The organism is Pantoea sp. UBA7232 (assembly GCF_002473195.1).
GTDB lineage: Bacteria > Pseudomonadota > Gammaproteobacteria > Enterobacterales > Enterobacteriaceae > Pantoea > Pantoea eucrina.
This window is the reverse complement of sequence record NZ_DKTK01000006.1, coordinates 1-56,204: the sequence shown is the minus strand read 5'-3', so window position 1 is coordinate 56,204 and position 56,204 is coordinate 1. Positions and strand designations below refer to the sequence as shown.

The following is a 56,204-nucleotide window of genomic DNA, read 5'->3' as shown; positions in this document are numbered from 1 at the left end:
TGCCATCATGGGTGGCGCCGGCAGCGGCGTAAATGAGTTTGTGATGGCGAAACGCCTGGCCGTGCCGGTGCTCAACCTTGGCCTGCCAGATGAGTTTATTCCACAGGGTACTCAGGAAGAGGTGCGTCACGACTATCAACTGGATGCCGCCGGCATTCAGCAGCAGATCGCTGCCTGGCTCGCGCAATAACTCCCCTCTTCGCTCCTGCTGCTATGCTTACGGAATCCTTTTCCCACGCATAAGAGCAGGAGCTCTCAATGAAAACCGTTCGTTTAGGCCAGACCGATCTCCAGGTATCCCGACTCTGCTTAGGCTGCATGACTTATGGCGATCCGATGCGCGGCAACCACGCCTGGACGCTGCCGGAAGAGAGCAGCCGGCCGCTGATCAAACAGGCGCTGGACGCGGGGATCAACTTTTTTGATACCGCCAACAGCTATTCTGACGGCAGCAGCGAAGAGATCCTCGGACGCGCGCTGAAAGATTTCGCGCGGCGCGATGACGTGGTGGTCGCGACCAAAGTTTACTTCCCGCTCAGCAACCTGTCGCAGGGCCTGTCGCGGCAGAATATTCTGCAGTCGATCGATGACAGCCTGATGCGACTCGGCATGGATCATGTGGATCTGCTGCAGATCCACCGCTGGGACTATGCAACGCCCGTTGAAGAGACGCTGCAGGCGCTGGATGAGGTCGTGAAAGCGGGTAAGGCGCGTTATATCGGCGCCTCTTCCATGCACGCCTCTCAGTTTGCTCAGGCACTGCAGCTGCAGCAAGATCATGGCTGGGCGCGCTTTGTCAGCATGCAGGATCAATACAATCTGATCCAGCGCGAAGAGGAAAAGGAGATGCACCCGCTCTGTCAGCGTGAGGGCATCGCCGTGCTGCCGTGGAGCCCGCTGGCGCGCGGCAAACTGACGCGCCCCTGGGGGGAAACTACCGCACGCTCGGTCTCTGATAATGTGATGGAGAAGTTGTATACCGGTACAGAAGAGAACGACGCCGCGATTGCGGAGCGACTGGCCACCATTGCCGCGGAGAAAAAGGTGACGCGCGCGCAGGTCGCACTGGCATGGCTGCTGCATAAACCCGCCGTGACCGCCCCTATTATCGGCGCGTCACGTGAGCAGCAGTTTGTCGAATTGGTTAAAGCAGTTGACGTTGAATTGAGTGCGGAAGATATCGCCGAGCTGGAGATGGTCTATCAGCCGCATCCGGCTGTAGGGTATGAGTAAGCAATTGATATCCGCATAAACCAGGGCGGCATAAATGCCGCCCCTACGGTAATTCCGGCGTAGGGGGCGCATTTATGCGCCCCTGGCCGAATCATGCACCACGGTTATACGCATTCATGCGCCCCTGGCCGAATCATATACCTGAAACCAGGGCGGCATAAATGCCGCCCCTACGGTAATAATTACGCGGCGGGACACCGCGCGTAGGGGGCGCATTAATGCGCCCCTGGCCGCCCTTACAGCAGCAGGCCGGCGCCGTATAATACGGCTGCGGAGACTACGCCGGCGATGATATCGTCGACCATAATGCCCATTCCGCCATGAACGTTCTTATCGAACCAGCGAATAGGCCACGGTTTCCAGATATCAAAAATCCGGAAGATGACAAAACCAGCCAGTACCCACCAGCCGTTAAGCACCGGGATCGCCATTAGCGTGATCCACATGCCGACAAACTCATCCCAGACGATGCTGCCGTGATCGTGTACGCCCATGTCACGCGCGGTGCGATGACAGAGATAGACGCCCACGCTGATACCCACCAGCACCACCAGCGAATAGAGCTGCAGCGGCAGAAACGTCATCAGCCACCAGAACGGGATCGCGGCCACCGAGCCTACGGTACCCGGCATAAAAGGGCTTAATCCGCTGCCAAAACCGGTTGCCAGCAGATGCCAGGGATTGCGCATCCGCAGGCGACTTTTCGCTACATCTTTATCGCGCGTCAAAATGGTCAAATCCTTTATGGTTAAAGCGGCGCGGCTTACCGTGCTCCAGCAGCGTCAGCCCTTCCACTTCCGGGGCGATCTGTCCGATACAGGTATAAGGTGCGCCAAGCCGGCCCAGCGCCACATCCAGCGCGCCGCGGTTAACTTCAGGCACCGTGAAGCAGAGTTCATAATCTTCACCGCCGCTCAGCGCCCAGCGCAGCACCTGCTCCGGCGCAAAATGATCGCGCAGCGTAGCGGAGAGCGGCAGCGCGTCGAGATTCAGGCGTGCGCCAACCCGGCTGGCCGTCAGAATATGGCCAAGATCGGAAATCAGGCCATCAGAGATATCGATCGCCGAGGTAGCAAGGCTGCGCAGCGCCTGGCCCTGCAGCACGCGCGGCATCGGACGCAGATGACGCTTGATCAGCACCTCGTGCACCGCCGGATCGTCAAGACGATGATGATGCTGCAGCAGCGACAGTCCCGCCGCGCTGTCACCCAGCGTGCCGGTAACGTAGATCCAGTCACCCGGCTTTGCACCGGAGCGCTTCAGCGCGCGCCCGACAGGCACCAGCCCATGAATACCCAGCGTCAGGCTGAGCGGACCGCGCGTGGTGTCGCCGCCAATCAGCTGCATATCGTAGTAGTCGAGCAGCTCAAACAGGCTGTCGCTGAAGCCCGCCAGCCAGGTCTCATCGACCTCAGGCAGCGTCAGTGCCAGCGTCAGCCATGCCGGATCGGCGCCCATCGCAGCTAAATCGCTGAGGTTTACCGCCAGCGCTTTGTAGCCGAGATCGGCCGGATGGATATCGCGTAAGAAATGGACGCCTGCTACCAGCGTATCGGTGCTGATAGCGAGGGTCTGTTTGTCAGGAACGTTCAGTAACGCACAGTCATCACCAATGCCCTTCTCCACGTCGCGACGGGAGCTGGTTACACGGTTGAAATAGCGTGCGATCAGTTCAAATTCACCACAGGACATAAATCAGGTCTCAATGAAAAAAGGCCGGTCACCCGGCCTTCTGCACTACTTTCTGTTTGGTCGTATTTGCGGAGCGGCTTTATCCAGCACGCCGTTGACAAACTTATGGCTGTCTTCAGCGCCAAACACTTTTGCCAGCTCAATACCTTCGTTGATGGCGACTTTATAAGGCACATCCGCACGCTTGCTCAGCTCATAGAGCGAGAGGCGCAGGATCGCTTTTTCTACCTGACCCAGCTCTTCAAGCTGGCGTGACAGCCAGGGTTTCATCAGGCCATCCAGGTACGCGCTGTTGGTCGCCACACCGGCCAGCAATTCGCGGAAATAGCTAATATCGACGTCTTTGACGTCTTGTTCCGCCAGAAACTGGTATTCCACATCGGCAATGTCGTTGTTGGACAACTGCCAGGAGTAGAGCGCCTGGACAGCGCACTCACGGGCGCGACGACGAGCAGCAGGTTTCACAAAATTCCCCTTACAAAAATCAGGCTTTAATGGCTTTCAATACGTTGATCATTTCAAGTGCGGTCAGCGCGGCTTCTGCGCCTTTGTTACCCGCTTTCGTGCCGGCGCGTTCAATCGCCTGCTCGATATTTTCGGTGGTCAGAACGCCGAAGGTGACCGGGATTTCGCAGCTCATTGCCACGTTAGCGATACCGGAGCTCGCTTCACCTGCCACATATTCGAAATGGGCAGTGCCGCCACGGATCACCGTGCCCAGCGCAACAATCGCGTCGTGCTTACCGGTATTCGCCAGCGCGCGCGCGGCCAGCGGCAGCTCATAGGCGCCCGGCACCCAGACCACGGTGATGTTTTCAGCTTTAACCTGACCGATACGCTTCAGCGCATCGACCGCGCCATCCAGCAGACTGTCATTGATAAAGTTGTTAAAACGCGCAATCACGATGGCAATTTTAGCATCAGGCGTGGCAACAGCAGCTTCGATAACGTTCATACATATCCTTTGGGTGTGTGTTTTATAGCCCCCGCAGAAGGGGGCGGATTCTATCATACTCTTTAGCCCGGCGCTCAGGCTTTTCCGTGCATGCTTAACGCAGGGTCAGGGTAAGACGCAGATCGTCACCCACTTTGCGCACATCACGAAAATCGAGGCGCGGCGCGGCGCTCAACGCCTCCAGCCCGGGGAGCGTACAGAGCCCGCGTCCGGCGTCGCCAAGCAGCACCGGTGCGATATAAACAATCAGCTCATCCACCAGTCCGGCCTGAATCAGCGCGCCCGCCAGGCCCGCTCCCGCCTCGACCCAGACGCTGTTAATCTGACGCTGACCGAGCAGCATCATCATCGCGACCAGATCAAGCTGTTCGCCGCGCGGCGGCACCGCAATCTGCGTTACGCTCTCCGGCCACGCGGCGTCATCGGGAGCGGTACGCATCAGCCAGCTCTCACCCGGCTGATGAATCAGCCGGTGCTGCGGCGTCACGCGCTGCTGGCTGTCAACCACCACCCGCACCGGCTGCCGCAGAGTCTGCGTATCCAGCTGCTGGAGAACGCTGTCGCTGAGTTCATCTGCGCGTACCGTGAGTGACGGATCGTCGGCCAGCACGGTGGCACTGCTGGTAAGAATGGCGGAACTCTGCGCGCGGAACTGCTGCACATCCCGGCGGGCGGCCGCCGAGGTGATCCACTTGCTCTCACCGCTCGCCATCGCTGTGCGGCCATCCAGTGAAGCGCCAAGCTTGAGCTGTATCCAGGGAAACCCGGTGCGCATACGCTTGAGAAACCCGCGATTGAGCGCTTCCGCTTCCGCCATCATCAGCCCGTGACTGACTTCAATTCCCGCCTGCTGCAGGCGCCAGAGACCGCGCCCTGCGACCTGCGGGTTAGGATCCTGCATGGCGACCACCACGCGGCTGACGCCAGCAGCAATCAGCGCATCGCAGCAGGGTGGCGTCCGGCCATGATGGCTGCACGGCTCCAGCGTAACGTAGGCGGTTGCACCGCGCGCCTGCTCTCCGGCCATGCGCAGCGCATGCACTTCAGCATGCGGTTCACCCGCGCGCTGATGCCAGCCTTCGCCGACAATTGTGCCGTCACGCACGATCACGCAGCCGACGTTGGGGTTTGGCGTGGTGGTGAAACGACCGCGTCGCGCCAGTTCCAGCGCGCGCGCCATATAGCGAGCATCGGTCATGATTCAGTCCTGTAAGCGGGCGATCTCTTCGCCAAAGTCGCGGATATCTTCAAAGCTGCGGTAGACCGAGGCGAAGCGGATATAGGCGACCTTATCCAGTTTTTTTAGCTCTTCCATCACCAGATTGCCAATCAGCTTGCTGGCAATCTCACGTTCGCCGGTCGCACGCAGCTGGGTTTTAATGTGATTGACTGCGCTATCGACCGCATCAGCACTGACGGGACGCTTCTCCAGCGCCTTCATCATGCCGCTGGTCAGCTTATCTTCGTTAAAAGGCTCACGCACGTCGTTGCTTTTTACCACGCGCGGCATCACCAGCTCCGCCATCTCAAACGTGGTAAAGCGCTCATGGCAGACCAGACACTGACGGCGGCGGCGCACCGAGGAACCTTCACTGACCAGGCGTGAGTCGATCACTTTGGTATCCACAGCGGAACAGAATGGGCAATGCATGACGTTTCCTGTCGCGACATTTTGGGCCACACAGTGTAACGCGAACTCACATTTAACAAAACAGAGGCCGCCTGCCTGGCGGTTTTTTCAGCGCTCATAACCGCTTCTGCCAGCAAATGTCAAAAACGCACTACGCTTAAAGAGCCAATCCGGCACAATCACAGGAGGAACTATGGGTCTGTTTAACTTCGTCAAAGAAGCAGGAGAGAAACTGTGGGACAGCGTGACAGGCGGTGATGACTCCAGCAAAAAGCTGCAGGATCACATCAACAAGCTCGGCCTGCCAGACAGCGATAAAGTCAACGTCAATGTGCAGGGTGATACCGTAACCGTCAGCGGCGACGGCATCTCACAGGAGCTCAAAGAGAAGATTCTGGTGGCAGCCGGTAACGTTGCCGGCATCACTAAAGTGGATGATAAAGTCACCGTCAGCGACACCGCACGCGAAGCCAACCTCTACACAGTGAAAAAAGGCGACACCCTGAGCGCTATTTCCAAACAGGTCTACGGCGATCCGAATCAGTACAACAAAATCTTCGAAGCTAATAAGCCGATGCTGAGCCATCCGGACAAAATCTATCCGGGCCAGGTACTGCGTATTCCGGAATAAGGTGCGGGAGAGAGCATGAGACTCAGGAGCTTACCGGTTCCGGCGGTGCTGTCGCTGCTGCTGCTGAGCAGCTGCAGCACTCCGCCTCCTGCCCCGCAGGTCAGAGAGCTGCATCAGGAGGTGAGCCAGCTCAATCAGCAGATGCGTCATCTCACCCGCCGCGCCGGCGCGCTGGAGCAGCAGGGCCAGCTTAACAGCCGCTCCACTCAGGGCGCATGGCTGGTACCTGGTTCCGCGACGCCGGTTGATCTGGAGACGCAGCTGGGTACGCTGCGTCTCGCACTGCTGAACGTGAGTGCAGAAGCAAACGGCAGCCAGGCCAGCCTGGTTATCCGCTCTGCTGATGACAAGCCGGTACCCGCGCTGAGCGCGACCGTGGTGTGGGGTGAAAGCGATCCCGCCAGTGGTCAGCCGCTGGCCGCCGACAGCCTGAGTCAGCGCATCAGCGTGCCCGCCAGCCTGATGCCGCGCAGCACGGTAACAGTGCCGCTGCACCTGAGTGGCCTGACACCGGATCGGCTCGGCTATGTGCGCGTACATGAGGTAACGGCAGACGCCGCGCCATAAAAAAAGGCCCTTCCGGAGAAGGGCCTTTTTGCATCGGTCAGCGCCGGGCTTACGGCAGAATAGAAGGCTGATCGGCGCCCTCTTTTTCCACTTTCTGCACCAGCATATGCTCACGCTTCATCCCCAGCTTCAGCGCCAGCGCTGAAGAGACGTAGATGGATGAGATCGTACCGATCGTCACACCAATCAGCATCGTGAGCGAGAAGCCTTTCAGCAGCGCGCCGCCAAAGATGAACAGGATCAGGATCATCGCCAGCGTGGTGATAGAAGTGATCAGGGTACGGCTCAGCGTCTGGGTCAGCGACACGTTGGTGATATCGTAAGAAGAACCGCGACGGATCTTACGGAAGTTCTCACGAATACGGTCAGAAACCACAATCTTATCGTTAAGCGAGTAACCAATCACCGACATCAGCGAGGCAACGATGGTCAGATCGATTTCAATGCTGAATAGCGCCAGCAGGCCGCAGGTGATGATAACGTCATGCGCCAGCGCCAGCACGGTGCCCAGCGCCAGACGCCATTCAAAGCGAAACCCGATGTAGATAAGAATAGCGATCAGCGCAGAGAGCAGCGCCATCGCCCCCGCCTGCGCCAGGTCGCTACCTACGCTTGGTCCGACAAACTCAATGCGTTTTACCGTCGCGTTCTGCTGCGTGGTCTGGTTGATAGAGGACAACACCTTGTTGCCCAGCTCCTGACCCGCATTGCCGGTCGCAGGTGGCATCCGCACCATCACGTCGCGGCTGCTGCCGAAGTTCTGCACCAGCGGCTCGTCAAAGCCCGCTTTTACCAGACCTTCGCGCAGCGCATCGAGATCTGCAGGTTTCTCCAGGTTAATCTCAATCACCGTACCGCCGGTGAAATCGAGTCCCCAGTTAAACCCGCGCACGCCGATAATGGCGATTGACGCCACGATCAGCAGACCCGAGATGATAAACGCCAGCGTATCCCAGCGCATAAAGTCTACGACCTTACGCCCGTGGTTCAGCTGTTCAATACTATATTCCTGTGCCACAACGCACTCCTCAGATAGACAGCTTGTTGATGCGTTTGCCGCCGTACACCAGGTTAACGATGGCACGGGTGCCGACGATAGCGGTAAACATCGAGGTTGCAATACCGATAGCGGTGGTGATTGCAAAGCCTTTGATGGAGCCGGTACCCACCGCATAAAGAATGATGACTTTAATCAGCGTGGTGACGTTGGCGTCGACGATACTGGAGAAGGCGCCTTTGTAGCCCTCATGAATCGCCTGCTGTACCGAGCGTCCGTTACGCAGCTCTTCTTTAATACGTTCGTTAATCAACACGTTGGCATCTACGGCAACCGCCAGCGTCAGCACGATACCGGCAATGCCCGGCATGGTGAGCGTGGCGCCTGGCAGCAGCGACATGATGCCGACAATCAGCACCAGGTTACACAGCAGCGCGCTGGTCGCAATCAGACCAAACTTTTTGTAGAACACCACCATAAAGATGATCGAAGCGATCAGACCCCACAGGCAGGCTTCCAGACCCTGGGTGATGTTCTGCTGACCCATAGTCGGGCCAATGGTACGCTCTTCGACAATCTGAATCGGCGCAATCAGCGCACCGGCACGCAGCAGCAGCGACAGCTGACGCGCTTCGTTCGGGTTGCTGATACCGGTGATGCGGAAGCTATTACCCAGCCGTGACTGAATGTTCGCCACGTTGATCACTTCTTCCTGCTTCGCCAGAATCGCTCTGCCGTTGGCATCTTTCTTGCCGCTGTCCTTGTACTCCACAAACAGGGTCGCCATCGGCTTGCCGATGTTGTCCTTGGTGAAGTTCGACATGATGTTACCGCCCGCGCCATCCAGTGAAATATTCACCTGCGGCTGGTTGTACTCATCCATGCTGGACGTGGAATCGGTGATGTGATCGCCGGTAAGAATGACACGCTTATAGAGCACAACCGGCTGCCCTTCCCGCGTTTTCTTCACTTCTGAGTCACCCGGCACGCGTCCATTTGCCGCAGCACCCGGATCTACGCTGGTATTAACCAGACGGAACTCCAGCGTCGCGGTGGCACCAAGGATCTCTTTTGCCCGCGCGGTATCCTGGATACCCGGCAGCTCAACCACGATGCGGTCGGCACCCTGACGCTGCACCAGCGGCTCAGCAACGCCCAGCTGGTTAACACGGTTGCGCAGGATATTAATATTCTGCTGTACCGCATATTCCCGCGCTTCACTCAGGCGCGCATCGGTCATCACCGCGCGCATTGCATCGCTGCCCGCACTGGTGAATACCATATCGCGGTGGCGTGGCGTCAGGTAGCCGATCGCGTCATCGCGGCTTTTGGCGTCGCGGAAACGCACTTCCACACCGTAGTTAGCGAGTTTGCTGACGTTGGTATAAGGAATATTCTTTTCACGCAGATCGCTGCGCAGGCCGTCTGCATTCTGCTCCTGCAGCTTGCCCAGCGCGGTATCCATATCCACTTCCATCAGGAAGTGCACCCCGCCCCGCAGGTCCAGACCGAGTTTCATCGGTTCCGCTGCCAGCAGAGTGAGCCAGCGCGGCGTGGCCGGTGCGAGATTGAGGGCTACCACGAAATCGTCACCCAGCGCAGTTGTAAGCGCTTCGCGCGCGCGCAGCTGCACATCGGTGTTAGCGAAACGCGCCAGAATAGCGCCATTTTCCAGTGCGAGGGATTTGCTCTGAATGTTGTCTTGTTTGAGTACGTTCTGGATCTGATCCAACGTCTGCTCACTGGCGGCGCTTCCGCGCGCACCAGTGATCTGAACGGCCGGATCCTCACCATAAAGGTTAGGAAGCGCATACAGCAGGCCGATAAGAATAACGGCGACCAGCATGATGTACTTCCACAAAGGATAACGGTTTAACACGGCAGTTCCCTTCGGGAAGATAAAATTACAGCGCCTTCATCGACCCTTTCGGCAGGACGGCGGCCACGAAATCACGTTTAATCACTACTTCAGTGGTGTCGTTCAGGGCGATAGCGATATAACCGGTATCAGCAACTTTAGTGACACGACCCACCAGGCCGCCGTTGGTCAGCACTTCATCCCCTTTCGAGATGGAGTCCATCAGCTTTTTATGATCTTTGGCGCGCTTCTGCTGCGGACGCAGGATCATGAAGTAGAAAATCAGACCAAAAACCACCAGCATGATCACCAGAGAATACGGACTTCCCTGTGACGGAGCGCCCGCTGCTGCGACGGCGTCAGAAATGAAAAAGCTCATTTAATTTCCCTCATTGATAGAATAATCAGACGTTTAACGGTGGAACCGCTTTGCCCGTCCGTAGGTAGAACTCGCTAACAAAGTGCTCTAATTTACCCTCTTCGATAGCCTGGCGTAAACCCGCCATCAGACGCTGGTAATAGCGCAGATTGTGAATCGTATTCAGGCGTGCGCCCAGTATTTCGTTACAGCGATCAAGATGGTGCAAGTAGGCGCGACTGTAATTGCGACAGGTGTAACAATCACACTCCGCATCCAGCGGCGCGGTGTCATCTTTATACTTCGCGTTGCGGATTTTCACCACGCCGTCGGTAACAAACAGATGACCGTTGCGCGCGTTGCGGGTAGGCATGACGCAGTCAAACATATCGATACCGCGGCGTACGCCTTCCACCAGATCTTCTGGCTTTCCGACGCCCATCAGATAGCGCGGTTTATCCTGCGGAATTTGCGGACAGACATGTTCCAGAATACGGTGCATATCCTCTTTCGGCTCACCCACCGCGAGGCCGCCCACAGCGTACCCATCAAAGCCAATCTCTACCAGACCTTTGACGGAGACATCTCGTAAATCTTCGTAAACACCACCCTGGATAATCCCGAACAGCGCATTTTTATTACCGAGCGAATCGAAGCGATCGCGGCTGCGTTGTGCCCAGCGCAGCGACATCTCCATCGAACGTTTTGCATAATCCCAGTCAGCCGGATATGGCGTGCACTCATCGAAAATCATCACGATATCGGAGCCGAGATCGTACTGGATCTCCATCGATTTTTCCGGATCGAGGAAGATCGGATCGCCGTTGATGGGGTTGCGGAAATGCACGCCCGCTTCGGTGATCTTACGGATATCACCCAGGCTGAATACCTGGAAGCCGCCCGAATCGGTCAGAATCGGTCCCTGCCAGTTCATAAAGTCATGCAGATCGCCGTGCAGCTTCATGATCTCCTGCCCCGGACGCAGCCAGAGGTGGAAGGTATTGCCCAGCAGGATCTGCGCACCGGTCTCTTTCACTTCTTCCGGCGTCATGCCTTTAACGGTGCCATACGTGCCCACCGGCATAAATGCCGGGGTTTCAACCACGCCGCGATCGAAAACCAGACGTCCGCGACGCGCGCGTCCGTCTGTTGTATCTAATTCAAATTTCACATTAACCTCATCAGAGAAACAGTCTGATTTACCCGACTGTAGCCGTGCCACCCGCAGGCGGCACCGGAACATTAAGGGTGTGTGCTTCCGACAGGTTCGTCAGGAGCGTGCGGATTACGGGTGATGTACATCGCATCCCCGTAGCTAAAGAAACGGTACTGTTCGGCCACCGCGCTCTGGTACGCCGCCATGGTGTTTTTATAGCCGGCAAACGCAGAAACCAGCATAATCAGCGTCGATTCCGGCAGATGGAAGTTGGTAATGAGCGCATCGATAATCTGGTAGCGATAGCCAGGATAGATAAAGATCTGCGTGTCATCAAAGAAAGGCGCCAGCGGCGCATCCTGACTCGCCTGAGCGGCGCTCTCCAGCGAGCGCACCGACGTGGTCCCTACCGCGACAACTTTATTGCCGCGTGCTTTACAGGCCAGCACCGCGTCAACCACATCCTGCGGCACCTCTGCATATTCCGAGTGCATGATATGGTCATTGATATTTTCAACGCGCACCGGCTGGAAGGTACCGGCCCCGACGTGCAGCGTCACAAACGCCATCTCCACCCCTTTGGCTTTCAGCGCCTCCAGCAGCGGTTCATCAAAGTGCAGCCCGGCGGTTGGTGCTGCCACCGCGCCAGGACGGGCGCTGTATACCGTCTGGTAAAGCTCGCGATCGGCCTCTTCATCCGGGCGATCGATATAGGGCGGCAGCGGCATATGGCCTACGCTATTGAGAATATCGAGCACCGCGCGTTCATCGGTAAAGGCGATCTCAAACAGCGCATCGTGCCGCGCCACCATGGTCGCTTTTACGCTCTCATCGTCGCCCAGCAGCAGCTCAGTGCCCGGCTTTGGCGCCTTTGAGGCACGCACGTGCGCCAGCACCCGCTTATCATCCAGCATACGCTCTACCAGCATTTCAATCCGGCCGCCGCTGGCTTTACGTCCATAGACGCGCGCCGGGATCACCCGCGTATTATTGAACACCAGCAGATCGCCGGGATTAAGCTTCTCCAGCACATCGGTAAAGACACCGTGCGTCAGGGCGCCGCTCGGGCCATCAAGGGACAGCAGACGGCATCCGCTGCGCTGCGCCTGGGGATAGTGGGCAATCAGGGATTCGGGCAACTCAAAGCTAAAATCGGCGACACGCATGTATAACTTTTCCGGACTCAAAAACAGGCGGCATAGTTTAGCGGAAAAGTGGGAAATTCTGAACAACTGGCTGCAGAGACGCGATTCTGCCTATAATAGCGCATGAATTTTCTTGCTCACCTTCATCTTGCCACGCTGGCAGAAAGCTCGCTGCTGGGCAACCTGCTGGCCGACTTTGTGCGCGGCAACGTTCAGGCGCAGTGGCCGGCACCGGTTGCAGCGGGGATCGCCCTGCACCGCCGTATCGATGTGCTGACGGACAACCTGCCTGAAGTGCGTACCGCCCGGCAGTGGTTTCGTCCGGAAACGCGGCGCGTAGCCCCGATTACGCTTGATGTGATCTGGGATCATTTTCTTGCGCGCCACTGGCAGCAGTTCCAGCCCGATATCTCACTCGCCGCCTTTAGTGAGGCTGCGCAGCAGCATATTGTGCCGCAGCTGGCGGGAACGCCAGAAAGCTTTATTGAGCTCAACGCGGTGATGTGGCGCGAACGCTGGTTTGAACACTACGCCGAACCGGCGCGGCTGGAGCGGGTGCTGCGCGGCATGGCGTATCGCCGTCCCCGTCTTGCGGCGCTGCGCGACTCCTATCAGGATTTTGTTGATCACTATGACGCGCTGGAAGCGCTGTTTTTTGCTTTCTATCCGCGCCTGATGGCAGACGCTCGCGCGCAGCGCCTCTGAATCCGTAATCCGCGCCAATACCTCTTCTCCCCTCTTGCCAGCCGCATATATCTGCGGCTTAATGAAGCCTTTCTTAACTTTACCAGACCCGGCCACACCACCATTCCGCCTGTTCAGGCACGTCTGGTTACTACACCAGCCAGAAAATGATAAGAGGGAAACATGTCATCAGCTACGTTAACTGAATTAGAGGCGCGCTATCAGTTTGCCTGCGAGGTCGCCAGAGCCGCTGGCAGTCGCGCCATGTCGTGGTATCAGCAGCGTAACCAGCTGGTTGCAGAATATAAGAAGGATTTACAGGATCTGGTCAGTGAGGCTGACCGCAACGTTGAGGAGTTAATCCGGCACCTTATCCTGGAACGCTTTCCTGAAGACGCAGTTATCGGTGAGGAGAGCGGCGGAGACGCCGGACAGGCACGCTTTATCTGGGTAGTTGATCCGATTGATGGCACCAGCAACTTTCTCAGCGGGCTGCACAACTGGTGCGTGGCGCTGGCGATTGTGTGTGAAGGCGAACCGGTTATTGGCGTGGTATGCGATCCCAATCATCATGAGATCTTTCACGCCTGCCGGGGCAAAGGCGCATGGATGAACGAGCAGCGTATCCGGGCACACAGCGCCGGCCAGCTGAGCCAGGGGCTGTTTGGTCTGGGCTGCTCCACCAGTCAGCCTGCGGCTCCACTGCTCGACTTTATCAGCGCGCTGCTGCTGCAGGGCGGCATGTTTATCCGCAACGGTTCCGGGGCGCTGATGAGCGCGTGGGCGGCGGCCGGGCGGCTGACCGGCTATTACGAAGCGCGCATGCAGCCGTGGGACGGCCTGCCAGGCATCGTACTGATGCGGGAAGCGGGTGGAGAGACCAACCGTTATGAGCAGAATAATGGCCTGACGCAGGGCAATCCGGTGCTGCTGGCTAACGCCACGCTCTGGCCGCAGATCAATGCGCTGCTGGCGGAGCCGCTGACGTGAAATCGCTGCTGATATTGCTGCTGCTGCCGCTGCTCGCCACCGCAGCCGATCGCTGGCAGCTGGAAAAGGTGGTAGAGATCGGCCGGCACGGCGTACGTCCTCCGACGGCGGCTAACCGGGCAGAGATTGAAGCGGCCACGCAGCACCCCTGGCCGCGCTGGAGCACGGCGGATGGCGAGCTTACCGGTCACGGCTACAGCGCGGTGGTCAATAAAGGACGCTGGCAGGGTAACTACTACCGTCAGGCGGGCCTGCTCCACGCGGGCTGCCCTGACAGCCGGCAAATTTATGTGCGCGCCAGCCCGCTGCAGCGCACGCGGGCCACGGCACAGGCGCTGACTGACGGCGCGTTTCCCGGCTGCGGTGTGCCGGTGCACGTTGTTGCCGATGGGGCGGATCCCCTGTTTCAGAGCGATAAATTTCCATTTGCCCGGACCGATCCTGCCCGCGAGCAGGCAGCGATTGCCGCACGGGCTGGCGACCTTGCTGCGCTGCAGCAGCGGCTGCAGCCGGCGATCCGGCAGCTAAATGCGGCGGTCTGTGACGGCGATTGCCGCTTTTTTTCGCGCCCGTGGCAGCTGAAGCAGACCCGGAGCGGCCACAGCTATATCCAGGGATTAAGCGTCATGGCGAGCATGGTGGAAACGCTGCGTCTCGGCTGGAGTGAAAATCTGCCACCAGAGGCGCTGGCGCAGGGGCGCCTGAACAGCGCGCAGCAGATTACGGCGCTGCTGCCACTGCTCACCGCAAATTACGATCTGAGTAACGATGTCCCTTATCTGGCACAAAAGCGCGGCTCAATATTGCTCAATACGGCGATCGCGGCGCTCGAAGATCGTCCCGGCTCGCCCGATACCCGCTGGCTGCTGCTGGTAGCCCACGATACCAATATCGCAATGGTGCGCACCCTGATGAATTTCAGCTGGCAGCTGCCGGGCTACGCGCGCGGTAATATCCCGCCGGGCAGCAGCCTGGTGTTTGAGCGCTGGCGCGATACGCGTGACAACAGCCGCCGGCTGCGCATTTACTTTCAGGCGCAGAGTCTGGATGCGCTGCGCCAGCTCGCGCCGGTGGATCGGCAGCACCCTTTACTGCAGGCAGAGTGGCATCAGCCAGACTGTCACGACAGCGCCATCGGCACGCTCTGTCCTTATCAATCGACGCTGGCTCAGCTCAGGCAGGGAGTCGACAGCAGCGCCCTCGCCCCCGTCACATGGGCTCCCTGAGTCAGTTGCACCTTTGTTCAGCCCGCCATGCGGGCTTATCAGTTTCCCGGCCGCCTCTTCGTTCTGCTGAAGCGTTTTTATGGCTGAATTGCGATAATTCTATATTTGTCCGCTGTGACATAACGCTATGAAATTTAGCGTATTCTGAGTGCGTCAATCATCCCTTAGTTTTGACCTATTTTTCCGTTTTGGTTCTATTTTTCGGCGACAGGATGCGCCGAATACTTTTTTTCCCATAAAAAAAGTCGCCACACAGGGCGACTCTTTTCTTTTTAGCCTGACGCTCAGCGTTTCTGCTTTTTCACCAGCGGCCACGCCAGCAGCAGCAGCACAATCCAGGCAAAGCCCACGTAGAGTGAAATTCGCGTATCAGGGAAATAGCCAATCAGCGCAATGATAAAGGCGAGAAACAGCACGCCTGCCCAGGTGGTGGCACTGCCGCCCGGTACGGCAAACTGCAGCTGCGCCGCCTGCGCCTTGCCAATTTTGCGCCGGAATGCGATCTGCGACAGCAGGATCATGATCCATACCCAGACCGTGGCAAAGGTCGCCAGCGAGGCGATCACCAGGAAGACTTTTTCCGGCATCAGGTAGTTCAGATAAACGGCGATAAGCATCGCAAACATCATCACCACCACCGTCACCCACGGGATGCCGCGCGAAGAGACTTTCTGGAACACTTTAGGCGCATGGCCCTGCTGCGCCATACCGTGCAGCATACGCCCCACGCCAAACACATCGCTGTTGATGGCAGATAGCGAAGCGGTCAGCACCACAAAGTTAAGAATTGACGCCGCCGCAGCGATACCCAGATGCTGGAACGTCAGCACAAAGGGGCTGCCCTCGGTACCGACCTGATTCCACGGGTAGATCGACATGATGACAAAAAGCGTACCCACATAAAACACCAGGATACGCAGCGGCACCGAATTGATCGCGCGCGGAATCGATTTGGCGGGCTCATCCGCTTCACCGGCGGTAATACCGATGATTTCGATCCCGCCATAGGCAAACATCACCATCTGCAGCGAGAGCAGCATACCCACAATACCGTGGGCGAAGAAGCCGCCGTTGCTCCAGAGATTATGGATCCCGGTCGGCGTTCCGCCGTTGCCGATGCCCCAGAAAATCATGCCAAAGCCCGCCACAATCATGATGATAATGGTGGCGACCTTAAAGAAAGAGAACCAGAACTCTACTTCGCCAAACACCTTCACGCTCATCAGGTTGATGGCGCCGATAATCAGCACTACTGACAGCACCCAGATCCAGTGCGGTACATCCGGAAACCAGACGCCCATATAGATGCCAAATGCGGTGACATCCGCGATCGCCACAATCAGGATCTCAAAGCAGTAGGTCCAGCCGGTGATATAGCCCGCCAGCGGACCGAGATAATCCTGCGCATAGCGCGAAAAGGAGCTTGATTGCGGATTGTTAACCGACATCTCCCCCAGCGCACGCATGATGATATAGGCCACCGCGCCACCAATAATATAGGCCAGTAAAACGCTGGGCCCCGCCATCCTGATAGCATCCGCCGAGCCGTAAAACAGCCCGGTACCGATTGCCGATCCCAGCGCCATAAAGCGAATATGGCGCGTGCTCAGTCCGCGTTTGAGCGTGTTGGTTTCTTGCATAACAAACAGGTCCTGTGAAAATGAAAAAACCACGGGCAAGCCCGTGGTCGGAATGAACAGCCGTGTCGTTTACTGCCGGACGACTACCTGCTGTGGTCCTTTAACGCGATCCACGACGGCAGCAATCACCATCATTGCCAGCGAAGGCGGCAGCCAGGCGAGTCCCTGATCGGCCAGCGGCAGATGCTGGCTGAACAGCGGCAGTATCTCTTTAAAGCTGGTGGTTTTGATTGCATCCACAATGCCAAACAGCAGGCTGACCAGCATGGTTGGCGCAATAATACGCGCGCTGCGGTTCCACCAGTTGAGGGTGAAGCTTAGCACTATCAGCACGATACAGGGCGGATAAATTGCTGTCAGCACCGGGATGGAGATCTGAATCAGATGGCTCAGCCCCAGATTTGACACCACCATCGAGAACAGGCCCAGAATAAACACCAGCGCTTTGTACGAGAGCGGCAGATACTGTGCAAAGAACTCAGCGCAGGCGCAGGTCAGGCCAACGGCCGTTACCATGCAGGCGATAAAGATCAGCGCCGCGAGGAAGAAGCTGCCCATGCTGCCAAACGTCTGCTGTACATAAGCGTGCAGAATAGCGGCGCCGTTTGCATTCTGGTCAACCAGACCGGCGCTGCCGGAGCCAAGCTTGAACAGGCTCAGGTAGACCAGCGTCAGTCCGACACCGGCGATCAGGCCAGCCAGCATGGTGTAGCGCGTCAGCAGTTTCGCATCTTCAACGCCGCGCGAACGCGCCGCATTCACAATCACGATACCAAACACCAGGGCGCCCAGCGTATCCATGGTGAGATAGCCATTTACAAAACCGGTAGAGAACGCCGCGCGCTGATAGTCTGCCGTCGCAGGCGCAATACCGCCCGCCGGCCAGACCAGCGCGGCAACGCCGAGTATGGTCAGCGCGACAATTTTCAGCGGCGCCAGCACGTGCCCGACGGTATCCAGCAGCTTGCCCGGATAGAGGGAGATCCCGATAACCAGCGCAAAGTAAATAAGGCTATAGATAAACAGCGGCAGCGGGCCGTCACCGGTCAGCGGAGCGATACCGACTTCAAACGAAACGGTCGCGGTACGCGGCGTCGCAAACAGCGGTCCCACGGCCAGATAGCAGACCGTCGCCAGCAGCAGACCCGCTGCTTTACCGATTGGCGAACTGAGCGCATCGATGCCACCGCCAACGCGCGCCAGCGCGATCACGGTCATGACCGGCAGGCCGACCGCGGTCGCGAGGAAGCCGAGTGCGGCGACCCAGACGTGTTCACCAGACTGAATTCCCACCATCGGTGGAAAGATAATGTTGCCTGCGCCAACGAACAGGGCAAAGGTCATAAAGCCCAGCGCAAGGATGTCCCTCGAGGTTAAACGGTATGTCATAACTTCTGTCGTGCCTGTAGCTGATGTTGCGGTGGAAGTTGAGTTTGTGTTGTCCCCTGATTGCGCGATAACAATGGCTTAGCTGGATTACCCAGTGCGAAATGTGGGCCGAATCGAGACAGCGCAGGTGATTTAATCTGCTTTTCTTCTGTTCACAGAGGGATGAATCGACAACGGCGCAAATTAAAACGTTTATAGCGGAGAAAGACAATACAGGATCGGAAAACCAGAAGGATATCGCGCATAAGCGTATGCAGGCAGTGAATATGGGCGAAATAGCCGCTAAACACCCCAGATGATTTGTTTAAAATTCAGACAAAGCGAAAGTTGTTCTTGCATAAGTGCGGTTCAGGATGCACAAAAGGCGCGATTTACGCGCCTGTCTGCACAACTTTACACTCTCACCACACCTGTTTAGCGATATCCACCACCAGACGGATCTTCTGCCACTGCTCCGCTTCGCTCAGGCTATTACCCTCTTCGGTGGAAGCAAAGCCGCACTGCGGGCTGAGGCAGATCTGATCGAGGCTGACGTACTGCGCCGCTTCCTGCAGCCGCGCTTTAACCTGTTCAGGATCTTCCAGCGCGCCGGTTTTGGTCGTGATAAGGCCGAGTACCGCTTTCTGATGACCTGGCTTAATAAAGCGCAGCGGCTCAAATCCGCCGGAGCGTTCGTTGTCATACTCCAGGAAAAAGGCGTCGATATTCACGCCGCCAAACAGGATCTCCGCTACCGGCTCATAGCCGCCTTCTGATATCCAGGTCGAGCGAAAGTTACCGCGGCACACGTGCAGCCCGACGGTGAGATCGGCCGGTTTATCTGCCAGCGCCGCGTTCAGCACCTGGGCATAAGTGCGGGCCAGCGCCTGCGGATCGTCGCCGCGTGCGCGGATCTGCTCCTGCTGCTCCCCGGAGCAGAGATAGGCCCAGACGGTATCGTCCAGCTGCAGATAGCGGCAGCCGGCAGCATAAAACGCGGCAATGGCGTCTTTATAGGTCTGCGCCAGATCGGCAAAGTAGGCATCCAGATCGGGGTAAACCGTGGCGTCGATAACCTTGCGGCCGCCGCGGAAATGCAGCACGCTCGGGCTGGGAATCGTCATTTTAGCGACCGCGTCGCCGGCGATACTCTGCAGAAAGCGGAAGTGTTCCAGCATCGGATGCGCCGGATTAAACGAGACTTTACCGGTGACTTTTACACCGTGCGCTTTGGTCTGTACGCCGTTGAACTGGATCCCCTGCTCCGCTTCGAACAGCTCTACGCCATTCAGATCGCCAAAGAAATCGAAGTGCCACCACGCGCGACGGAACTCGCCGTCAGTGACAACCTGCAGGCCATTGGCACGCTGCTGCGCGACAACCTCGCGAATAGCCTGGTCTTCCACTTCGCGCAGCTGCTCAGCGCTAATCTCACCACGGGCATGCTGTTCGCGCGCCTGTTTGATCGCAGCGGGACGCAGAAAACTGCCGACGGTATCGGCGCGGAACGGGGCGTGCTGAGCGGGCATAGATTCTCCTTGCAGACCGGTAGTTGCGGTCAGGTATAATTTCTTCTGGTTATTTTAGCCATCTGGATGGCTATATGTCCAAAGAGTGCCACGCTTCAGCGCGCGGGGCAACGGAAGAATTTTCAGCAGACATGAAGAAAATTCATTTTCCTGAGCACGCGCTTGCTGCTTATTCAATGGCCGCCCGCGCAGCGGAGATTTGCGCATCGGAGAGAGGTAAATAGCCCGCTTCCGCCACCCGCCGCTGTCCCTGCGACGACAGTACCTGATGCAGAAATGCCGCCACCAGCGGCGGCAGCGGCTTGCCCGGTGGTTTGTTCACGTAAATATAGAGCGGCCGGGACCAGGGATAGCGGCCGCTGCGGATGGTATCGGCATCGGGCATGATGCTTTCGCCGGTCCGGGTGACAATCGGCACGATCTTCACACCGCTGAGATGAAAGCCAAAGCTGGCGTAGCCGATACTCTCTGGCGTGGTCGCAACCGCCTGCACCACGGCAGCCGAACCGGGAAACTCCGCCACGTCAGCGCGAAAATCGCCGCGGCAAAGCGCCTGCTGCTTGAAGAACCCCCAGGTGCCGGAGGCAGAGTTGCGGCCAAAGCGCTGGATGCGCCGCTGCGCCCACTTATCATCTGTCACGCCCGTATCGCCCCAGCGCTGCGGAACCTGCGTGCCGCCGCACAGCCGGGTAACAGAATAGAGCGCATCAAGCTGCGGCTGGCTGATACGCTGCAGCGGATTAGCCTGGTTCACCACCACGACCAGCGCATCCATGGCGACCGGTACGGCGAGCGGCGGATAGCCGTAGCGGGCAATAAACAGCTGTCGCTCATCGTTCTGCATCGGCCGGCTCATCGCGCCCAGCTGTGCGGCTCCTGCCGCCAGCGCCGTTGGCGCGGTCGAAGAGCCCGCCGCCTGTACCTGAACGTTGACGCCGGGCGCCTGCAGGCTGAAATCTTCCCCCCACAGCGTCATCAGATAACCCAGCGTATCTGACCCGGCGCTGCTGAGGTTGCCGGTCAGCATCGCTTTTTGCGCCTGCGCCAGCACAGAGAAGAGCAGCAGAAGTGTGAACAGCAGAGATTTCAGCATGGAGCCGCCGTCAGAGAGAAAAAGAGCGCTATTGTGGCAAGCCTGCGAAAACGGCGCAATGCAGATTACCCCGCCCGCTCCTGCGCGGCCTCTTCCACAATCAGACGCGACGGCAGCAGAAAGCGAAAGCAGGTCTCCTGATGCGGCCAGCTGCTGATCTCCAGCCGCGCACCGTGATGGCTCAGCGCATGCTTGACGATCGCCAGCCCCAGTCCGCTGCCCCCGGTGGCGCGCGACCGCGCTTTATCAACGCGGTAAAAGCGCTCCGTCAGGCGCGGCAGATGCTCTTCGCTGATGCCGGGACCGTTATCGCAGACTTTAAACTCCGCTCCCTGCCGCGTGCGCAGCCAGCTGATATGAATATGCGTGCCTTCCGGCGTGTGGTTAACCGCGTTATAGACCAGGTTCGAGATAGCGCTGCGCAGCTGCTCGTCGTTACCCAGTACGCGCAGATGAGGATCGGTATGGAAGTGAATAACATGGCGCCCCTGGCTCAGCGTTTCCGCTTCGCGCTGCAGCAGATGCAGCATGGCCGGTACATCAACCCGCTCTTTGAGATCGAGCGCCGGGGCCGCCTCGATGCGCGACAGCGTCAGCAGCTGCCTCACCAGGCTGTCCATGCGTCGGGTCTGCTCCTGCATCGTGCCCAGCGCTTTGCTGCGCGTGCGCGCATTCATCGCCTCATCGTCCATCATCTCCAGATAGCCCTGCAGCACCGTGAGCGGCGTACGCAGTTCATGACTGACGTTGGCAAAAAAGTTGCGGCGGGCGCCCTCCAGCTGATGCATCTGGGTCACATCACGCGCCACCATCAGCCACTGCCCCTCGCTGTAAGGCATCACGCGGAACTCCATGTGCCGCTGATTATTCAGCACCACCGTCAGCGGCCGGGCAAAGTCGCGCTGGCGGATATAGCGGGAGAATTCAGGATAGCGCAGCAGGTTGAGAATATTCTGGCCGTTATCCTCCGGCCAGCGCAGCCCCAGATGCTGCTGAGCGAGGCCGTTGCACCAGAAAATGGTGCCCTCTTCGGTGGTGAGCACCACGGCATCCGGCAGCGACTCCGCGCCGCTGCGAAAACGCCTGATCAGGTTTCCCAGCTCGCGGCGGCGACGGCGGTTACGCAACTGCATCTGGTAGAGGCCATAAAACAGCGGTTCCCAGCTGCCGCGCCCGGTGGGCGGCGTCATTGAGCGGTCGACCCACAGCCAGTGGGAGAGCCGCATCAGATTAGTAAAGTGCCAGGCCAGAACGCCTGAGACGGCTGCCAGCAGCCACCACGGCAGATAACCAAACAGCAGGCCGAACAGCAGCGCAGGCAGACAGGCCAGCGCCAGCTCGGTCAGTAATCGCTTCCAGGAGAGGCGTTCCAGCACGGTAGCAGGCTCCGTTTAGTAGCGGGCAGAGAAACGATACCCTGTTCCGCGTACGGTTTGCACCATACGATCGTGGCCGGAGATTTCCAGTGCTTTACGCAGGCGACGAATATGCACATCTACGGTGCGATCTTCGACATAGACGTTGGTGCCCCAGACGTGGTTCAGCAGCTGTTCGCGGCTGTAGACCCGCTCCGGATGCGTCATAAAGAAATGCAGCAGCTTATATTCGGTTGGCCCCATCTCCAGCGGCGTGGTCTCCGACATCACGCGGTGTGAGGAGGGATCGAGACTCAGCCCCTGCATCTCAATCACCTCTTCGACCGCCATCGGGGAGATGCGCCGCATGACGGCTTTGATACGCGCCATCAGCTCTTTCGGTGAGAACGGCTTGGTGATGTAATCATCTGCGCCCACTTCCAGTCCGCGCACGCGATCCTCTTCCTCACCGCGCGCGGTCAGCATCATGACCGGGATATCGCGCGTCATGGCTTCGCGCTTCAGATGCTTAATAAACTGGATGCCGCTGCCGCCGGGCAACATCCAGTCCAGCAGGATCAGATCGGGCCAGGGTTCAATCAGCCGGCTAATCGCGCTGTCATAATCTTCCGCTTCAATAGGCTGATAGTCGTTCTGTTCCAGCACAAAACATAACATTTCCCGGATGGGCGCTTCATCTTCCACAACCAAAATGCGCTTGGCCATTATTGCTCCTGCGAGTGTGACGGGATGTCACTAGGATATGCGGCGTCATTATGCGTCAGTTTTATGACACTTTTATGAAAAACCCGGCCGGTAAGCAAGAGATAAAAACCACCCTCGCACCGGCAAAAACGTCTTTTTTCCTTTGTGTCCGAAGCCGTTATACTGGCCGCCAGCTTTCAGGCAGGACACCCCATGCGCATTATTCATACCGCAGACTGGCACCTCGGTCAGTTTTTTTACAGCAAGAGTCGCGCCGCCGAACACCAGGCTTTTCTTGACTGGCTGCTCCGGCAAATTGCTGAGCATCAGGTTGATGCACTGATCGTGGCAGGCGATCTGTTTGATACCGGTTCGCCCCCCAGTTACGCCCGTGAAATGTTTAACCGGTTTGTGGTCGCGCTGCAGCCCAGCGGCTGTCAGCTGGTTGTGCTGGCGGGCAATCACGATTCAGTCGCCACGCTGAATGAGTCGCGCGAACTGCTGGCCTGCCTTAACACCCGGGTGATCACCAGCGCTACCCCCGGCGGTGAACAGCAGGTGCTGACGCTGACGCAGCGCGACGGATCGCCGGGCGCGCTGCTGTGCGCCATCCCCTATCTGCGCCCGCGCGATATTCTGCGCAGTCGGGCCGGTCAGTCCGGTCGCGACAAGCAGTTATCGCTGCTGCAGGCGATCGAGCAGCATTACCAGCACTGCTATAGCGCCGCCGTGGCAGAAAGAGAACGGCTGGATGAGCCGCTGCCAATCGTCGCCACCGGCCACCTCACTACCGTGGGCGTGACCAAAAGCGACGCGGTACGCGATATCTATATCGGCACGCTGGATGCGTTTCCGGCGCAGGCGTTTCCGCCCGCAGACTACATTGCACTCGGCCATATTCACCGCGCGCAGCGGATTGCCGGCACGGAACATATTCGCTACAGCGGCTCACCGATCCCGCTCAGTTTTGATGAGAGCGGACGTGATAAAAGCGTCTGGCTACTCGATTTTGGCCGCACGCTGGAGAGCGTAACCGCGCTGACCATACCCGCCTTTCAACCGATGCAGATGCTAAAAGGTTCGATGGCAGAGATTGAGGCGCAGCTGGCACAGTTTGCCCGCTATGAGGGATCGCTGCCGGTATGGCTGGATATCGAGATCACCACGCAGGAGTACCTCACCGATCTGCAGCGGCGTATTGAACAGCTCACGGCCACGCTGCCGGTAGAGGTGCTGCTGGTGCGCCGCAGCCGCGCGCTGCGTCAGCGCAGTCTGGAACGGCTGACAAATGAGACGCTGAGCGAACTGAAAGTCGAAGAGGTTTTTGCCCGTCGCCTGGCACAGGAGTCAGAGCTGGACGCGCAGCAGAGTGACGGACTGACCCGCCTGTTTCGCAGCGCGCTGGCCGCCCTGGAGGATCCGCACGCATGAAAATTCTGACGCTACGTTTTAAAAATCTCAACGCGCTGCGCGGTGAATGGCTGATCGACTTCCGCCAGGAGCCGTTCGCCAGCAACGGTCTGTTTGCCATCACGGGCGCTACCGGCGCCGGCAAAACCACGCTGCTGGATGCGATCTGCCTGGCGCTCTATCACCAGACGCCGCGCCTTGGCGGGCTGTCGCAGAGTGAGAATCAGCTGATGACGCGCGACACCGCCGAGTGTCTGGCTGAAGTCGAGTTTGAAATCAAAGGTGAAGCCTGGCGCGCCTTCTGGAGCCAGAACCGGGCGCGCGGTCAGGCTGACGGCAAGCTGCAGGCGCCGCGCGTGGAGCTGGCGCGGGTCGCTGATAATCAGATCGTGGCGGATAAAGTCGGCGATAAGCTGAAAGCCATAGAGTCGCTCTCCGGGCTCGATTTTGCCCGCTTCACCCGCTCAATGATGCTGTCACAGGGTCAGTTTGCCGCGTTTCTCAACGCCCGGCCCGGCGAGCGTGCCGAACTGCTGGAGGAGCTGACCGGTACCGAAATTTATGGCGATATCTCCATCCATATCTTTGAACGCTGGCGCGCGGCGCGCGGCGCGCTTGAGACGCTGCGCGCCCGTGCCGGCGGCATCGCGCTGCTGGATGAGGCGCAGCGGGCGTCGCTCACACAGCAGCTGGAGACCTTAAGCGCGGAGGAGCGCGCGCTGAATGCACAGCTTACGCAGGTGCAGACGCAGCAGCAGTGGCTGGCGCAGGCACAGCAGCTGACGCAGGAGCAGCAGGACGCTGACGCAGCGCGCCAGGCAGCGGAGCAGGCGTGGCAGCAGGCGTCCGCAGAGCGCCAGCAGCTGGCGCGCGCCGAGCCGGCAGAGAAGCTGCGCGCCGGACTGCAGCTGCGTGAACAGCTGCAGCAGGACAGTGATGCACAGCAGCAGCTGGTCCGGCAGCTACAGGCGCAGCAGCAGCAGGCTGAAACCACGCTGCAGCAGGCGGAACGCGATTATCAGCAGGCGCTGCAGAAGCGCGATGAGGCGGTGGAAGCCGGACAGCAGCTCGAAACGCTGCTGACTGAGCAGGTGCTGCCGCTCGATCAGCAGATAGCGCGCACCGCGCAGCAGCTGAGTGAACAGCAGCAGCAGCTGACGCAGCAGCAGCAGGCGGTCGCCCGCAGTGAACAGGCGCTGCAGCAGCAGCAACAGGTGAGTGAACGCTTACAGCTACAGCTGGCTGAACAGCAGGCGTGGCGCACGCGCGAAGCGGCTACCGCCGGCTGGGGGCCGGAGCTGGCGCGCTGGCAGGCTGATATCGGACACCTTGAGGAGCGTGAACAGGCGGCGACGCAGCTTGCCGGACAGCAGCAGCGGCAGCAGCAGCAGCTGGCGCAGCTACAGCAGACGCTGGCAGCGCGTGAACAGGCGGCTAAGCCATTAGCGCAGGCGGAGACGGAGAGCCGCCAGCAGCGCGAACAGGCTGAGCAGGCGCTGACCTCTCTGGAAAATCAGCAGCGCAGCGCCGATCTGCGCAATGCTCTTGCGCGCTATCAGCAGCAGCGCGCCCCGCGTCAGCAGCTGACGCTGCTGGCCGCGCAGTGGCAATCGCTGCAACCGCATCGCGTACAGCGGGCTGCCCGGCTGACGCAGCTGCAGCAGAGTTACCTGCAGGGTGAAGAGACACTGCAGAAACTGCGCGACAGCTGGAAGCGCGAGCATCAGGCGCTGCTCGATCTGCGTCGCCTGTGCGAACTGGAACGGACCATTGCCCGGCTCTCTGATGAGCGCGCCAGACTACAGCCTGACGCCCCCTGCCCGCTGTGTGGTTCCTGTCAGCACCCGGCGGTAGCGGACTATCAGCAGCTCCGGCCGGATGAGAATCAGCAGCGGCTTACCGCGCTGGAGACGGCAGTGGCGCAGCTGAAAGAGGCAGGCACGGCACAGGGCGAACAGCAGAAACTCTCTCTGCAGCAGCAGCAGGCGCTGGAAGAGGAGCTGGCTGAACTGGATCGCCAGCTGGCCACCATCGATACCAGGTGGCAGGCGCTGTGCACCCCGCTGGGGCTGCACTTTACGCCGGCGCAGCATGCAGAGTTCACCGCCTGGCAGCAGCAGCTGGAGGCGCAGGAGCTGACGGAGCAACAGCAGCTGCAGGCGCGTGAAGAGGCGGCAGCAGTGCTGCAGCAGGCTAAAGATGCCCATCTGCAGCAGCAGCAGCGGTGGCAGCAGCATCTGCAGGAGCAGCAGCTTGCACAGCAGCAGCGGGAGAGCGCACAGCAGCAGCTGGCCGATCTGGAGCAGCGTTTCAGAGATGAACAGCAGGCGCTGCAGCACGCTGCGGCGCGGCTGACAGAGCAGCTCGCGGCCCATCAGCTTCGCCTGCCGGAACCCGCCGGACGCGCCAGCTGGTTCGCTGCACAGCAGCAGCGCTGGCAGCGCTGGCAAGAGAGTGAGCAGTTACTGACTTCTCTGCAGCCGCAGATTGCCAGAGCGGGGAGCGAGCAGCATAGCCTGCAGCAGACGCTGCAGCGTGAACAGCAGCAGCAGGCGAGCCTGCAGCACGCTCTGACGCTGATGCAGCAGCAGCAGCAGGATCTGCAGCAGCAGCGCAGCCAGCTGTTTGGCACGCGCAGCGTAACGGAGGCGCGCCGGCAGCAGCACACGCTACTGCAGCAGCTGGAGCAGGCGCTGGCAGGGTCGCTGCAGCAGTGGCAGCAGGCGCAAAGCGGACTGCACAGCCTGCAGGGTCAGCTGGCGCAGACGTACAGCCAGCAGGCCGCCCTGACGGAGCGTCTGCAGCAGGCGCAACAGCAGTTCAGCCAGGCGCTGCGGCAGAGCGAATTTGCTGATGAAGCAGCACTGCACGCGGCGCTGCTGCCGGAAGAGGTGCTGCTGCCGCTGCGCGCCCGTCTGCAGCAGCTGGAGCAGCAGCGTTTGCAGCAGATTGCTCTTTATGAACAGCTGGAGCAGCGGCTGGCGCAGCATCAGCAGCAGCGTCCCGCTGGCTTCAATGATGAACAGGCTGCCGATCTCAGCCAGCAGCTGGAGACATTACGCCTGGCGCTGCGTGATAACGCGCGCCAGCAGGGAGAAGCGCAGCAGCAGCTGCAGAGTGATGCACACCTGCGTCAGCAGCAGCAGGCGCTGCTGGCAGAGATCGCCGCCGATGAAGCTGAGCTGGTGCAGCTAAGCCGCCTCAACGATCTGATCGGTTCAGCCAAAGGTGACAAGTTCCGCCGGTTTGCGCAGGGGTTAACGCTGGATCATCTGGTCTGGCTGGCGAATCGTCAGCTCGATCGCCTGCATGGTCGCTATCTGCTGCAGCGACGCCTCAGCGATGAGCTGGAGCTTGAGGTGGTGGATACCTGGCAGGCGGACGCAACCCGCGATACCCGGACGCTTTCGGGCGGTGAGAGTTTTCTGGTGAGTCTGGCGCTGGCGCTGGCGCTCTCCGATCTGGTCAGCCACAAAACCCGCATCGAATCTCTGTTCCTTGATGAAGGGTTTGGCACGCTGGATGCTGAGACGCTCGATACCGCACTCGACGCGCTGGATGCGCTTAACGCCAGCGGGAAAACCATCGGCGTGATCAGCCACGTTGAGGCGATGAAAGAGCGTATCCCGGTTCAGATCCGGGTGCGGAAAATGAATGGTCTGGGATACAGCAAGCTGCAGCTGCCGGGGGAGTAACCTGCGACTGATTCTGGTTCTGCAGAGAGTCAGAGGAATGCCATAGCTTTCCGCCCGGCGCGCGGTAGACTCAGCGGCTGGCTCCCGTTTTTCAGGTTGTGTTATGAGAATAAATTTGATCGCCGCCGCAGCCGGTCTGCTGCTGGCAGCGCTGACGCTGACTGGCTGCGCCCGTCCGCCTGCCACGCCGCCAGCCGCCTTAAGCAACCTGTGCGAGCCGGATGTGGCACCGGAAAGCGCCTCCTGCCACTGGACGCGCAGCGTTCAGCATCAGCTTAACCAGCAGTTTCGCGATGCGGCGCACTACGCCGGACAACAGTGCTGGCTGCGGCTGGAGTGGCAGGCCAGCGGGCGCTTTGCCGTTACCCAGACGCAGGGAGATGAGGCGCTGTGCCTGCGCGCCTGGCAGCTGGTTGGCCAGTCCGCCGCGCTACCGCCGCCGCCCGATCGCACCCAGCCGGCGTGGTTTGGCTTTGCACCGCGTAAGTCATAACGTCGCCTGTCCCTCCAGCGGCCAGAGCCACGCTGCGCCGCGAACGCCGCTGGAATCACCGTGCAGCGCTTTACGCACCGGCGTTTCACACTCTCGGCCAAACACCCAGGGTTGCATCAGGCCGGGCAGCGTCTGGTACAGACGGTCCACATTGCTCATTCCGCCGCCCAGCACAATTACGTCGGGATCGAGCAGATTCACCACCTGCGCCAGCGCTTTCGCCAGCCGCTGTTCGTAGCGGTTCATCGCCTGCTCCGCCAGCGGATCCTGCTGCGCAATCAGCTGCATAATCTCCGCACCGCTGAGCGCCTGCCCGCTTAATCGCTGGTAATCAGTGGCAAAACCGGTTCCGGAGACAAAGGTTTCAATACATCCCCGTAAGCCGCAGTAGCACGGCACCTCCTGCTGAAAGCGCTGCTCATCGGCATCCATCCACGGCAGCGGATTGTGCCCCCACTCGCCGGCGTTGCCATTGAGCCCGATACGCGACACGCCGTTCATGGCGATCCCCGCGCCGGATCCGGTGCCGATGATCACCGCAAACACCAGCGGCTGACCGGCGCCGGCGCCGTCGGTGGCTTCAGAGACCGCCAGACAGTTTGCATCATTGGCAATACGCACCTCCCGGCTCAGCGCCTGCGCCAGATCTTTATCCAGCGGCTGTCCGTTCAGCCAGGTGGAGTTGGCATTTTTAACCCGCTGCGCATAGGGCGAAATCGAGCCGGGAATACCGACCCCGACGCTGCCCCGCTCTCCGGTCTGCGCTTCGGCCAGACGAACCAGATCCGCCATCACGCCGACCGTAGCAGCGTAGTCGTTGCGCGGGGTATTCACGCGATGACGGAACAGCTGCGTGCCGTCATCCGATAAAGCAATAACCTCTGTCTTGGTGCCGCCTAAATCGATACCGATACGCACGGGTTATTCCTCATTATTCACATGGGGTGGAGATACAGTAGAGGGGCGATTCGGGAAAGGCAATGAAACCCGGCGCAGGTTTCGCTATCATGCGCGCTCCCTGTTTGAGACTTGTGCGCCCGATCGCACCCACGGTAAGGAATCCCGATGTTGTGGTTTAAAAATATGATGGTTTATCGTCTGAATCGTGACCTTCCGCTGTCCGCAGACGATCTGGAAAAACAGCTTGATGCATTTACGTTCTCACCGTGCGGAAGTCAGGATATGGCCCAGACCGGCTGGGTATCGCCGATGGGTAACCGCGGGGAAGCGCTGGCCCACGAGGTCAACGGACAGATAGTGATCTGTGCCCGCACCGAGCAGAAAATTCTGCCTTCACCGGTCGTGAAGCAGGCGCTGGATGCCAAAATTGAGAAGCTGGAGGCGGAGCAGAGCCGTAAGCTGAAGAAAACCGAAAAAGATTCGCTGAAAGATGAAGTGCTGCACAGCCTGCTGCCACGCGCTTTCAGCCGTTTCAGCCAGACCTTTATGTGGATCGATACGGTCAATAACCTGATCGCTGTTGACTGCGCCAGCGCCAAAAAAGCGGAAGATACGCTGGCGCTGCTGCGCAAAAGTCTCGGCTCGCTGCCGGTCGTGCCGCTGACCATGGAGAAGCCGATTGAGCTGACGCTGACGGAGTGGGTGCGCGGCGGCGACCTGCCCGCAGGCTACGCCCTGATGGATGAGGCGGAGCTGAAAGCGCTGCTGGAAGATGGCGGCGTGATCCGCTGCAAGAAGCAGGATCTGATCTCCGATGAGATCGCCAACCACATTGAAGCGGGCAAAGTGGTGACCAGACTGGCGCTCGACTGGCAGGAGCGAATTCAGTTTGTGATTGCTGATGATGGTTCAGTAAAGCGCCTGAAATTCAGCGATACGCTGCGTGAACAGAATGATGATATCGATCGCGAGGATTTCGCTCTGCGCTTTGACGCTGACTTTACGCTGATGACCGGCGAACTCGCTGCGCTGATCGCCAGCCTGACCGACGCACTCGGCGGCGAAGCACCACGCTAATCAGGCATAAAAAAAGCTGCAGCCTGAAGGTTGCAGCTCTGTCTCTCTGGCGCCGTTTACAGGTAGCGGCAGAGATAGGAGGTAGGCTCAGCTACCTGCAAATGAAACTCACTGTGGCCAGGGACATTAAATGTGCTGCCCGCCTCATACCACTTCCACTCCGCCTCACCCGGCAGAAGCACTTTCAGTGCGCCGCTCACCACCGTCATCTCTTCCGGCTGGCCGGTGCCAAAGGTGTACTCGCCTTCAGCCATAACGCCTACGCTGGCGCGGCCGATGGTCACGCTGTTGAACCCGATCGATTTCACTTTTCCGTCGAAATAATCACTGACATTGAGCATGCTTTTTCCTCGCAGCACATGAAGGTTATCAGCAGATTACAAGGGAAGCCCTCAGGGTGTCACGCAAATAAATCGCTGCTGGCGCAGCGGCAGGAAAATTCAGGAGAGTGCGGAGAATTCACTGGCGTCCCTGCCAGTGCGGCTTATTCTTTTTCCACATCTTCGTAGCGATCTTTCGCGTCCTGCGCTTCCTGCTCAGATTCATGCTCGCTGATCAGGGAGTTCTCTTTAGGATGATCGGCACGCAGTTCATACCAGGTAACTTTTTTACCTTCGGGCCCTTTTTCGACGGCCACGACACGGGCTTCACGCGGATAGGGTGGTCTGGATGGCATCGTTTTCCCTCTCTTATCAGTGTTCCACACGGCAGTGGCGATCCGCTGCCTGTGACTGAGTATAGACCAGCATGCATTGATGCCAGCAAAGCGGGAGTTTTCTGATAAAAATCAGCTGGCGCGGGCCAGCGCGAGCGAACGTATTATCTGTTCTGCAACCTGCTCTGGCGGCTGCATGGCATCAACCTGATAGTGGGCCGCCTGCTGATAGAGCGGCGCGCGCAGGCGCAGGATCTCATCCATCTCCTCGGCAATTGGCTGGCCGGTAAGCGTGGGCCGCTGCGCGGTTTCAGGCTGCTGCTGCAGCCGGTTCGCCAGCGCTTCCGCCGGTGCGCTGAGCCAGATCGCATGCCCCCGCTCGCGCATAAAGCGGCGGTTCACTTCAGCCAGCACCATCCCGCCGCCGGTGGCTATCACCGCTGCTGGCGTGGTGACGGCGCGCAGCGCCTCAGTTTCGCGCGCGCGGAAGCTCTCCCAGCCTTCACTGGCAACAATTTCAGCCACGCTGCGCTGCGCGGCCTGCTGCAGGTAGTGGTCGGTATCAAAGAAGGTGTAATTCAGCATGCGCGCCAGCACCTGGCCGATAGTGGTTTTGCCGCATCCGCGTGCGCCGATAAGATAGATGGGTAATGACATCCGGGCTTATTCTCCGCCGTGCTCTGCCGCGCCGGCAGGCGATCAGGTCAATAATGCGTCGCATAATATCCGGATTTTATTTCAGCAGCCAGTTTCGAAGCACAAAATACGCGCACTCTGGCGGCTGCTATAATTAGCTCACTGAATTTACAGCGAAAAATCATGCGCATTTTGTGCATTACCCGGGCGGTGTACGCGGGCAACATTTGCTTACCACGTCAGTGATTTACTTTCGCGCCCCCTGCCCGCATATAGATAGCCTTAACGCCAACGGAGGTTCACCATGCAAAATCAGGAACAGCAACTCATTGAAAATCTCTTTAGCCGGTTAAAACAGGCCGGTGAGCAGAGTGGCCCGCGCGATGCGGGCGCGGAACAGCTTATCCGTCAGCATCTGCAGAACCAGCCCGACGCGCCCTACTACATGGCTCAGGCGATTCTGATTCAGGAAGCTGCGCTGAAAAAGCTGAATGCCCGCATCACCGAGCTGGAAAATAACCAGGCACAGCAGCAGGCTCCGCAGCAGAGCGGCGGCTTTCTTTCCGGTTTATTTGGCGGCGGTTCGCGTCAGCAGCAACCGCAGCAGCAGCCTGGCTGGAACAGCCCGCCCCCGCAGTATGCGCAGCAGCCAGCCGCACCGGCCCGCGGCACAGGCTTTCTCGGCGGCGCGCTGCAGACGGCTGTGGGCGTGGCAGGTGGCGTGGTGATGGCGGATATGCTCACCAGCCTGTTTCATCACTCGCAGCCGGAAGAGATCGTGAATATTATCAACGAACCGGCGCTGCCGCAGGTGGATGAGAACCTGGATACGTTCAACGGCAACGACAGCAGCAATGCGTTTCTCAGTGACAACAGCAGCTGGAATGACAACAGCTTTGCCGACAACAGCGATCTGAATGATTTTGACAACGGCGGCTTTGATGATGATGACAGCTTTGTCTGATCAGCGCTGACGCAGCCACTTGTCGAGTTCGTTGGCAAACAGCTGGCGGTCACGCGGGCTCAGCGCCGCCGGGCCGCCGCTCTGAATGCCGCTGGCGCGCATCGTCTCCATAAAATCGCGCATGGTCAGGCGCTGCCGGATGGTATCAGGCGAGTAACGCTCGCCGCGCGGATTCAGCGCGGCAGCCCCTTTTTCCAGCACTTCCGCCGCCAGCGGAATGTCGCCGGTGATCACCAGCTCTCCGGGCTGCACGCGCTTCACAATTTCATTGTCCGCCACGTCAAAACCGGCCGCGACCTGCAGCGTCTTCAGAAAGGGTGAAGGCGGCACGCGCAGCGGCTGGTTAGCGACAAAGGTCACCGTCACTTTTGTCCGTTCGGCAGCGCGGTAAAGTACCTCTTTAATGACCACCGGACAGGCGTCAGCATCGACCCAGATTGACATAATGGTTTCTCTGTAATGAATCACAGGCGCGATCTTGCCGCGCTGGTCAGGAAAGGCAATCGATATTTTGCCGGCACTTGTTATTCACGACCGCTGACGTAAGCTAACCCGCAGCGAAATCAATACGATTAAGGAGAGAGCGATGCTGGAGAAAAAAATCGGCTTTATCGGCTGCGGCAATATGGCCCGGGCGATTATCAGCGGCCTGGTCAACAGCGGGCTTATCGCCCCGGCCAATATTCTGGTATGGGACCGCAAAGCGGAAACTAACCAGCAGATGGCGCAGCAGTACGGGATCAGCGCGGCGGAGAGCGCAGAAGCACTGGCGCGCGAGGCGGATATCCTGTTTGGCGCGGTCAAACCTAATGTGATTCTGAAAGTGCTCAGCGATCTGGCGGGCGTGATGAAGAAGGATGCGCTGGTGGTCTCGATTGCCGCAGGCGTGACGCTGGATTCGCTGGCCGGCGTGCTGGGTCACGATCGCAAAATTGTGCGGGTGATGCCCAATACGCCAGCGCTGGTCAATGAGGGCATGACCTCGGTGACACCTAACGTGCTGGTGGAGCCGCAGGAAGTGGACGATATCGTCGCTATTTTTGAAAGTTTCGGGAAAGCCGCCGTGGTCAATGAGTATCTGATCCACGCGGTTGTGGGCGTCAGCGGCTCTGCTCCGGCATATGTATTTATGTTTATTGAAGCGATGGCCGATGCAGCCGTGCTGGGCGGCATGCCGCGCGCGCAGGCGTATGAGTTTGCCGCGCAGGCGGTGAAAGGTGCCGCGCAGATGGTCATCGAGACGGGCACACATCCTGCTGAGCTGAAAGATCAGGTCTGCTCGCCCGGCGGCACGACGATTGAGGCGGTAAAAGCGCTGGAAGAGAATGGTTTTCGCGCGGCGGTGATGAACGCCATGCAGCGCTGCATGGCGAAGTCAGAGGCGCTGAGCAAAGCGTAATCGCAGCCCTCTTCTGCCGGCGATCCGGTCCTCTTTCCTGAACTGAGGACCGGAATTAAGCCGGGCAGTTACGCGGTGTACTGCTCATACAGCGCCACGCCCTGCGCCAGCGTCAGCGGCTGCTGCATCTGTTCGATTAGCGCGGCGGTAAGCGTGTACAATCCGGCCGAGCAGACCGCTGCAATTCTCCCCTGCTGGCAGTAGAACGCAATAAACGTCTGGTCATCCAGCGATCCCAGCAGACGATATTCATCCCACTCTTCGGCATGCCCGAGATATTCGTAACGGGTGCCGTAGTGCGCCGTCCAGAAAAAAGGTACGCGGTCGTACTCAATCTGCTTATCCAGCATATTCAGCGCGGCAATGCGCCCCTGCTGGTGAGCCACGCGATAGTGCTCAATGCGCTGTTCGCCATCAGCGGTGGGATAGGTGGCGATATCGCCGGCGACCCAGACGCTATCTGTTACCCGCAGCTGACGATCGGTCAGCAGGCTGCCATCCTCCTGCAGCGTTAAGTCATGCACAAACCCGGTTGCAGGTCTGACGCCGGTGCCGAGCAGCACCCGCCGCGCGGGCAGCGTTTTGCCTCCTTTCAGGCGTACCGCAGTGACTTCACGCTCTCCCTCCAGCGCCTCCGGCTCACCCTGCTCAAAGATAATGCCGTTGCTGCGGTGCAGCGCATAAAAATGCTCCGCTATCTCTTTGCCAAACTGTTTTACAAACGGCAGACGCTGGCGGGCAACCACGGTGACCTTTACGTCACGACTGCGCAGCGCTCCGGCAACTTCCATACCGATAAAACTGTTGCCGACAATCACCAGCTCCTGCGTTTCATCGACATCTTTCAGCAGCGCCTCAGCCTGATCGCGAGAACGCAGCAGGTGAACACCGGCCAGATCCCGGCCCGGAATATCCGGCGCCTGCGGTACGCCGCCGGTAGCCACCAGCAGCCGATCAAACCTCACCTGTTCTCCGCTCTTCAGCGTTAACGTCTTTGCACGCGCCTGCAGCTGCACCACTTCGTCCTGCAGCAGTGCGACCGGCCCCAGCACATCCTGCTCCAGCAGCGCAGGGACATCCTCAATAGCCATTTTGCCCGACGGCACAAACTTGCTGAGCGCGGTACGGTCATACGGGGCCGTGGCCTCCCGCTCGATGCGAATAATCTGTCCGCTGAATCCCTCATCGCGCAGCGTCCAGATCGCCGCGGCGCCCGCCGCTCCGCTGCCGAGAATGACATAGACTGGCGCGCGCTCTGCCGCAGCGGGTGCGGATGCCTCAGAAAGCGGCTGCTCACTGACCAGCACCTTGCCCTGCTCGATCCGCACCGGATAACGCGTCAGGTTGGCCAGCGCCAGCGGTTCACACATTTTGCCATCCTGCAGCTGAAATACCGCTTTGTGCCACGGGCAGATCAGTTTGCCGTCACAGACGGCCCCTTCCGCCAGCGGCGCGCCGGCGTGCGGGCATTTGGCCTGAAACGCCTGCACCTGATCGCCATCGCGGATCAAAATAATGTCGGTCTCGCCCACGCTGAACGGCACGGGCTGCTGCTGCGCCAGCGCGTTAAGCTCTGTGATAGATTGATAGCTCACACCTTGCTCCTTTATTATTTTCGGATGCGGGATGACAACCCCCTGCAAAGAGTAAGTGTGGCAAAGCGTGGGAAACTGGCAGGAAAAATAAAGCAAGCGGCAGCTAAGTCATTAATCAGATGCCGCTTTTATCATCAGGCGCTTTTTTTCAGGCAGGTGCTCATAAAGGTTTTGCGCGCATCGCCCGAGAGATCTTTTTCCCCGGCTGCACTGTTGCAGCTTTTCATTTTCAGCTGCTGCGGCGTCATATTGCCGAGCTTGCTCTCTTTTTTCAGGCAGTCGCTCATAAACGTTTTGCGCTCATCGCCTTTCAGATTTTGCGTGGCGGCGAGCTGATTACAGCGCGCCATCTTCTCCTGCTGCGGCGTTTTTTCTGCAGCGCTGGCGCTGCCGACGGTAAACAGCAGCGCAGCGCCAGTCAGAATCAGTAACGAATTTTTCATTGCCGGGATCTCCGTGTAGGGGGGCTTTATCAGTCTGGCACGAAAATCAGTAAAACAGCGGCAAATCGCTTACGCGCGCTTACTGGCGAGGGTATTTGAGTAATTTTTCGATGTAATTTCGCAGCAGCACCGCATTAGCGCTCTCAGCAACCGGCGCGGCGGGCGGCATCGCGTTTTTAATCGCGCTGGCGATTTGATGGTGCTGTTCCGCATCCAGCTGGCGCAGCATGGCAGTCAGTACTATCTCCAGCGCCTCGATCTGTACCACCAGATCTTTGGACGCCTCTTCTTTCTCCGCCAGCCTGAGCAGGAGTTCTGCAATCAGATTTTTCATGCAATGAACTCGATAAGGAAAGGAGTGCTGACGTTAGCACTGAGCAGAAGAAAACAACAAGCGCTTTTCCTCACTTTTGTGAATAAATAAGCCTTAAAAAAGCGTAACAATTCAACATCTAATGGCGAAACGTTTTGCTGCTGCAGGCAGCCTGCTGCAGATCCTGCTTTTTTGTCACGGTTTCAGCAAAGACCGCTTTACAGCTGATGCTATTTCCATCAATGTGAGCGCATTACAATTTCAGAGATATCATCATGACTTCTGCGCTCTCCTTAGCGGCTATTCTGGCGCGTCGCGACTGGGAAAATCCGGTTATCACCAGCCTGCACCGTCTCGATACCCATCCGCCCTTTGCCAGCTGGCGCGATGAACAGGCCGCCCGCGAGGATCGCCCGTCGCCTTCCCTGCAGTCGCTGAACGGTGAGTGGCAGTTCAGCTATTTTACCCAGCCTGAAGCGGTGCCAGAGAGCTGGCTGCAGCAGGATCTGCCGGATGCTACGGCGCTTCCGGTACCGGCTAACTGGCAGCTGTACGGTTATGATGCGCCAGTTTATACCAATGTGCAGTACCCTATTCCGGTTAATCCGCCGTTTGTGCCGCAGGCCAACCCTACCGGATGCTATTCGCTCACATTTACCGTTGATGATCGGTGGCTACAGCGGGGCCAGACGCGCATTATTTTTGACGGTGTTAATTCGGCCTGCTTTGTGTGGTGTAACGGACACTGGCTTGGCTACTCTCAGGACAGCCGTTTGCCGGCGGAATTTGACCTTAGCGCCGCGCTGCAGGCAGGCGAAAATCGCCTGGCCGTGATGGTGCTGCGCTGGTGTGACGGCAGCTATCTGGAAGATCAGGATATGTGGCGCATGAGCGGCATTTTCCGCGATGTGACGCTGCTGCATAAACCGGACGTCCGCTTCGCGGATATCCAGCTTGAAACCGTGCTCAGCCCGGAGTATTCGCAGGGTGACTTGCGCGTCAGCGTCAAGCTTGATGCCAGCCAGACCGCGCTGGCAGGCTGCCGTATTCGCGTCTCTTTGTGGCTGGGCGATACCTGCATCGGCACGCAGGAGCAGGCGCCCGGCAGCGCCATTATTGATGAGCGCGGACGCTATCCGGAGCGGGCCACGCTGCGGCTGCCGGTGAGTCAGCCACGGCTCTGGAGCGCGGAGACGCCCCACCTTTACCGCGCGGTGGTCACACTGCTGGATGCGCAGCAGCAGGTACTGGAAGCGGAAGCGTATGATGTCGGGTTCCGGCGCGTCAGCATTGAGCAGGGCCAGCTCTGCCTGAATGGCCAGCCGCTGCTGATCCGCGGCGTTAACCGCCATGAACACCATCCGGAACGCGGTCAGGTAGTGGATGAGGCCAGCATGCGCCGCGATATCGTGCTGATGAAGCGGCATAACTTCAATGCGGTGCGCTGCGCCCACTATCCTAACCATCCGCTCTGGTATCGCCTGTGCGATCGCTACGGTCTCTATGTGATGGATGAGGCAAATATTGAAACGCACGGTATGCAGCCGATGAACCGGCTCTCTGACGATCCGCGCTGGTTTGCCGCCTTCAGCGAGCGGGTTACGCGTATGGTACAGCGCGACCGCAACCACGCTTGCATTATTATCTGGTCGCTGGGCAATGAATCCGGACATGGCAGCACGCATGACGCCCTCTACCGCTGGGTTAAAAGCAGCGACACAACGCGTCCGGTGCAGTATGAGGGAGGCGGCGCAGACAGCAATGCAACCGATATTATCTGCCCGATGTATGCGCGGGTCGATCAGGATCAACCCTTCCCGGCCGTGCCCAAGTGGTCGCTGAAAAAGTGGATTGGCCTGCCGGGTGAACAGCGCCCGCTGATCCTGTGTGAATATGCGCACGCAATGGGGAACAGCTTTGGCGGCTTTGCCAGATACTGGCAGGCGTTCCGTGAGTTTCCGCGTCTGCAGGGCGGCTTTGTCTGGGACTGGGCCGATCAGAGCCTGACGCGCTACGACAGCAGCGGTAATGCCTGGCAGGCGTACGGCGGCGATTTTGGCGACACCCCTAACGATCGTCAGTTCTGCATGAATGGCCTGGTCTATGCTGACCGCTCGCCGCACCCCGCCCTGTTTGAGGCGCAGCGCGCGCAGCAGTTTTTCCGCTTTGACCACGACGCCACGCAGCCGGGCCGCATCACCGTTACCAGTGAATATCTGTTCCGGCACAGCGACAACGAGCAGCTGCGCTGGTGCATTGAGCAGGACGGCGTGCCGGTCGCGACCGGCACGGTGCCGCTCGATATTGCGCCGCAGGGCAGTCAGCAGATTGAGATTGCGCTGCCGTCAGGCCTGCAGGGTGCCGCGTGGCTGAATGTTGCGGTGCATCAGCCGGACGCTACCGCCTGGTCCGACGCTGACGCCCGCGTGGCGTGGGATCAGTGGCAGCTGCCTGCCGCGCTGCCGCTGCGCCTGCCGGCGATTGGCGACAGTGCGCCGCAGCTGCTTATGCAGCCGGAGGAGATTGAAGTGGCGATCGCGCAGCAGCGCTGGCGCTTCTCGCGCCTCAGCGGTGAGCTGACCGCGTGGCTGGTGGGTGAGCAGCAGACCCTGCTGACGCCGCTGCAGCCCTGCTTTGTCCGCGCGCCGATTGACAACGATATCGGCACCAGTGAAGCAGCCAGCGTGGATCCCAACGCCTGGGTCGAACGCTGGCGGCGCGCCGGCTACGAAGAGCTTGAACCGGTGCTGCTGGCAATGCAGGCCGACAGCCTGGCGCACGGGGTACAGATTGAAAGCTGGCATCAGTGGCGCGTGCAGGAGCAGGTCTGCTTTACCACGCACCAGCGCTACTTTATCAGCGCCCGCGGTGAGGTTACGCTTTCCCTGACGGTGGAGCAGGCCGCCGGATTACCGCCGCCGGCGCGTATCGGCTGGCGCTGCCAGCTGGCGCGCTCGCCGGAGCAGGTCAGCTGGCTGGGTCTGGGTCCTCACGAAAACTATCCGGATCGCCAGCTGGCAGCGCAGTTCTCCCGCTGGCAGCTGCCGCTTGCCGATCTTACCACCGACTATGTTTTCCCCGGTGAAAACGGCTTGCGCTGCGGTACCCGGCAGCTCGACAGCGGCAGCTGGCAAATCAGCGGTGATTTCGCCTTTTCACTCAGTCGCTACAGTCTTGAGCAGCTGCGCGATACGTCACATCGTCATCTGCTGCAACCGGAAACAGGCTGCTGGCTGCATCTTGATGGTTTTCATATGGGAGTTGGCGGCGATGACTCCTGGAGCCCGAGCGTCAGCCCGGAATTCCTGCTGACGCAGCAGCGCTGGCAGATGACGCTGACGCTGCATCAGGACGATCGGCAAATGTGAAAAAATATGACGAAACGTTGCTGACAAGCTTAAGGCGCGCAACTATGTTTAAAAAATAACCAGACGCGCGGCCACGTTTGCGGGCATGCCGTTCAGGTTCTGTTGCTGCCGCCCTCTGGCGGCACGCCGTGTTGTCTCTGCGGAGGTCAGCCATGAGAACCTATCCTGACAGCGCCAGTCGGGCGATTACCGACTATTTCAACACGCCTGCCTGGCACCTGCCGCATGAGAGCGATCTGCTGGCAGCTATTATGCGGGAACTGATGGCCGAGGGGCAGCCTGCGACCAGTAAAGCGGTTGTTGCGCGGGTCATTGAGAAGCTGGAGTTTGAGGGCGATGAGCAGCGTCTGCAGAGCTACCGGACGCTGCTGGCGCAGCTACTGGGCAGCAGCGAGCCGGGTGCCTGAGGGATGATTTATTTTGCGACCCGCAGCTGATCGGCTTCGCTGACGACGGCTTTACCGCTCTGACGATGGTAGAGGCAGAGTTCACGTCCGGTGCGGTTTTTCATGTGCTTTTGCGGATAGCGTCCCTGCAGCAGCAGCGCGTCATAACCGGTGCGGTCGTCAAACTGCACCGGCTTACCCACAATTTTCGCCTGCGCCAGCGTACTGGCCAGCAGGCACGCCTGACGGCTCTGCTGCTCATTTTCCTGCCAGGCAGCTTCGCCGGATGCATGCGCCAGCGGAGCCAGCAGCGTTAACAGCAGAAAGCCTGAAAATCTTTTCATCATTACCTCTTGTTGCAGTAGCGCGTTCGCCGGTTAAAAAAATTCCCGCCGCAGCGGGAAGAAACAAGACGAACAGTGCATGTCTGAGATGACGAGGCGATCTCTGTTTGTCAGAGTATCCTCGCCGCCGGGCATGACAACCCGATGACAGTCGCGTGTCCGTCTGGTGTCAGCCGCAGTAGACGCGGGTGATATTGCCCTCTTTATCGCCCATAAAATTGAGCCGGTGCAGATTAAAGTCCATTGTGACGGCACCGTTCCAGGGGATCGCGCGTACCGGACCCGCAAATTTCTGACTGCCGATCGCTGTCAGTGGCTGGCCAATAAAGTTCTGATACTGCGATGCGCGACACTGGTCGGTTTCCGGATCCACGCTGGCCGCAGCCTGGGTACTGGTTTTGCCGGCAGACTGACAGGCGCTTAAGGCCATGGCAGCGGTTAGCAACAGGATTTTTCCACAATGCGTCACAACTCTCTCCTTCTGAACAGATAACTACGTCGCCTCTGAGAGTAGCAAAGCGCGGCGCCTAAACGAACGCTACCGGCCGAAAAAAATGCCCGTTTACACGCCGGAAACGGCTATTTTCTGCGGCCAGTTTAGGATTAATCGCACTAAATGACTCACTTTTGCCCAGAAAAAAACTATCATTTCTAAGAATCATCTGAGGAGGCTTACTATGGAACTCATGATTTTTATCGGCTGCGCTATTCTGATGACGTTCGTGGCCGTTCGCGTTCGTTAACGCGCTGGCCGGTGACCGCCAGGCACGCCCGTCGGGTATCTGCCCGCCGTGCCTGGTTTTTATTGTAAAGCTCAGGTGGTACTGAAATCTGAGATCGCGCACCTCGACAGCACTCAGCGCCATTGCTACTATGCCATTCCCCCTGCCCGCTGAGTCGCCTATGGATACTCAATCCGACAAAGTCACCTTAACCCTGTTTTATGCGGGCTGCTTTGTTGTCTATTACCTCGTAACGATGCTGATCACGCTCTTTCCCAACTATAGTGCGTTGCGGAATGATGGCCTGCTGGTGCCGGTTCTCTGCCTGTTTGAGTTCGCCGTGATCTATCCACTCTACCGCTTTTATTGTCAGCGGCGCAGCGATATTCCGCTGGGTGCCCTGCGCCCTCTGCAGACGCTGCTGTTTATTGGAGCCCTGTTTCTGCTGATGGTGGCTCAGACGCAGTTTTTACAGCCGGAGGGCTGGCTGATTGAGCAGAGCCAGCAGGGGCGCAACTCCATGCTGATTTTGCTGCTGACGGCAGTACTGCTGGCGCCGGTATTTGAAGAAGTGCTGTTTCGCGGCTTCCTGCTGCAGGCGTTTCTGATCTGGGCACCCCGCAGCCGCTTCGCCTGCATGCTGCTGACGTCGCTGCTGTTTGCGGCGCTGCACACGCAATATGTGCACTGGGAAACGCTGGTAGCGCTGACGCTCTTTTCGCTGCTGCTCTGCTATGCGCGCCTGCGCAGTAATAACCTCGCCCTGCCCATTTTCCTGCATACGCTGAATAATCTGATTGCGATCCTGCCCGCCTGGTTCTTTGCCTGATCGGCTTCACTGTTTACCTGGGCACTCCTCTGCCGCCGCGCATTTTCAGTTACTATCACGCTTACACGTGAAGGGATGATGGGACGGAAAAATGATTACAATGCTGGATGTGGCCCGGAAGGCTGGCGTCTCTAAAGCCACCGTATCGCGCGTGCTGGCGGGTACGCGCTACGTCAGTAAAGCGACGCAGCAGAAAGTGTTTCAGGCGATCGAAGAGACCGGCTATCGCCCTAACCTGCTGGCACGCAGTCTGGCAACGCAGAAGTCACAGAATATTGGTCTGATTGTCACCCACTCCCTGTTCAACGGCCCCTATTTCAGCGAGCTGCTTTATCAGACTGCCACCCTGACCAATAACTACGGGCGCCAGCTGATCCTGGCGGACGGTAAAACCAGCGCCGACGATGAACGGGCGGCAATTGAATTTCTGCTCGATCTGCGCTGTGACGCGATCATTATCTATCCGCGCTTTCTGGATACGGCCGCGCTGGAAGCGCTGATTAAGCAGCACGCCATTCCGATTATGGTGGTGAACCGGCAGCTGACACAGCATGCAGAACACTGCGTCTGGGCCACACATCAGCAGAATACCTTTGATGCCGTACGGTATCTGATCCAGCGCGGGCATCAGGATATCGCGTTTATTACTGGCCTGCCGGGCTCGCCCACCGCTGCCGCACGGCTGGCGGGCTATCAGCAGGCGCTGGCTGCTCATCAGCTGCCCTTTGAGCCTGCCCGGGTCATCCAGGGCGCATGGACCTCGCTCAGCGGTCAGCTGGCCACACAGCAGCTGCTGGCGTCGCAGATCGCGTTCAGCGCGCTGATGGCGAGTAATGACGATATGGCGATGGGCGCGGCACTGGCGCTGCACGAGGCTGGAAAACGGCTGCCGCAGGATGTCTCTCTGGTGGGTTTCGATGACATTAATATGGCCGCCTTTTTTCTGCCGCCGCTGACCACGGTACATGTGCCGGTTGCTGAAATGATCCAGCACACGCTGGCGCAGCTGGTCGCCATGCTGGAGGGCAAGCCGGTTAGCGTGTTACCGCCCTTTAGCGGGCGGCTGATTGAACGCGCGTCGGTTGCTGACGGACCCGCGCGGCGCGATCAGTAGCTGACCGCGTCGTCGAGCGTAGCGCCGTTGCTGGCAATAAGCTGCTGATACCAGAAAAAGCTCTTTTTACGATAGCGCGCCAGATCTTTCAGGTCATGTTCATCGCGGTTTACATAGATAAAGCCGTAGCGTTTACCGATCCCCTGATGGGTACTGACCAGATCGATCGCTGACCAGGGACAGTAGCCAAACAGCACCACGCCATCCGCAATCGCCAGCCGCAGCTGCCGCAGATGATCGCGCAGATAGGCGATACGATAATCGTCATGTACTTTGTTGCCCGCTTCCAGCGTATCAAAGGCGCCCAGGCCATTTTCCGTGACAATCAGCGGCAGCGCATAGCGCGCGTAGATCTCACGGGCGGTGATGCGAAAGCCGACCGGATCGATATACCAGCCAAACTGATTCTGCGACAGATGCGGATTATTGCAGCCGACATACACCGTGCTGTCGATGCCCGCCATCTGCTGATCCGCTTTCTGCTTACTGTTGAGTTCACCGCGTGCCGCATCCGGCAGGTCAGCGCTGACGGTAGCGGAGGCGTAGTAGTTAAACGCGATAAAATCGGGTTTGCCCGCTGCAATGATCGCCATATCATCCGCCGCAATCTCCGGCAGCCAGCCACGCTGCTGTAAAAAGGCCCACACCACCGCGTTGTAACGTCCGTGTACCGCAAGATCGAGATAGAGCCAGTTACGAATGGCTGAAAAATTATCGGCGGCCAGCACATCTTCCGGCCGTGAGCTGGCGGCGTAAACGCAGGAGATATTCGGTGCCGGGCCGATTTTTGCACCCGGCAGACGCTGATGACAGGCGATCATCGCCTGCGCCTGCGCCAGCATCATATGGTGATTCTGCTGATAGAGGCTGCGCTGCACATCTTCTGTGCCCTCTGCCAGCGTGCCGATGACCTCGCCCTTGAGGATCATCATGTTCTGCTCATTGATGGTCAGCCAGTATTTTACCTGCTTGCCATAGTGTTCAAAGCAGGTGACGGCAAAGCGCTCAAACGCTGCGACAGTGCGCCGGTTTGACCAGCCGCCCGCCTGCTGCAGCGCCCACGGCAGATCAAAATGGTAGAGCGTGACCAGCGGTTCAATGCCGTGCCGGCAGATTTCATCAATCAGCTGCTGGTAAAACGCCACGCCAGCCGGATTAAGCTCGCCGTCGCCGTCAGGGTAAAGACGACTCCAGGCAATCGAAAACCGGTAGGTTTTCAATCCCATTTCGGCCAGCAGCGCAATATCCTCTTTAAAGCGGTGATAGTGATCGCTGCAGACGGTAAAGTCAGTGACGTTATCGCTGAAGCGCGCGTGGTCGATGACTGACGGTCCTTTGCCATCCGTATTCCATGCGCCCTCAACCTGATACGCCGACGTTGATGCGCCCCAGAGAAATCCATCCGGAAACGCACCGGGATTATGATGCTGCATAGCTGCTCCTTACTGTTGCGCCGCCAGTTCACGACGCAGCTGAATGATCTCTTCCGCCAGTTCGCGACAGAGCATGGCGTTCATCAGATGATCCTGGGCATGTACCATAATTAAATTGACCGGAATTTTGCCGCAGCCCTCATCAGCACCAATCAGTTCGGTCTGGATACGATGCGCCGCTTTTGCCGCCTGCGTGGCGGCCGTGAGCTGTGCGTCCGCTTCACTCCACGCCTGATTACGCGCCGCACGCAGCGCCTGCATGGCGCAGGAGCGCGCCTCTCCCGCCTGAATGATCAGCTCCATTACCGTGGTTTCATCAATTTCCATCATGACTCCTTAGCCAGTTGTGCCGCTGCGGCCTGCTCCTGCTCCTGTTGCAGCAGCTGGCGCTCATACATTTTGAAAAACGGGTAGTAGATAAGCGTGGCAATCGCCACCAGCACGGCGATCAGCACGATCACGCGCCAGTCCCAGCCGGTTGACCAGGCGGCACCAATCGGAGCGGGCGTGGTCCACGGTGCCAGTGAGACAACGTGATTAATCAGGTTAGTTTTGGTGGCGGTCCAGGCGATCACGGCGTTAACCAGCGGCGCAAGCAGAAACGGAATAAACAGGATGGGATTCATCACCACCGGTGAGCCAAATATTACCGGCTCGTTGATGTTAAACATGCTGGGCACAATGCTCAGTTTGCCAATTGAGCGCAGGTGCGCTGAACGGCTGCGCAGATAAAGCAGCACCAGCCCCATAGTGGAACCCGATCCGCCTATCACAATGAAAAACTGCCAGAAAGGTTCAATAAACACGTGCATGACCGGCTCACCGGCGTTCAGCGCCTGCTGATTCAGCCCGAGATTGGTCAGCCAGAACGCCTGCAGAATGCCCCCGACGATCACCGCACCATGAATGCCGGCAAACCACAGCATATGGCACAAAAGCACCGCAATCAGTACCGCGGGCAGTGAATCAGATGCGGAGATGACCGGCGCGAAGATGGCCATAATCGCCTGTGGCAGCAGCATGCCAAACTGCGCCTGCACCCACAGGCTGAGCGGAAATAGCGTGAGAAAAATGGCGACAATCGGGATCAGCAGATCAAACGACTGGCGGATTTTTGGCGGAACCTGCTCTGGCAGCTTAAAGCCAATATGGTGTTTCTGCAGGAAATGCATCATTTCTGTGGCAAACAACGCCACCAGAATCGCCGTGAAGATCCCTTCACCACCCAGCGAGCCTACCGGCAGCATCTTATCGCTCTGGGGAGCTGCCACCACCAGAAAAGCCATCAGCGACAGGCTGGCCGCCATAAAACCGTTCATTTTGTAGCTGGTGGCAAGGTTATAGGCGATAGCGCTGGCGATGTAGAGCGCCATAATACCCATCGTCATGTTGTAGGGCATCATGATCTGCGCTTCATGCGCCTGCACCATACCCAGCCACCATTGTGCGAAGGCCCATGAACTGTCGGCAGAGAATGGCGGATGGGCAAACAGCAGCATAAACGAGCCGACAATCAGAAACGGCATAGAAGCGATGAAACCATCGCGAATTGCGATGACGTGACGCTGGCTGGAGAGGCGTCCGGCGAATGGGCTGATGCGGTTTTCAATGACGCCAAATAAAGATTCACTGATGCTGCTCATGGGCAAGCTCCTTGCAACAGGCAACAAGAGAATTAACCTGCGCAACAGTTGCGCAGGCGGAAGAATTATTTGAGTGCGGGCGTTATTTTCAGGGGTGAATCAGTTTTAATGAATCTGCTAATATTTTTTCGCCGTTCATCATGCCGTAATCCATGCTATTTATAACGGCAATAGGCTTATTAAGCTGCTGGGCTATCGGGGCGAAATCAGCCAGTTTATATTTGATTTGCGGACCAAGCAGGCAGCAATCAACGCCCTGAATTTGTTCGTTAAACTCCTCTATTCCGACCGCTTTTATCTCAACATCAACACCCTGCTCTTTTGCCGCTTTTTCCATTTTCTGTACCACCATGCTGGTGGACATTCCGGCGGCACAGCACAGTAAAATCTTTGGCATGTTCGTTTCCTTTGAATGGTGTTTAATTAACGAATACACAGCCAGAAGATTTTCTGCAACCGGTTTCAGATCTGGATACAGAAAGTGTGAGAAATATCAAAACTCAATCCGGATAAATTAACTGGCAAAGAAATAGTGCAGGATGGTGATTATATTGTGGTAGGGGCATAATCATCTGAAACCGCCGCCTGGCCGTCGCCGCAGCATCGGTTAGCTGCAGCAGAACGTGCCGGACGGCTAGCGCTGTCAGGAGATAGCAGAATCTTTATGTTTATCCGCTTCGAAGTGGCTTTTGAACTGCTCATAAATGGAGATCATATTTGACGCATCGCCATGCAGAGGGCTTAATTTTCCGGCACGGACCAGCTCGATAACCAGCTGCAGTGCAGCCTGTTTTGGACTGCTGGCAGGATGGGCAATATCAGACATGCTTTTCTCACTCGTTTAATAGGGGTCAGCTGCACAGTTTAGCCTGGATTGTGCCGGGTTTGGATGCGCAGCGCGCTGCTGGCAGACCGTTCGGATAAAAAAGCCGCTCAGGGTGTTCATTGACCTGTGAGGCAATTGTCTATACTGGATCAAAAAAGGGAACACACAGCCACACATTCCGTACCAGCGCGAAGGTGTTAAAGGAGCCCGGTTATGCTGATTGGTTTTGTTTTATTAGTGAGTGCCTGCGGGCACGATGCCTGTGACGCGTTGCCGGTATCAGAGCGTATTTATCCGACAAAAACGGCCTGTGAAACCATGGCCAATCGTATCTACAAAGTCCGTCCTAACGTGGTCTTGCTGTGCGGCGAGGTTCATCGCTGAATTGAGGCCAGGATTTACTGCTTTGCTCACATTTTAGCCAGTCGCCATTGCAAGCGCTGGCAATAAGGTTCAAAATATAAGCTGTTTTACACTATCATCGTTGTGAATCCCATGAAGAAATCGCGCCCCCGCCGTCCTGCCGGACGCTGGGTTTATTACATTTTGTATGACGGTATCCTCTGGCCCTGCCCGGTGCGCTGGGAGTGGGAAAATGGCTTCGATGGCTGGCTTCCCTTCTACTATTCACCCACGTTTGAGTTTGTGGCGGGCGATCCGCGCAAGGCGTATCGTATTGCGCGCAGCAGCCTGCGTAACGTGCGTGAAGCGCTGCATGATGCGGAGTATGCCTGAGTGCAGAAACAATGATGCGCCCGCAGGCGCATCGTTAAAACATTGACCGTTGCGCGGTGCGCAATCAGTTATTCAGCGTGTAATCCAGCGTGATTTCCGCATTCAGCAGCTGCGATACCGGGCAGCCCGCTTTCGCTTTCTGAATAATCTCGTCAAAGGCATCTTTATCCACGCCCGGCAGCGACACCGTGCTGGTCAGTGCCACTTTAGTAATGGCAAAGCCTTCGCCTTTTTTGTCCAGCGAGACATCGGCGGTGGTGTCGATGCTCTCCGGCTTATGGCCGGCATTGCCCAGCATCAGCGACAGCGCCATGGAGAAACAGGCAGCGTGTGCGGCACCAATCAGCTCTTCCGGGTTAGTCCCTTTCCCGCCTTCAAAGCGCGTATTAAAACCATACGGCTGCTGACTCAGTACGCCACTCTCTGTGCTGACGGTACCTTTACCTTTGATGTCACCTTCCCAATGGGCCGATCCTTTCTTGTGAATGGTCATGTCATTCCTCCTGTTAGTGGACAGCACTGAGTATAGACAACCCGCTCTGTTTTGCCTGGCTCAGCGCACCGCGCGCGGGCGCGCGGGCTGTAAACCCGCCTCGCTCAGCAGGGCGTTAGCCTGTACCAGCGAATCCTGTGTGATATCCGCGATCGATTTTGCGCCGGTCAGCGTCATCGCGACCCGCATCTCTTTTTCAATCAGCGTCAGCAGATTCTCTACGCCGCGCTGGCCGTGTATGGCGAGCGCATAGATAAAGGCGCGTCCCAGCAGCACGCTGTCGGCACCCAGCGCCAGCATGCGCACCACATCCAGACCGCTGCGAATGCCGCTGTCTGCCAGAATGGTGATATCGCCTTTAACCGCATCGGCGATGGCCGGCAGCGCACGCGCTGACGAGAGCACGCCATCGAGCTGACGTCCGCCGTGGTTGGAGACCACGATGCCATCAGCGCCAAAGCGCACCGCATCGCGCGCATCCTCCGCATCCAGGATGCCTTTAATCACCATCGGTCCCTCCCAGAAATCGCGGATCCACTCCAGATCCTGCCAGGAGATCGAGGGATCGAAATTGTTAGCCAGCCAGCCAATGTAATCCTCCAGGCCGGTGGGTTTGCCGAGATAAGCTGAAATGTTGCCCAGATCGTGAGGCCGGCCGTGCAGCCCGACGTCCCACGCCCACTGCGGGTGGGTGGCTGCCTGCCAGTAGCGGCGCAGCGCAGCGTGCGGCCCGCTCATGCCGGAGTGCGCATCGCGATAGCGCGCCCCCGGCGTGGGCATATCGACGGTAAACACCAGCGTGGTGCAGCCGGCTGCTTTGGCGCGCTCCAGCGCGTTACGCATAAATCCGCGATCGCGCAGCACATAGAGCTGAAACCACATCGGCCGGTTGATGGCTGGCGCCACCTCTTCGATAGGACAGAGCGAGACGGTAGAGAGCGTAAAGGGGATCCCCTTCTGTGCCGCTGCCCGCGCCGCCTGCACCTCCCCCCGGCGCGCATACATGCCGCATAACCCCACCGGCGCCAGCGCCACCGGCATCGCCAGCGTCTCATTAAACAGCCGGGTTTCCAGACTCAGCGCGGACATATTTTTCAGCACCCGCTGACGCAGCGCGACGTCTGAAAGGTCAGCCACGTTGCGCCGCAGCGTATGCTCAGCATAGGCACCGCCATCCAGATAGTGAAACAGGAACGGAGGCAAAATGCGCTGCGCTGCGGCGCGATAGTCACTGGCAGCAGAGATAATCATCAGGTGTTCTCCTTACGGGTCGCTGCCGTTTCGCCCGGCAGGCGGGTGATGCGCGCCTGACGCGCTTCATCTTCATGCAGCGTTTTCATCGTGGTATGGACAAAGCCGAGGTGATCCATCGCCGCCTGACGCGCGGCGGCGGCATCGCCTGCCATCACCGCATCAAACATTGCCTGATGCTGCTCATTAAGGCGGTTAAAAATCACCGGCTGGGTATACATGCGCTGACGGCTGTGCAGTACCGATGACTGCAGCAAATCGAAAAAGCCGCGCATGGTCTGCAGTAAGACCAGATTGTGTGAAGCCTCTGCGATGGCGAGATGAAAACGCAGATCGGCCTGCGCGGCGAGATCGGGATCGCCGCAGTCGTTCAGCCGCAGCAGCGCATCAAAGGCGTAGCGCAGTTTTTCTTTATCCGCTTCCGTTGCGCGCAGCGCGGCGTGCCAGGCGGTACTGGCCTCAATGGCGTGGCGCGCCTCCAGAATATCCCAGCGGTAATCGGGATCGGCCGCCAGCAGCTGATGCATCGGCTCGACGATACGCTGTTCTGACCAGGGCTCCGGCGGCTGGCACAGCCAGGTGCCGCCGCCGCGTTTGCTGATCAGCACGCCGCTGTTAATCAGCTGCTGAATCGCCTCGCGCAGGGAGGAGCGCGAGACGCCCAGCAGCGCCGCCAGCTGGCGTTCGCCCGGCAGCCGCATGCCGGGCGTCAGCTGCTGCGCGCCGATCCAGGCGCTGAGACGTTCGCGCAGCGGCGCGCTCACGGGATCATCCACGTCAGCACGTAGGCCTGCAGCGTGGTGATCACCCCGACCATGCAGGTAAAAATCAGGCTGTGTTTCACGGTAAAGCGGAACAGATCGGACTCTTTCCCCACCAGCCCGACCGCCGCGCAGGCGATCGCAATCGACTGCGGCGATATCATCTTACCGGTCACGCCGCCGGTGGTATTAGCGGCCACCAGCAGGATATCAGAGACGCCGATTTGCTGGGCCGTGGTCGCCTGCAGCGCGGCAAACAGCGCGTTGGAGGAGGTGTCCGATCCGGTCAGAAACACGCCCAGCCAGCCGAGAAACGGTGAGAAAAAGGTAAACGCCTGCCCGGTGTGCGCCAGCGCCAGCGCCAGCGTAGCAGAGAGCCCGGAGTAGTTAGAGATAAAGGCAAACGCCAGCACCATGCCGATAGAGTAGATCGGCAGCGCCAGCTCTTTCAGCGTCTCTGCGAACGTCTGCAGCGCCGCGCGCGGTTTCATCCGCAGCCAGAGGATCGACAGCAGTGCCGCAACCAGAATCGCCGTGCCGGTGGCTGAAACCACATCGAATTTAAACAGTGCAGCGTACGGCGTGGCCTGACTCACCACCGGCGGCATCCGCGCCACCAGCTCATGCAGCAGCGGTACCGGCACGGTAAAGACCCAGTCATAGAGTGCGCCGCCTTTGGCAAACAGCGCCTTGAACGGCGGAATACTCCACAGCGTCACCGTCGCGGTAAGGAACAGAAACGGCATCCATGCGCGCACAATCTGCGCCAGCGTATAGCGCTGCGCTCCGGGCATGGCGTCAGCTGCATCGCGCTCTTCAAAACGGAAAATGCGTACCGGCTTCCAGCGACGTAAAAACAGCGTCAGACAGATCAATGAGGCGAGCGAGGAGATAATATCGGGCAGCTCCGGCCCGAGGAAGTTGGAGCTCAGGAACTGAGCAATGGCAAACGATCCTCCCGCCACGATCACCGCCGGCCAGGTCTCTTTCACCCCGCGCCAGCCATCCATGATCGCCATAATCCAGAACAGCACAATCAGCGTCAGAAACGGCAGCTGTCGCCCGGCCATCTGGCCAATCTGAAAGCTGTCCAGCCCGGTGACCTGCCCGGCCACAATAATCGGAATCCCCATCGCGCCGAACGCTACCGGCGCCGTATTGACAATCAGACAGAGGCCCGCCGCATAGAGCGGTTTGAAGCCCAGCCCGACCAGCAGCGCAGCGGTAATGGCCACCGGCGCACCAAACCCTGCCGCCCCTTCCAGGAAGGCGCCAAAGGCAAAACCGACGATCAGCATCTGCAGGCGCTGATCCGGCGTGATCGACAGGATCGACGCGCGAATAATGTCGAACTGCCCGGTTTTAACCGAGATCTTATACACAAACACGGCGGCAATGATGATCCAGGCGATCGGCCACAGGCCATAGAAAAAACCATACACCGCCGACGCCAGCGCCTGCCCCACTGGCATGCCATACAGCAGCAGCGCCACCAGCAGCGCCAGCACAACGGTCGCCGTGCCCGCCTGGTAGCCTTTGAGCTTGAGTTTAATCAGCGCAAAAAAGAAAAAAACAATCGGTATCACTGCGACCAGGCTGGAAAGCCATAGATTATTAAGCGGATCATAATTTTGCTGCCATACCTGCATGCCATTATCTCCGGAGGAGTGAAACCGGCACGGTGCAGCAAAACATGCACCGTGCAACAGTGCCCGTGACGCGCTGAAAGTGGTCGGACCGCATTCAGGAAACCGGGCTTATGGCGTCAGATAGTTAATGCGTTGTTAACTGAAAGCAACGCATTGCGGGAGAATTTTGCAGCAGTGTGACCGGGCAAAAAGGTTTTAACGCTTTTGGTAGGACCAATCAGCGCGACACGTGAGTAAATGCGCCGGTATAGCTGTGCGGATGAAAGCGCAGGTTCAGCGCAATCAGGCCCAGCGTAATCATACCCTGCATCAGCCAGACGCTGGAGAAGCTGCCGCTGAACGCCTGCAGCTGGCCGGCGACAAACGGCATGCAGCCGGCAATGATAAACCCGGCGCCCTGCATAAATGCCACCAGGCGTGCGCCCGCCTGCGGGTGTGGCAGGTGATCAAGTGCCAGCACCATCGTCAGCGGAAACGCGGCACCCAGGCCAAACCCGGCCACTGCGGCCCAGCACCAGGGGGCGAACTGCGGCGCAACCAGCAGGCCAGCCATACCGGTCAGCTGACAGAGCAGGCTGAAAATCAGCGGCGGACGCCGGTCGGTGTGGCGGGCCAGCAGCGGCATCAGCAGCGCACCGATAACCTGACACAAAATCATTACGCCAAGCAGTGAACCGCCCGCCTGTTCACTCCAGCCGGCCTGCTGATACGCGTCCGGGAGCCACGCCACGCAGGTGGCGTAGCCGCCGTTTACCAGGCCAAAGCTCAGCGCCAGCGACCAGGCGCGCGGCGTGCGCCACAGCGGGGGCAGCGCCGGTGCCGGCTGCGTCGCCGTCGCCGGCAGCCTTATCCGCAGCCAGAGCAGCAGGGCCAGCAGCGCCGGTAAAGCCCAGCTGCTTAACGCCAGCGTCCAGCCCATTCTGGCGCTGATCCAGGGCGTCAGCGTCGCCGCCACCCCGCCGCCGCCCATCAGCGCCCCCGCCCACAGCCCGGTTACGGCAGCGCTGCGCTGTGCAAAACGCTGGCGGATCACACCCGGCATCGCCATCTGCACCACGCCAGCACCGAGGCCCGCAACCAGCGCGCTGGCGACCAGTCCGCTGCCGCTGCCGGTAGCTGCACGCGCCAGCAGCGCCAGCAGCAGCAGCAGTAATCCCGCCTGCAGCAGGCGCTGCAGCGCAATACGCTGTAAAAGCGATGCGCTCAGCAGCGCCACCGCGCCCATCATGATCATCGGCACCGCCGGCAGCAGCGACGCCGCCAGCGGTGACAGGCCGATCGCCTGGCGCAGCTGACCGAGCAGCGGGCTGACCGACGTCAGCAGCGGACGCATATTCAGTCCGGCCAGGATCAGGGCGGCCAGCGTCAGCGAATTTCTGTTCATAAACACTCTCAGTGTTAAAAGATTGCCAGCATCGCAGTAGTAGTTACTATTGGGAAATAAAATAATGCCATAGCGAACAGTGGAAAAATGAATCGTCAGCCTATGTTTACGCCTCAGCAGCTGCTGAGCTTTGTTGCCGTCTGCGAAACCGCCAGCTTTACCCGAGCCGCCGGGCGGGTTCATCTTTCTCAGTCCACCGTCAGCCAGCAGGTGCGCCGGCTGGAGGAGATGCTCGGCAAAGCGCTGCTGGTACGCACGTCACATCAGGTTACGCTGACCGAAGAGGGTGAAAAGATGCTGGCCTACGCGCGCCGCATCATTACGCTTAACGGTGAAGCGTGGGATGTCCTGGGCGATACCTGGCGAGACGGCGTTCTGCGGCTTGGCGTACCGGAAGATTTTGCAGCGCCGACCGCCGGGCTGCTGGCGGATTTCAGCCGGGCACACCCGCAGCTGCGTCTTGATGTTATGAGCGGCATGTATGTTGATCTGCACCGTGCATGGCTGCGTGAAGAGCTGGATATCATGCTCATCAAGCAGCCCGGCGGCGAGCGTCCCCTCGCCTCGCGCCCTGAGCCGCTGCTCTGGCTCGATAGCCAGGCTCATCCCTGCTTTACCCGCTCGCCGGTCCCGCTGGTGGTATTCCCGCAGCAGGGGCTCTACCGGGAGGAGATGTGCCAGGCGCTGGACCAGCTGGCGCGCAGCTGGCGCATCAGCTACAGCAGTGCCAGCCTGGCGGCGCTCGCCAGCGCCAGCGAAGCCGGACTGGGCCTGACGCTACTGCCCGCCAGCTGCCGTCTCCCCGGCCATCGCGTGCTGGACCTCGCCGAGGGTCTGCCGCCGGTCACACATTTTGAGCTGGCGCTGTTCTGCCGTCTGCCGCAGGATGCGCTGCAGCAGACGCTGGCGCAGGCGCTGGCTGAGTTCTGCCATCTGCAGTGGCAGTGATTTTTCCACTGCCGGGCAGTGGCAAATATCGCAGCGGCGGCGCGGCAGATTTGTCAGATTAGGGTTTTCCCTGCGATCCGGAGCCTTTTATGTCCGTTACCTCTGCCAGCCGTCGTTCTTTTCTCAGCCAGGGCGTTCGCCTGACCGCCGCCGGAAGCCTGCTGGCTGCCGGTATGAGTCGCGCCGCGCCGTTACCCGCTCTTCCAGCCTGTCAGACTGCGGTACCCCCGCCTGACGCTGCTTACTATCAGCTCTGCAACGTGCGTCTTGAAGAGGCGTTTGAACGCGAAGGCGGCGAGGTGATCGCCACCCGCACCGCGTGCTACAACCTCACGATTAAAGAGGGGCTGTTTGTCGCGATTGAGCCAGCCAGCACGCCACGCAACGCTGCGCTGCCGCAGTGGGATGCACAGGGCGCGCTGCTGCTGCCCCGCACCCGTGATATGCATATCCACCTTGATAAGACGTTTTACGGCGGCCCGTGGCAGGCTCCGCGCCCGCGTCAGGGCAAAACCATTATGGATATGATCGCCCGGGAAGAGGTGCTGATCCCGCAGCTGCTCCCCACTTCACAGGCGCGTGCCGAAGCGCTGATTGCCCTGCTGCAGAGTAAAGGCACCACCGAAGCGCGCAGCCACTGCAACATCGATCCGGTCAGCGGCCTGCAGAGCCTGGCGCACCTGCAGCAGGCGCTGGCACAGCATCCCGATTTCCGCTGCGGAATTGTTGCCTTTCCGCAACACGGCCTGCTGCACTCAAAGGTTGATCGGCTGATGCGCGAGGCGATGCAGCCGGGCGTCACGCATGTGGGCGGCCTCGATCCGACCAGCGTTGATGGCGCAATGGAAGCGTCGCTTGATGCGATGTTTCAGATAGCGCTCGACTATCAGCGCGGCGTGGATATCCATCTGCACGAAATCAGCGCGGCGGGCGTAGCGGCTATTCAGTACATGATTGATACCGTTGCCCGTCATCCGCAGCTTAAAGGGCGCGTAACGCTGAGCCACGGCTTTGCACTGGCCACGCTGGAAGGAGATGCGCTGGATCGGATGATTGCCGGCATGGCGGAGCAGCAGATTAGCCTGGCGTCCACCATTCCGATCGGCAGACTGACCATGCCGCTGCCGCAGCTGCAGGCGGCAGGCGTCAACGTGATGACCGGCACTGACAGCGTGATCGATCACTGGTCCCCTTTTGGCACCGGCAGCATGCTGGAAAAAGCCAATCTCTATGCTCAGCTTTACCGCGGCTCTGATGAGTATGGGCTAAGCCGCGCGCTGCATATCGCAACCGGAGGTATTCTGCCGCTCTCTAATCAGGGCGTGCGGCAGTGGCCTGCGCTGCAGGATGAAGCCAGCATGATGCTGGTGTCAGCCAGCTGCTCTGCTGAAGCCGTGGCGCGGATTGCGCCGGTGCAGGCCACTTTTCAGCGGGGTAAAGCGGTGTTTTTTGCCGGTTAAGCGCCGGTTCTGTTCGCCGTCAGCTGCGGCCGCTGCCTTTGCGGCGGCGATGCTGCCCCGGGGCCGGTTCCGTTCGCCGTCAGCTGCGGCAGCTGCCTTTGCTCCGGCACGGCGACCGGGCAGAGGACGCCTGGCCGCGCCCTCTGCACTCCCCGGCCCTGCGCCAGCCCCGCCCGCCGCTGCGCGGTTCCCTCGCTCACGCCCGCTTCCCGGGGACCGGCCGCCATTCGCTCCTGCTCACCGCGCCCTTTCGCCGACGTCCTGTCGGCTCATCCCGGAACCGTGCCCTCCCTCGGCGGACCCGGATGGCGCTTCCCGCCGCTGCTGCTTTTTTTCTCTTCAATAAGTGTCTTATGGCTGAAGGTTTTGTAGAGAAGCTTCAGCGCACACCAAACCAAATTAAAAAAAAGAAATGAAGAATTTGCAGGCGGGGAGGAGGGGCGCTATCCGCAGCGCCGGGCGCAGA

At 59.1% G+C, this 56,204-nt stretch carries 58 protein-coding genes (1 of these 58 running past the window's edge); 21 read left to right on the top strand and 37 right to left on the bottom strand.

Annotated features, from left to right (window positions below; genetic code table 11):
* Both dxs and B4056_RS03580 read left to right on the top strand, forming a co-directional pair.
* Positions 1–190: the end of a 1-deoxy-D-xylulose-5-phosphate synthase gene (dxs, locus tag B4056_RS03585; protein ID WP_113654933.1), read on the top strand. It extends 1,676 nt beyond the left edge of the window; 190 of the gene's 1,866 nt are visible here — the last part of the coding sequence; its start codon lies off the left edge, out of view; the stop codon is at positions 188–190.
* Positions 191–258: 68 nt separating this feature from the next.
* Positions 259–1,233, top strand: coding sequence for an aldo/keto reductase (locus tag B4056_RS03580; RefSeq protein ID WP_288653869.1), 975 nt, complete (start codon positions 259–261; stop codon positions 1,231–1,233).
* 236 nt (positions 1,234–1,469) lie between these two features.
* On the opposite strand, the gene pgpA is transcribed toward B4056_RS03580, so the two are convergent.
* The 6 genes from pgpA to nrdR form a co-directional block, all read right to left on the bottom strand.
* Positions 1,470–1,961, bottom strand: coding sequence for a phosphatidylglycerophosphatase A (gene pgpA, locus B4056_RS03575; protein ID WP_039382968.1), 492 nt, complete (start codon positions 1,959–1,961; stop codon positions 1,470–1,472).
* Positions 1,948–2,925 carry a thiamine-phosphate kinase gene (gene thiL, locus B4056_RS03570; RefSeq protein ID WP_288653868.1) on the bottom strand — a complete coding sequence of 326 codons (978 nt, stop codon included), beginning with the start codon at positions 2,923–2,925 and terminating at the stop codon, positions 1,948–1,950. Before thiL ends, pgpA begins: the two co-directional genes overlap by 14 nt.
* 45 nt (positions 2,926–2,970) lie before the next feature.
* Positions 2,971–3,390, bottom strand: coding sequence for a transcription antitermination factor NusB (nusB, locus tag B4056_RS03565; protein ID WP_039382966.1), 420 nt, complete (start codon positions 3,388–3,390; stop codon positions 2,971–2,973).
* Between the two features lie 19 nt (positions 3,391–3,409).
* Positions 3,410–3,880: a 6,7-dimethyl-8-ribityllumazine synthase gene (gene ribE, locus B4056_RS03560; protein WP_039382965.1), complete on the bottom strand. Its 471-nt coding sequence runs from the start codon at positions 3,878–3,880 to the stop codon at positions 3,410–3,412.
* A 94-nt stretch (positions 3,881–3,974) separates the two neighbouring features.
* The gene (ribD, locus tag B4056_RS03555) at positions 3,975–5,078 is read right to left on the bottom strand and encodes a bifunctional diaminohydroxyphosphoribosylaminopyrimidine deaminase/5-amino-6-(5-phosphoribosylamino)uracil reductase RibD (RefSeq protein WP_094111495.1); all 1,104 of its coding nucleotides are present in this window, start codon (positions 5,076–5,078) and stop codon (positions 3,975–3,977) included.
* Between the two features lie 3 nt (positions 5,079–5,081).
* Positions 5,082–5,531, bottom strand: a complete 450-nt coding sequence (gene nrdR / locus B4056_RS03550) for a transcriptional regulator NrdR (protein WP_039382963.1) — start codon at positions 5,529–5,531, stop codon at positions 5,082–5,084.
* A 172-nt stretch (positions 5,532–5,703) separates the two neighbouring features.
* Between nrdR and lysM the strand changes: the two genes are divergently transcribed.
* A complete protein-coding gene (lysM, locus tag B4056_RS03545) occupies positions 5,704–6,141 on the top strand; it encodes a peptidoglycan-binding protein LysM (RefSeq protein WP_039382962.1) in 438 nt (145 codons plus the stop codon).
* Positions 6,142–6,156: 15 nt separating this feature from the next.
* Positions 6,157–6,708: a DUF3251 domain-containing protein gene (locus B4056_RS03540; protein WP_150034488.1), complete on the top strand. Its 552-nt coding sequence runs from the start codon at positions 6,157–6,159 to the stop codon at positions 6,706–6,708.
* 49 nt (positions 6,709–6,757) lie between these two features.
* On the opposite strand, the gene secF is transcribed toward B4056_RS03540, so the two are convergent.
* The 5 genes from secF to queA all read right to left on the bottom strand — a co-directional run bounded on the left by secF (position 6,758) and on the right by queA (position 12,243).
* Entirely contained in the window at positions 6,758–7,726 is a 969-nt protein-coding gene (gene secF, locus B4056_RS03535) for a protein translocase subunit SecF (protein ID WP_065649969.1), read from the bottom strand.
* Between the two features lie 10 nt (positions 7,727–7,736).
* Positions 7,737–9,584, bottom strand: a complete 1,848-nt coding sequence (gene secD / locus B4056_RS03530) for a protein translocase subunit SecD (protein WP_071668617.1) — start codon at positions 9,582–9,584, stop codon at positions 7,737–7,739.
* Between the two features lie 25 nt (positions 9,585–9,609).
* Positions 9,610–9,942, bottom strand: a complete 333-nt coding sequence (gene yajC / locus B4056_RS03525) for a preprotein translocase subunit YajC (protein WP_039382958.1) — start codon at positions 9,940–9,942, stop codon at positions 9,610–9,612.
* A gap of 25 nt (positions 9,943–9,967) precedes the next feature.
* Positions 9,968–11,092 carry a tRNA guanosine(34) transglycosylase Tgt gene (gene tgt, locus B4056_RS03520; RefSeq protein ID WP_039385736.1) on the bottom strand — a complete coding sequence of 375 codons (1,125 nt, stop codon included), beginning with the start codon at positions 11,090–11,092 and terminating at the stop codon, positions 9,968–9,970.
* Positions 11,093–11,163: 71 nt separating this feature from the next.
* The gene (gene queA / locus B4056_RS03515) at positions 11,164–12,243 is read right to left on the bottom strand and encodes a tRNA preQ1(34) S-adenosylmethionine ribosyltransferase-isomerase QueA (RefSeq protein WP_094111493.1); all 1,080 of its coding nucleotides are present in this window, start codon (positions 12,241–12,243) and stop codon (positions 11,164–11,166) included.
* Positions 12,244–12,345: 102 nt separating this feature from the next.
* Here queA and B4056_RS03510 point away from each other — a divergent pair, with 102 nt between their 5' ends.
* From B4056_RS03510 to B4056_RS03500, 3 genes are all read left to right on the top strand, one after another.
* The gene (locus B4056_RS03510; protein ID WP_039382956.1) at positions 12,346–12,927 is read left to right on the top strand and encodes an ACP phosphodiesterase; all 582 of its coding nucleotides are present in this window, start codon (positions 12,346–12,348) and stop codon (positions 12,925–12,927) included.
* 162 nt (positions 12,928–13,089) lie between these two features.
* Positions 13,090–13,896 (top strand): inositol monophosphatase family protein, encoded by an 807-nt coding sequence (locus B4056_RS03505; protein WP_288653851.1) that lies wholly within the window; start codon positions 13,090–13,092, stop codon positions 13,894–13,896.
* The gene (locus B4056_RS03500; RefSeq protein WP_094111490.1) at positions 13,893–15,122 is read left to right on the top strand and encodes a histidine-type phosphatase; all 1,230 of its coding nucleotides are present in this window, start codon (positions 13,893–13,895) and stop codon (positions 15,120–15,122) included. Before B4056_RS03505 ends, B4056_RS03500 begins: the two co-directional genes overlap by 4 nt.
* Before the next feature lie 284 nt (positions 15,123–15,406).
* Here B4056_RS03500 and proY read toward each other — a convergent pair whose 3' ends face one another.
* From proY to phoB, 6 genes are all read right to left on the bottom strand, one after another.
* A complete protein-coding gene (gene proY, locus B4056_RS03495) occupies positions 15,407–16,762 on the bottom strand; it encodes a proline-specific permease ProY (protein ID WP_039382953.1) in 1,356 nt (451 codons plus the stop codon).
* A 69-nt stretch (positions 16,763–16,831) separates the two neighbouring features.
* Entirely contained in the window at positions 16,832–18,151 is a 1,320-nt protein-coding gene (brnQ, locus tag B4056_RS03490; RefSeq protein WP_039382952.1) for a branched-chain amino acid transport system II carrier protein, read from the bottom strand.
* 401 nt (positions 18,152–18,552) lie between these two features.
* Positions 18,553–19,659, bottom strand: a complete 1,107-nt coding sequence (locus B4056_RS03485; RefSeq protein ID WP_113654937.1) for a cobalamin-independent methionine synthase II family protein — start codon at positions 19,657–19,659, stop codon at positions 18,553–18,555.
* A gap of 169 nt (positions 19,660–19,828) precedes the next feature.
* Positions 19,829–20,749 (bottom strand): PstS family phosphate ABC transporter substrate-binding protein, encoded by a 921-nt coding sequence (locus tag B4056_RS03480; RefSeq protein ID WP_108569736.1) that lies wholly within the window; start codon positions 20,747–20,749, stop codon positions 19,829–19,831.
* A gap of 68 nt (positions 20,750–20,817) precedes the next feature.
* On the bottom strand, positions 20,818–22,128 hold the full coding sequence (phoR, locus tag B4056_RS03475) for a phosphate regulon sensor histidine kinase PhoR (RefSeq protein ID WP_071668615.1): 1,311 nt from the start codon (positions 22,126–22,128) through the stop codon (positions 20,818–20,820).
* Positions 22,129–22,143: 15 nt separating this feature from the next.
* Positions 22,144–22,833 carry a phosphate response regulator transcription factor PhoB gene (phoB, locus tag B4056_RS03470; protein WP_039382949.1) on the bottom strand — a complete coding sequence of 230 codons (690 nt, stop codon included), beginning with the start codon at positions 22,831–22,833 and terminating at the stop codon, positions 22,144–22,146.
* Positions 22,834–23,025: 192 nt separating this feature from the next.
* Here phoB and sbcD point away from each other — a divergent pair, with 192 nt between their 5' ends.
* The 3 genes from sbcD (at position 23,026) to B4056_RS03455 (ending at position 28,410) form a co-directional block, all read left to right on the top strand.
* Positions 23,026–24,243, top strand: a complete 1,218-nt coding sequence (gene sbcD / locus B4056_RS03465) for an exonuclease subunit SbcD (protein WP_113654939.1) — start codon at positions 23,026–23,028, stop codon at positions 24,241–24,243.
* A complete protein-coding gene (locus tag B4056_RS03460) occupies positions 24,240–27,917 on the top strand; it encodes an AAA family ATPase (protein ID WP_288653846.1) in 3,678 nt (1,225 codons plus the stop codon). Before sbcD ends, B4056_RS03460 begins: the two co-directional genes overlap by 4 nt.
* Before the next feature lie 103 nt (positions 27,918–28,020).
* Positions 28,021–28,410, top strand: coding sequence for a cell envelope integrity TolA C-terminal domain-containing protein (locus tag B4056_RS03455; RefSeq protein ID WP_082032647.1), 390 nt, complete (start codon positions 28,021–28,023; stop codon positions 28,408–28,410).
* Here B4056_RS03455 and mak read toward each other — a convergent pair.
* On the bottom strand, positions 28,405–29,328 hold the full coding sequence (gene mak / locus B4056_RS03450) for a fructokinase (RefSeq protein ID WP_039382946.1): 924 nt from the start codon (positions 29,326–29,328) through the stop codon (positions 28,405–28,407). The two genes, B4056_RS03455 and mak, sit on opposite strands and share 6 nt — an antisense overlap.
* A 147-nt stretch (positions 29,329–29,475) precedes the next feature.
* Here mak and rdgC point away from each other — a divergent pair, with 147 nt between their 5' ends.
* The gene (rdgC, locus tag B4056_RS03445) at positions 29,476–30,387 is read left to right on the top strand and encodes a recombination-associated protein RdgC (protein ID WP_150017707.1); all 912 of its coding nucleotides are present in this window, start codon (positions 29,476–29,478) and stop codon (positions 30,385–30,387) included.
* Positions 30,388–30,443: 56 nt separating this feature from the next.
* Here rdgC and ppnP read toward each other — a convergent pair whose 3' ends face one another.
* The 3 genes from ppnP to aroL all read right to left on the bottom strand — a co-directional run bounded on the left by ppnP (position 30,444) and on the right by aroL (position 31,699).
* Entirely contained in the window at positions 30,444–30,728 is a 285-nt protein-coding gene (gene ppnP, locus B4056_RS03440; RefSeq protein ID WP_288653845.1) for a pyrimidine/purine nucleoside phosphorylase, read from the bottom strand.
* A 143-nt stretch (positions 30,729–30,871) separates the two neighbouring features.
* Positions 30,872–31,063 carry a YaiA family protein gene (locus B4056_RS03435; RefSeq protein ID WP_039382943.1) on the bottom strand — a complete coding sequence of 64 codons (192 nt, stop codon included), beginning with the start codon at positions 31,061–31,063 and terminating at the stop codon, positions 30,872–30,874.
* Between the two features lie 111 nt (positions 31,064–31,174).
* Positions 31,175–31,699, bottom strand: coding sequence for a shikimate kinase AroL (gene aroL / locus B4056_RS03430; protein WP_094112116.1), 525 nt, complete (start codon positions 31,697–31,699; stop codon positions 31,175–31,177).
* A 283-nt stretch (positions 31,700–31,982) separates the two neighbouring features.
* Here aroL and B4056_RS03425 point away from each other — a divergent pair, with 283 nt between their 5' ends.
* Entirely contained in the window at positions 31,983–32,642 is a 660-nt protein-coding gene (locus B4056_RS03425; protein WP_094112117.1) for a DUF2076 domain-containing protein, read from the top strand.
* On the opposite strand, the gene B4056_RS03420 is transcribed toward B4056_RS03425, so the two are convergent.
* Positions 32,643–33,086: a YaiI/YqxD family protein gene (locus B4056_RS03420; RefSeq protein ID WP_039382940.1), complete on the bottom strand. Its 444-nt coding sequence runs from the start codon at positions 33,084–33,086 to the stop codon at positions 32,643–32,645.
* Positions 33,087–33,228: 142 nt separating this feature from the next.
* On the opposite strand from B4056_RS03420, the gene proC reads away from it, so the two are divergent.
* Positions 33,229–34,041, top strand: a complete 813-nt coding sequence (proC, locus tag B4056_RS03415; RefSeq protein WP_113654941.1) for a pyrroline-5-carboxylate reductase — start codon at positions 33,229–33,231, stop codon at positions 34,039–34,041.
* Positions 34,042–34,109: 68 nt separating this feature from the next.
* Here the strand turns inward: proC and B4056_RS03410 are convergent, their stop codons facing one another.
* The 3 genes from B4056_RS03410 to iraP form a co-directional block, all read right to left on the bottom strand.
* Positions 34,110–35,636 carry an FAD-dependent oxidoreductase gene (locus B4056_RS03410; RefSeq protein WP_094112118.1) on the bottom strand — a complete coding sequence of 509 codons (1,527 nt, stop codon included), beginning with the start codon at positions 35,634–35,636 and terminating at the stop codon, positions 34,110–34,112.
* A gap of 134 nt (positions 35,637–35,770) precedes the next feature.
* Positions 35,771–36,079 (bottom strand): PsiF family protein, encoded by a 309-nt coding sequence (locus tag B4056_RS03405; RefSeq protein WP_094112119.1) that lies wholly within the window; start codon positions 36,077–36,079, stop codon positions 35,771–35,773.
* Positions 36,080–36,158: 79 nt separating this feature from the next.
* On the bottom strand, positions 36,159–36,413 hold the full coding sequence (gene iraP / locus B4056_RS03400; RefSeq protein WP_288653841.1) for an anti-adapter protein IraP: 255 nt from the start codon (positions 36,411–36,413) through the stop codon (positions 36,159–36,161).
* A gap of 254 nt (positions 36,414–36,667) precedes the next feature.
* On the opposite strand from iraP, the gene B4056_RS03395 reads away from it, so the two are divergent.
* Entirely contained in the window at positions 36,668–39,760 is a 3,093-nt protein-coding gene (locus B4056_RS03395; RefSeq protein WP_288653838.1) for a beta-galactosidase, read from the top strand.
* A gap of 152 nt (positions 39,761–39,912) precedes the next feature.
* Positions 39,913–40,167 (top strand): biofilm development regulator YmgB/AriR family protein, encoded by a 255-nt coding sequence (locus B4056_RS03390; RefSeq protein WP_094112121.1) that lies wholly within the window; start codon positions 39,913–39,915, stop codon positions 40,165–40,167.
* Positions 40,168–40,175: 8 nt separating this feature from the next.
* Here B4056_RS03390 and B4056_RS03385 read toward each other — a convergent pair whose 3' ends face one another.
* Positions 40,176–40,490: a hypothetical protein gene (locus B4056_RS03385; protein ID WP_039385730.1), complete on the bottom strand. Its 315-nt coding sequence runs from the start codon at positions 40,488–40,490 to the stop codon at positions 40,176–40,178.
* Positions 40,491–40,659: 169 nt separating this feature from the next.
* Entirely contained in the window at positions 40,660–40,959 is a 300-nt protein-coding gene (locus B4056_RS03380) for an I78 family peptidase inhibitor (protein ID WP_094112122.1), read from the bottom strand.
* 434 nt (positions 40,960–41,393) lie between these two features.
* Here B4056_RS03380 and B4056_RS03375 point away from each other — a divergent pair, with 434 nt between their 5' ends.
* Both B4056_RS03375 and B4056_RS03370 read left to right on the top strand, forming a co-directional pair.
* Entirely contained in the window at positions 41,394–42,041 is a 648-nt protein-coding gene (locus B4056_RS03375; protein ID WP_094112124.1) for a CPBP family intramembrane glutamic endopeptidase, read from the top strand.
* Positions 42,042–42,132: 91 nt separating this feature from the next.
* Positions 42,133–43,155, top strand: coding sequence for a LacI family DNA-binding transcriptional regulator (locus B4056_RS03370; protein ID WP_094112125.1), 1,023 nt, complete (start codon positions 42,133–42,135; stop codon positions 43,153–43,155).
* On the opposite strand, the gene B4056_RS03365 is transcribed toward B4056_RS03370, so the two are convergent.
* The 5 genes from B4056_RS03365 to B4056_RS03345 all read right to left on the bottom strand — a co-directional run bounded on the left by B4056_RS03365 (position 43,149) and on the right by B4056_RS03345 (position 47,057).
* Positions 43,149–44,588, bottom strand: a complete 1,440-nt coding sequence (locus B4056_RS03365) for a glycoside hydrolase family 1 protein (protein ID WP_094112126.1) — start codon at positions 44,586–44,588, stop codon at positions 43,149–43,151. The two genes, B4056_RS03370 and B4056_RS03365, sit on opposite strands and share 7 nt — an antisense overlap.
* Before the next feature lie 9 nt (positions 44,589–44,597).
* Positions 44,598–44,915 carry a PTS lactose/cellobiose transporter subunit IIA gene (locus B4056_RS03360; RefSeq protein ID WP_039382928.1) on the bottom strand — a complete coding sequence of 106 codons (318 nt, stop codon included), beginning with the start codon at positions 44,913–44,915 and terminating at the stop codon, positions 44,598–44,600.
* Positions 44,915–46,231: a PTS sugar transporter subunit IIC gene (locus B4056_RS03355; RefSeq protein ID WP_071668605.1), complete on the bottom strand. Its 1,317-nt coding sequence runs from the start codon at positions 46,229–46,231 to the stop codon at positions 44,915–44,917. The genes B4056_RS03360 and B4056_RS03355 overlap by 1 nt, the downstream gene beginning before the upstream one ends.
* A gap of 88 nt (positions 46,232–46,319) precedes the next feature.
* Entirely contained in the window at positions 46,320–46,628 is a 309-nt protein-coding gene (locus B4056_RS03350) for a PTS sugar transporter subunit IIB (protein WP_288654210.1), read from the bottom strand.
* Positions 46,629–46,874: 246 nt separating this feature from the next.
* Positions 46,875–47,057: a hypothetical protein gene (locus B4056_RS03345; RefSeq protein ID WP_039382925.1), complete on the bottom strand. Its 183-nt coding sequence runs from the start codon at positions 47,055–47,057 to the stop codon at positions 46,875–46,877.
* A 213-nt stretch (positions 47,058–47,270) separates the two neighbouring features.
* Here B4056_RS03345 and B4056_RS03340 point away from each other — a divergent pair, with 213 nt between their 5' ends.
* Together B4056_RS03340 and B4056_RS03335 are read left to right on the top strand one after the other, a co-directional pair.
* On the top strand, positions 47,271–47,441 hold the full coding sequence (locus B4056_RS03340; protein ID WP_166713742.1) for a hypothetical protein: 171 nt from the start codon (positions 47,271–47,273) through the stop codon (positions 47,439–47,441).
* A gap of 111 nt (positions 47,442–47,552) precedes the next feature.
* The gene (locus B4056_RS03335) at positions 47,553–47,792 is read left to right on the top strand and encodes a hypothetical protein (RefSeq protein ID WP_039382924.1); all 240 of its coding nucleotides are present in this window, start codon (positions 47,553–47,555) and stop codon (positions 47,790–47,792) included.
* Between the two features lie 64 nt (positions 47,793–47,856).
* Here the strand turns inward: B4056_RS03335 and B4056_RS03330 are convergent, their stop codons facing one another.
* The 5 genes from B4056_RS03330 to B4056_RS03310 form a co-directional block, all read right to left on the bottom strand.
* The gene (locus B4056_RS03330) at positions 47,857–48,285 is read right to left on the bottom strand and encodes an OsmC family protein (protein ID WP_094112128.1); all 429 of its coding nucleotides are present in this window, start codon (positions 48,283–48,285) and stop codon (positions 47,857–47,859) included.
* A gap of 60 nt (positions 48,286–48,345) precedes the next feature.
* Positions 48,346–49,536, bottom strand: coding sequence for an FMN-dependent L-lactate dehydrogenase LldD (lldD, locus tag B4056_RS03325; protein WP_288653834.1), 1,191 nt, complete (start codon positions 49,534–49,536; stop codon positions 48,346–48,348).
* On the bottom strand, positions 49,536–50,300 hold the full coding sequence (lldR, locus tag B4056_RS03320) for a transcriptional regulator LldR (RefSeq protein ID WP_288653832.1): 765 nt from the start codon (positions 50,298–50,300) through the stop codon (positions 49,536–49,538). Before lldR ends, lldD begins: the two co-directional genes overlap by 1 nt.
* On the bottom strand, positions 50,297–51,946 hold the full coding sequence (lldP, locus tag B4056_RS03315) for an L-lactate permease (RefSeq protein WP_288653830.1): 1,650 nt from the start codon (positions 51,944–51,946) through the stop codon (positions 50,297–50,299). The genes lldR and lldP overlap by 4 nt, the downstream gene beginning before the upstream one ends.
* Before the next feature lie 217 nt (positions 51,947–52,163).
* Complete coding sequence (locus B4056_RS03310) at positions 52,164–53,330, bottom strand: cyanate transporter (RefSeq protein ID WP_113654947.1); 1,167 nt, start codon at positions 53,328–53,330, stop codon at positions 52,164–52,166.
* An 87-nt stretch (positions 53,331–53,417) separates the two neighbouring features.
* Here B4056_RS03310 and B4056_RS03305 point away from each other — a divergent pair, with 87 nt between their 5' ends.
* The gene (locus B4056_RS03305) at positions 53,418–54,278 is read left to right on the top strand and encodes a LysR family transcriptional regulator (protein WP_288653828.1); all 861 of its coding nucleotides are present in this window, start codon (positions 53,418–53,420) and stop codon (positions 54,276–54,278) included.
* A gap of 89 nt (positions 54,279–54,367) precedes the next feature.
* Positions 54,368–55,738, top strand: coding sequence for an amidohydrolase (locus tag B4056_RS03300; protein WP_288653826.1), 1,371 nt, complete (start codon positions 54,368–54,370; stop codon positions 55,736–55,738).
* Positions 55,739–56,204: the final 466 nt, after the last annotated feature.

Bases quoted from the DNA above. Each gene is read 5' to 3' on its own strand.
- B4056_RS03485 (WP_113654937.1), bottom strand. From the start codon at position 19,659: ATGCCCGCTCAGCACGCCCCGTTCCGCGCCGATACCGTCGGCAGTTTT.
- brnQ (WP_039382952.1), bottom strand. From the start codon at position 18,151: ATGACATACCGTTTAACCTCGAGGGACATCCTTGCGCTGGGCTTTATG.
- yajC (WP_039382958.1), bottom strand. From the start codon at position 9,942: ATGAGCTTTTTCATTTCTGACGCCGTCGCAGCAGCGGGCGCTCCGTCA.
- B4056_RS03335 (WP_039382924.1), top strand. From the start codon at position 47,553: ATGAAGAAATCGCGCCCCCGCCGTCCTGCCGGACGCTGGGTTTATTAC.
- B4056_RS03385 (WP_039385730.1), bottom strand. From the start codon at position 40,490: ATGAAAAGATTTTCAGGCTTTCTGCTGTTAACGCTGCTGGCTCCGCTG.
- B4056_RS03300 (WP_288653826.1), top strand. From the start codon at position 54,368: ATGTCCGTTACCTCTGCCAGCCGTCGTTCTTTTCTCAGCCAGGGCGTT.
- rdgC (WP_150017707.1), top strand. From the start codon at position 29,476: ATGTTGTGGTTTAAAAATATGATGGTTTATCGTCTGAATCGTGACCTT.
- sbcD (WP_113654939.1), top strand. From the start codon at position 23,026: ATGCGCATTATTCATACCGCAGACTGGCACCTCGGTCAGTTTTTTTAC.
- ribE (WP_039382965.1), bottom strand. From the start codon at position 3,880: ATGAACGTTATCGAAGCTGCTGTTGCCACGCCTGATGCTAAAATTGCC.
- proY (WP_039382953.1), bottom strand. From the start codon at position 16,762: ATGCAAGAAACCAACACGCTCAAACGCGGACTGAGCACGCGCCATATT.
- B4056_RS03540 (WP_150034488.1), top strand. From the start codon at position 6,157: ATGAGACTCAGGAGCTTACCGGTTCCGGCGGTGCTGTCGCTGCTGCTG.
- thiL (WP_288653868.1), bottom strand. From the start codon at position 2,925: ATGTCCTGTGGTGAATTTGAACTGATCGCACGCTATTTCAACCGTGTA.
- lldD (WP_288653834.1), bottom strand. From the start codon at position 49,536: ATGATTATCTCTGCTGCCAGTGACTATCGCGCCGCAGCGCAGCGCATT.
- B4056_RS03510 (WP_039382956.1), top strand. From the start codon at position 12,346: ATGAATTTTCTTGCTCACCTTCATCTTGCCACGCTGGCAGAAAGCTCG.
- queA (WP_094111493.1), bottom strand. From the start codon at position 12,243: ATGCGTGTCGCCGATTTTAGCTTTGAGTTGCCCGAATCCCTGATTGCC.
- nrdR (WP_039382963.1), bottom strand. From the start codon at position 5,531: ATGCATTGCCCATTCTGTTCCGCTGTGGATACCAAAGTGATCGACTCA.
- B4056_RS03460 (WP_288653846.1), top strand. From the start codon at position 24,240: ATGAAAATTCTGACGCTACGTTTTAAAAATCTCAACGCGCTGCGCGGT.
- phoB (WP_039382949.1), bottom strand. From the start codon at position 22,833: ATGGCCAAGCGCATTTTGGTTGTGGAAGATGAAGCGCCCATCCGGGAA.
- lldP (WP_288653830.1), bottom strand. From the start codon at position 51,946: ATGCAGGTATGGCAGCAAAATTATGATCCGCTTAATAATCTATGGCTT.
- B4056_RS03340 (WP_166713742.1), top strand. From the start codon at position 47,271: ATGCTGATTGGTTTTGTTTTATTAGTGAGTGCCTGCGGGCACGATGCC.
- B4056_RS03330 (WP_094112128.1), bottom strand. From the start codon at position 48,285: ATGACCATTCACAAGAAAGGATCGGCCCATTGGGAAGGTGACATCAAA.
- B4056_RS03350 (WP_288654210.1), bottom strand. From the start codon at position 46,628: ATGCCAAAGATTTTACTGTGCTGTGCCGCCGGAATGTCCACCAGCATG.
- B4056_RS03310 (WP_113654947.1), bottom strand. From the start codon at position 53,330: ATGAACAGAAATTCGCTGACGCTGGCCGCCCTGATCCTGGCCGGACTG.
- B4056_RS03435 (WP_039382943.1), bottom strand. From the start codon at position 31,063: ATGCCATCCAGACCACCCTATCCGCGTGAAGCCCGTGTCGTGGCCGTC.
- B4056_RS03355 (WP_071668605.1), bottom strand. From the start codon at position 46,231: ATGAGCAGCATCAGTGAATCTTTATTTGGCGTCATTGAAAACCGCATC.
- B4056_RS03405 (WP_094112119.1), bottom strand. From the start codon at position 36,079: ATGAAAAATTCGTTACTGATTCTGACTGGCGCTGCGCTGCTGTTTACC.
- B4056_RS03505 (WP_288653851.1), top strand. From the start codon at position 13,090: ATGTCATCAGCTACGTTAACTGAATTAGAGGCGCGCTATCAGTTTGCC.
- B4056_RS03345 (WP_039382925.1), bottom strand. From the start codon at position 47,057: ATGTCTGATATTGCCCATCCTGCCAGCAGTCCAAAACAGGCTGCACTG.
- B4056_RS03395 (WP_288653838.1), top strand. From the start codon at position 36,668: ATGACTTCTGCGCTCTCCTTAGCGGCTATTCTGGCGCGTCGCGACTGG.
- B4056_RS03455 (WP_082032647.1), top strand. From the start codon at position 28,021: ATGAGAATAAATTTGATCGCCGCCGCAGCCGGTCTGCTGCTGGCAGCG.
- B4056_RS03425 (WP_094112117.1), top strand. From the start codon at position 31,983: ATGCAAAATCAGGAACAGCAACTCATTGAAAATCTCTTTAGCCGGTTA.
- aroL (WP_094112116.1), bottom strand. From the start codon at position 31,699: ATGTCATTACCCATCTATCTTATCGGCGCACGCGGATGCGGCAAAACC.
- B4056_RS03390 (WP_094112121.1), top strand. From the start codon at position 39,913: ATGAGAACCTATCCTGACAGCGCCAGTCGGGCGATTACCGACTATTTC.
- proC (WP_113654941.1), top strand. From the start codon at position 33,229: ATGCTGGAGAAAAAAATCGGCTTTATCGGCTGCGGCAATATGGCCCGG.
- ribD (WP_094111495.1), bottom strand. From the start codon at position 5,078: ATGACCGATGCTCGCTATATGGCGCGCGCGCTGGAACTGGCGCGACGC.
- B4056_RS03360 (WP_039382928.1), bottom strand. From the start codon at position 44,915: ATGGAAATTGATGAAACCACGGTAATGGAGCTGATCATTCAGGCGGGA.
- B4056_RS03580 (WP_288653869.1), top strand. From the start codon at position 259: ATGAAAACCGTTCGTTTAGGCCAGACCGATCTCCAGGTATCCCGACTC.
- B4056_RS03420 (WP_039382940.1), bottom strand. From the start codon at position 33,086: ATGTCAATCTGGGTCGATGCTGACGCCTGTCCGGTGGTCATTAAAGAG.
- B4056_RS03375 (WP_094112124.1), top strand. From the start codon at position 41,394: ATGGATACTCAATCCGACAAAGTCACCTTAACCCTGTTTTATGCGGGC.
- B4056_RS03365 (WP_094112126.1), bottom strand. From the start codon at position 44,588: ATGCAGCATCATAATCCCGGTGCGTTTCCGGATGGATTTCTCTGGGGC.
- iraP (WP_288653841.1), bottom strand. From the start codon at position 36,413: ATGAAAAATCTGATTGCAGAACTCCTGCTCAGGCTGGCGGAGAAAGAA.
- B4056_RS03370 (WP_094112125.1), top strand. From the start codon at position 42,133: ATGATTACAATGCTGGATGTGGCCCGGAAGGCTGGCGTCTCTAAAGCC.
- lysM (WP_039382962.1), top strand. From the start codon at position 5,704: ATGGGTCTGTTTAACTTCGTCAAAGAAGCAGGAGAGAAACTGTGGGAC.
- B4056_RS03305 (WP_288653828.1), top strand. From the start codon at position 53,418: ATGAATCGTCAGCCTATGTTTACGCCTCAGCAGCTGCTGAGCTTTGTT.
- ppnP (WP_288653845.1), bottom strand. From the start codon at position 30,728: ATGCTCAATGTCAGTGATTATTTCGACGGAAAAGTGAAATCGATCGGG.